Annotated in this window: 37 protein-coding genes (1 of these 37 only partly in view); 23 read left to right on the forward strand and 14 right to left on the reverse strand. The window is 38.7% G+C overall.

Going from position 1 to position 57,671, the window contains the following annotated elements:
- Positions 1-261: 261 nt before the first annotated feature.
- The 7 genes from HCG49_RS10100 to HCG49_RS10130 all read left to right on the forward strand — a co-directional run bounded on the left by HCG49_RS10100 (position 262) and on the right by HCG49_RS10130 (position 16,170).
- Positions 262-2,934 (forward strand): BACON domain-containing protein, encoded by a 2,673-nt coding sequence (locus HCG49_RS10100; protein WP_168469411.1) that lies wholly within the window; start codon positions 262-264, stop codon positions 2,932-2,934.
- A gap of 63 nt (positions 2,935-2,997) precedes the next feature.
- On the forward strand, positions 2,998-6,213 hold the full coding sequence (locus HCG49_RS10105; protein ID WP_168469412.1) for a SusC/RagA family TonB-linked outer membrane protein: 3,216 nt from the start codon (positions 2,998-3,000) through the stop codon (positions 6,211-6,213).
- Positions 6,214-6,233: 20 nt separating this feature from the next.
- Positions 6,234-8,141 carry a RagB/SusD family nutrient uptake outer membrane protein gene (locus HCG49_RS10110; RefSeq protein ID WP_168469413.1) on the forward strand — a complete coding sequence of 636 codons (1,908 nt, stop codon included), beginning with the start codon at positions 6,234-6,236 and terminating at the stop codon, positions 8,139-8,141.
- A gap of 120 nt (positions 8,142-8,261) precedes the next feature.
- Entirely contained in the window at positions 8,262-9,824 is a 1,563-nt protein-coding gene (locus HCG49_RS10115) for a sulfatase (protein ID WP_240938673.1), read from the forward strand.
- 54 nt (positions 9,825-9,878) lie between these two features.
- Positions 9,879-11,528, forward strand: a complete 1,650-nt coding sequence (locus HCG49_RS10120; protein WP_168469415.1) for a beta-N-acetylhexosaminidase — start codon at positions 9,879-9,881, stop codon at positions 11,526-11,528.
- Positions 11,529-11,655: 127 nt separating this feature from the next.
- On the forward strand, positions 11,656-14,826 hold the full coding sequence (locus HCG49_RS10125) for a glycoside hydrolase family 2 TIM barrel-domain containing protein (protein ID WP_168469416.1): 3,171 nt from the start codon (positions 11,656-11,658) through the stop codon (positions 14,824-14,826).
- Between the two features lie 75 nt (positions 14,827-14,901).
- The gene (locus tag HCG49_RS10130) at positions 14,902-16,170 is read left to right on the forward strand and encodes a glycoside hydrolase family 27 protein (RefSeq protein WP_168469417.1); all 1,269 of its coding nucleotides are present in this window, start codon (positions 14,902-14,904) and stop codon (positions 16,168-16,170) included.
- A gap of 141 nt (positions 16,171-16,311) precedes the next feature.
- Here HCG49_RS10130 and HCG49_RS10135 read toward each other — a convergent pair whose 3' ends face one another.
- Entirely contained in the window at positions 16,312-16,902 is a 591-nt protein-coding gene (locus HCG49_RS10135; protein WP_168469418.1) for an RNA polymerase sigma factor, read from the reverse strand.
- 114 nt (positions 16,903-17,016) lie between these two features.
- Here HCG49_RS10135 and HCG49_RS10140 point away from each other — a divergent pair, with 114 nt between their 5' ends.
- The 7 genes from HCG49_RS10140 (at position 17,017) to HCG49_RS10170 (ending at position 29,010) form a co-directional block, all read left to right on the forward strand.
- On the forward strand, positions 17,017-18,171 hold the full coding sequence (locus tag HCG49_RS10140; RefSeq protein WP_168469419.1) for a FecR family protein: 1,155 nt from the start codon (positions 17,017-17,019) through the stop codon (positions 18,169-18,171).
- Between the two features lie 143 nt (positions 18,172-18,314).
- Complete coding sequence (locus HCG49_RS10145; RefSeq protein ID WP_168469420.1) at positions 18,315-21,752, forward strand: SusC/RagA family TonB-linked outer membrane protein; 3,438 nt, start codon at positions 18,315-18,317, stop codon at positions 21,750-21,752.
- Between the two features lie 18 nt (positions 21,753-21,770).
- The gene (locus HCG49_RS10150) at positions 21,771-23,282 is read left to right on the forward strand and encodes a SusD/RagB family nutrient-binding outer membrane lipoprotein (protein ID WP_168469421.1); all 1,512 of its coding nucleotides are present in this window, start codon (positions 21,771-21,773) and stop codon (positions 23,280-23,282) included.
- A gap of 16 nt (positions 23,283-23,298) precedes the next feature.
- Positions 23,299-24,114, forward strand: a complete 816-nt coding sequence (locus HCG49_RS10155; protein WP_168469422.1) for a hypothetical protein — start codon at positions 23,299-23,301, stop codon at positions 24,112-24,114.
- Between the two features lie 214 nt (positions 24,115-24,328).
- On the forward strand, positions 24,329-25,369 hold the full coding sequence (locus HCG49_RS10160; protein ID WP_168469423.1) for an endonuclease/exonuclease/phosphatase family protein: 1,041 nt from the start codon (positions 24,329-24,331) through the stop codon (positions 25,367-25,369).
- A 59-nt stretch (positions 25,370-25,428) separates the two neighbouring features.
- Positions 25,429-26,661 (forward strand): alkaline phosphatase family protein, encoded by a 1,233-nt coding sequence (locus HCG49_RS10165; RefSeq protein WP_168469424.1) that lies wholly within the window; start codon positions 25,429-25,431, stop codon positions 26,659-26,661.
- 261 nt (positions 26,662-26,922) lie between these two features.
- A complete protein-coding gene (locus HCG49_RS10170; RefSeq protein WP_205764376.1) occupies positions 26,923-29,010 on the forward strand; it encodes a PQQ-binding-like beta-propeller repeat protein in 2,088 nt (695 codons plus the stop codon).
- 28 nt (positions 29,011-29,038) lie between these two features.
- On the opposite strand, the gene HCG49_RS10175 is transcribed toward HCG49_RS10170, so the two are convergent.
- Positions 29,039-29,596, reverse strand: a complete 558-nt coding sequence (locus tag HCG49_RS10175; protein ID WP_168469426.1) for an RNA polymerase sigma factor — start codon at positions 29,594-29,596, stop codon at positions 29,039-29,041.
- Positions 29,597-29,706: 110 nt separating this feature from the next.
- Here HCG49_RS10175 and HCG49_RS10180 point away from each other — a divergent pair, with 110 nt between their 5' ends.
- The 9 genes from HCG49_RS10180 (at position 29,707) to HCG49_RS10220 (ending at position 46,184) form a co-directional block, all read left to right on the forward strand.
- A complete protein-coding gene (locus HCG49_RS10180) occupies positions 29,707-30,861 on the forward strand; it encodes a FecR family protein (RefSeq protein ID WP_168469427.1) in 1,155 nt (384 codons plus the stop codon).
- Between the two features lie 92 nt (positions 30,862-30,953).
- Positions 30,954-34,457 (forward strand): TonB-dependent receptor, encoded by a 3,504-nt coding sequence (locus tag HCG49_RS10185; protein ID WP_168469428.1) that lies wholly within the window; start codon positions 30,954-30,956, stop codon positions 34,455-34,457.
- 102 nt (positions 34,458-34,559) lie between these two features.
- Positions 34,560-35,978 (forward strand): RagB/SusD family nutrient uptake outer membrane protein, encoded by a 1,419-nt coding sequence (locus HCG49_RS10190; RefSeq protein WP_168469429.1) that lies wholly within the window; start codon positions 34,560-34,562, stop codon positions 35,976-35,978.
- A 30-nt stretch (positions 35,979-36,008) separates the two neighbouring features.
- Positions 36,009-37,040, forward strand: coding sequence for a TlpA family protein disulfide reductase (locus tag HCG49_RS10195; RefSeq protein ID WP_168469430.1), 1,032 nt, complete (start codon positions 36,009-36,011; stop codon positions 37,038-37,040).
- A 213-nt stretch (positions 37,041-37,253) separates the two neighbouring features.
- Positions 37,254-40,040 (forward strand): M16 family metallopeptidase, encoded by a 2,787-nt coding sequence (locus HCG49_RS10200; RefSeq protein ID WP_168469431.1) that lies wholly within the window; start codon positions 37,254-37,256, stop codon positions 40,038-40,040.
- 137 nt (positions 40,041-40,177) lie between these two features.
- Complete coding sequence (locus tag HCG49_RS10205) at positions 40,178-42,190, forward strand: protein-disulfide reductase DsbD family protein (protein ID WP_205764377.1); 2,013 nt, start codon at positions 40,178-40,180, stop codon at positions 42,188-42,190.
- Between the two features lie 16 nt (positions 42,191-42,206).
- The gene (locus HCG49_RS10210) at positions 42,207-43,712 is read left to right on the forward strand and encodes an aminotransferase class V-fold PLP-dependent enzyme (protein WP_168469432.1); all 1,506 of its coding nucleotides are present in this window, start codon (positions 42,207-42,209) and stop codon (positions 43,710-43,712) included.
- Between the two features lie 580 nt (positions 43,713-44,292).
- Complete coding sequence (locus HCG49_RS10215) at positions 44,293-44,796, forward strand: GreA/GreB family elongation factor (RefSeq protein WP_168469433.1); 504 nt, start codon at positions 44,293-44,295, stop codon at positions 44,794-44,796.
- A 503-nt stretch (positions 44,797-45,299) separates the two neighbouring features.
- Positions 45,300-46,184, forward strand: coding sequence for a DMT family transporter (locus HCG49_RS10220; RefSeq protein WP_168469434.1), 885 nt, complete (start codon positions 45,300-45,302; stop codon positions 46,182-46,184).
- 178 nt (positions 46,185-46,362) lie between these two features.
- Here HCG49_RS10220 and HCG49_RS10225 read toward each other — a convergent pair whose 3' ends face one another.
- The 12 genes from HCG49_RS10225 to nhaA all read right to left on the reverse strand — a co-directional run.
- The gene (locus HCG49_RS10225; RefSeq protein ID WP_168469435.1) at positions 46,363-47,313 is read right to left on the reverse strand and encodes an urea transporter; all 951 of its coding nucleotides are present in this window, start codon (positions 47,311-47,313) and stop codon (positions 46,363-46,365) included.
- Positions 47,314-47,333: 20 nt separating this feature from the next.
- Positions 47,334-48,038, reverse strand: a complete 705-nt coding sequence (locus HCG49_RS10230) for a hypothetical protein (protein ID WP_168469436.1) — start codon at positions 48,036-48,038, stop codon at positions 47,334-47,336.
- Positions 48,039-48,041: 3 nt separating this feature from the next.
- Positions 48,042-48,857, reverse strand: a complete 816-nt coding sequence (locus HCG49_RS10235; protein WP_168469437.1) for an urease accessory protein UreD — start codon at positions 48,855-48,857, stop codon at positions 48,042-48,044.
- A 3-nt stretch (positions 48,858-48,860) separates the two neighbouring features.
- A complete protein-coding gene (gene ureG, locus HCG49_RS10240; protein WP_168469438.1) occupies positions 48,861-49,502 on the reverse strand; it encodes an urease accessory protein UreG in 642 nt (213 codons plus the stop codon).
- Between the two features lie 30 nt (positions 49,503-49,532).
- Entirely contained in the window at positions 49,533-50,231 is a 699-nt protein-coding gene (locus tag HCG49_RS10245; protein WP_240938674.1) for an urease accessory protein UreF, read from the reverse strand.
- 5 nt (positions 50,232-50,236) lie between these two features.
- A complete protein-coding gene (gene ureE, locus HCG49_RS10250) occupies positions 50,237-50,740 on the reverse strand; it encodes an urease accessory protein UreE (protein ID WP_168469439.1) in 504 nt (167 codons plus the stop codon).
- Between the two features lie 139 nt (positions 50,741-50,879).
- Entirely contained in the window at positions 50,880-52,601 is a 1,722-nt protein-coding gene (ureC, locus tag HCG49_RS10255; RefSeq protein ID WP_168469440.1) for an urease subunit alpha, read from the reverse strand.
- Positions 52,598-52,972, reverse strand: a complete 375-nt coding sequence (gene ureB, locus HCG49_RS10260; RefSeq protein WP_168469441.1) for an urease subunit beta — start codon at positions 52,970-52,972, stop codon at positions 52,598-52,600. The genes ureC and ureB overlap by 4 nt, the downstream gene beginning before the upstream one ends.
- 16 nt (positions 52,973-52,988) lie before the next feature.
- Positions 52,989-53,291 (reverse strand): urease subunit gamma, encoded by a 303-nt coding sequence (ureA, locus tag HCG49_RS10265; protein WP_168469442.1) that lies wholly within the window; start codon positions 53,289-53,291, stop codon positions 52,989-52,991.
- Positions 53,292-53,658: 367 nt separating this feature from the next.
- A complete protein-coding gene (locus HCG49_RS10270; protein WP_168469443.1) occupies positions 53,659-54,015 on the reverse strand; it encodes a hypothetical protein in 357 nt (118 codons plus the stop codon).
- 192 nt (positions 54,016-54,207) lie between these two features.
- Positions 54,208-56,091, reverse strand: a complete 1,884-nt coding sequence (locus HCG49_RS10275; protein WP_168469444.1) for a PAS domain S-box protein — start codon at positions 56,089-56,091, stop codon at positions 54,208-54,210.
- Between the two features lie 278 nt (positions 56,092-56,369).
- Positions 56,370-57,671, reverse strand: partial view of a Na+/H+ antiporter NhaA gene (nhaA, locus tag HCG49_RS10280; RefSeq protein ID WP_168469445.1) — the 3' portion only. The gene runs 9 nt beyond the window's last position; only the last 1,302 of its 1,311 coding nucleotides appear in the window; the start codon falls outside the window, past its right edge; its stop codon occupies positions 56,370-56,372.

Genomic DNA, 57,671 nt, shown 5'->3' on the forward strand with positions numbered 1-57,671 from the left:
CTTTATGTATGTGTTATGTAACCTAAATGTTTCCTGGAAATTATATGGAAAAAGCAGTATAAGTTTTAGATTGCCCCTGTTAAATAAGTTTAGCGTTAATACTCATGATGGATTTAAATCATCTGAACTTCTAGATTCAATTTAATGGAGTTAGATGAGACACCATAGGCTCTATGAAGATTAATTGTGCTTTAAAAAACAAAAGGGACTTCTTTAATCGAAGCTCCATCTTAATATAATAACCAATTAAACCATTTAAAAATGAAAAAACAATTATTCAAGTTTTGCTTTGGAATAAGCTTTATTGGAGCTTTCTTCTGGGCCTGTAATAATGATGATGGATCGGCTGAAATTTCAAGAGAGCCCTTTTTTGAAATTTCAGCCTTGTTTTCTTCGGAGAATGAATTATTAGGCATTCAGGAAGATTCCTTAAAAGTTGCCATTAAAACCAATTCTTATTGGGAGGTTAAAAAAGGAGAAAATTCTTCTTGGTTATCTGTGACTCCAAATAAGGGAACAGGAGATAATACGGTAAAAATTAGTAGCACCAAAAATATTGGCGTTGGAGAACGGTCGGCATGGTTATTTTTTAATGCTTATTCTTTAAAAGATAGTCTTAAGGTGAGTCAAAAAGGAACTGATTTACTTTTGTCCAAAACAACCTTTGAAGAAGTTTCAGCCGTAGGAGCAACATTGAGCTTTACTGTAGAATCTGACAAAGAATGGAATTCTGAAAAATCAGAGACGGCTTCTTGGATAAGTTTAAATACAGATAAAGGAAGCAAGGGTATCTCGGAAATAGAGATGGTTGTAGCAGCCAATGAACAACCGGTAAGCCGCAAAGACTCAATTATGTTTACAACTACCGAAGCCGGAACTACCTCTAAGATTTGGTTAAGTGTTATCCAAGCAGAAGGAAAAAGGGTTTTAGTAGCGAGTACGGAAGCCGCTAATGTTGCGGTTGAAGGCGGTACTTTTAAGGTGAATGTGGAAAGTAATATTTCTTGGGAAGCCAACAGTAATATAGAAGGAGTTGTTTTTGATCCTAATACAGGGGAGGGGACTAAAGAAACGACCGTCACTTATCCAGAAAACAATCAAAAGGATGCAAGGATAATAGCTCTATTATTTACAGGGAAAGCACCAAATGACACGGTTTCTAGAAAATTGGAGATCGTTCAAAAAGGAACTTCTAGTTTAACAGATGTAATAAGTATTACACCAACTAGCTTTAAAGATGTAACTGTAGATGGAACCGTGCTGAACCTTAGTCTTAGTGCTAAAAAGCCATGGAAGACCTCAAAAACTGCAACAGCTACCTGGTTGTCGGTTGCCCCGGCTACCGGGGAGATCGGCGATGCTGAAGTTAAAATTACAGTTGCCAAAAATACCGCTACAGAAATAAGAAAAGATTCTATCCTATTTGTCTCTAAAGACGATTTGCCAAATTCGGAGGTATGGGTCAAGGTGTCTCAAAAAGCATTTGTACCCGTTATCAGTTCTTCTAGTGAAGTAACTGAAGTAAAGTCAGGAACAGGAAGCTTTAATGTTGCGTTGAATAGTAATGTTGCCTGGAACGCAAGTTCAACATTGAGTGGGGTGATTATTGAACCTAAATCAGGATCGGCCTCAGATAAAGCTCAGTTGATAAGTATTACTTACCCCGAAAATAGTAGTGAAGAAGCTCGAAAAATAGATCTTGCTTTTACCGGAAAAGCACCCTACGATTCCTTTGACAATAAACTTTCAATAAATCAGAAAGGAACAACTCCTTCTGCTATTGTAGTACGTGAAGAAAACATCAACATAGATGGTAGAAATCAGATTTTTACGATAGAATTATCATCTTCCAATGTAGATTGGCAAGTGGTTTCTAAAGATTCACGCTTTGTAATTACAGAAAATGCTTCAGGAGTGGCTACTCAAAGTCCGGTTTTAATAAAAGTGAATTCTCAGGAAAATGCTACTCTTAATTCCGTTGCGGGAACCATAGAAATCCAAAAGGCCGATGATGCTAGTGTTAATACTATTGTTACCGTAGACCAAGGCTTACACCCTCAAAATGATGAAAGTAGCGTCTATGCAGATCCTACTAAAACTGCGGCAGAAATTGGGTTGGATAAGGGAGTTCCACATCCTTCTGTAGATGGGTGGAATTTTTGGAGCGCCCATGAATTTACTAGTAATGCAATAGGTTTTTGGAATTTTAATACAAAACTAGGGATTAAGAATGCCAAATATAATGAGGATATGAAGGTTTTTGAGAACGGGACCTTTAAGATCAAAACCAGAAAATTGGCATCCCCTACGGTAAATCAACATGGGGATCCTGCGGAATATGAAACTGCTCCGGTGTATAGTAAGAGACACCATCAAGGGGGTGCCAAGTTTGTAAAATTCACTACCAATATGAGGGTAGAAGTACGGTACAGGCACTCAGGGCATACTGGCTTTAATGAAGCGGTTTGGTTTATGGGACAAAGTAATTATGATGGACAGGCAATACCTTGGCCAGACTGTGGGGAGATAGATCTTATGGAAGCTCCGTTTGCTAAGGAATCGCATTTTTCCCTACACAGTAAGAATTTTTCGGCGACTACAGGGAATGCGGAAACTGCTCATGTAAAACTGCCAGATGAAACCCGTTGGAATATCTACTGGGTAGAAATATTGGAAGATAGAATCATCGGAGGGATAAACGGACATCAGTTTTTTGAGCATATAAAAGGAGAAGGTGGAAACAATGACTGGCCCTGGGACAATCCAGCTGGGATGATGATGATTATTACACCCGGAATTGGTGGTTGGACAGGAGTGATGCCTAACATGGCCGCAGGCGAAGAAGCCTTTATGGAACTCGATTGGGTACGAGTTTATGCCAATGGTAATTTTGACCAATCGTCTCAAACTGGGCACGACGGAAAATTCTATTAATAGATATTCTAATAGGGAAAGGTTTAAAAAAAAACTTTCCCTTCTCTAAAATTTAAAACGATTATGTTTAGAATAAAGTTAGTCTTATTAACCACAATGGCCTTTATGCTTCTGGGGTTTTTTGGTCAGGCACAAGATAAAACAATAACGGTTACTGGGGTGGTCACAGACCAGTCTGGACTTCCACTCCCTGGTGCTTCAATACTATTAAAAGGATCCGCAATTGGAACAAGTTGTGATTTTGACGGGAATTATGAAATTACATTTACAGCTACAAAAAACAATGTTCTGGAGTATAGTTATGTTTCTTTTGAAACAAAACGAGTTGTTATTACCGGAGAAGGTATAATAACACAAAATGTTGTGCTAAAAGAGTCCGAGAACATGCTCGAGGAGGTGGTTGTTGTAGGCTTTGGTACTAAAAAGAAAGAAAATCTTACCGGTGCCGTTAGTCAAGTAGGTTCTGAAGTTCTAGAGTCTAGGCCTGTCACCAGAGTAGACCAAGCATTACAAGGAGCAATATCCGGATTGAATATAGGTACCGATTCGGGAGGAGAGCTTGATGGCGCCTTAAATATTAATATTAGGGGAGTAGGAACCATAGGGGAAGGGTCTTCGGGAAGTCCCTTGGTACTTATCGATGGTATCGAAGGTAATCTTGGCTCAGTAAACCCAAACGATATCGAAAATATATCGGTTTTGAAAGATGCGGCAGCTGCCTCCATATATGGTTCTAGAGCGCCTTTTGGGGTTGTTTTGGTTACAACCAAAAGAGGTAAGGGTGGTAAAACCTCAGTAACCTATTCCAATAATTATCGTTTTTCCAAGCCCGTTAATATTCCTGAAAGAATGGACGCTTTGGAATATGCGTATTTATTAAACGATCTGTATGTTAATACCGGAGGAAATCCTATTTATAATTCTTCTAGAATTCAACGTATAAAAGATTATAAAAACGGAGATTTAGCTTTTGGTACAGAGCCGAACTCTAGTGGCACCCAATGGGAAATGAATAGAGCTGCATATGGCGATACGGACTGGTACGATGTGCATATAAAAGATATGAGCCTAGGCCAAGAGCACAATATTAGTGTAAGTGGTGGTGGAGAAAAAGTAACCTATTATGCTTCGGGTAATTATTTGGGACAAGAAGGTATATTTTACTATTCGGACGAAAAATTTAATCGCTTTTCTTTTAGTACTAAAATAAATGCCGAACTGAATGATAAAATCGATTTGAGCCTTAATACACGTTTTTTAAGGAAAATGCACGATTCGCCAACGGCCCAGGATTCTCGTTTTTACCATAATTTATCAAGAGCAGTGCCCACATCACCATTGTTGACGCCTTATGGAGATTATATGGAAAATTCTATGGTGGAGCAGCTTAAAAATGGTGGACGTTTGGAAGAACAAACAGATTATCTCTATAATAAATTGCAATTGGTATATGAACCTATCAAAGATTGGAAAATTTACGGGGAATTGAATGCAAGAATAGAAAACACCCACAATACCAAACATATTGCGAAAATATCGGTGATTCAGCCTAATCAAAACAGTGAGTTTATTCCAGTGTTTTCTGGTTATGTGCCTAGAATAGAAATTAAACCATGGGGAATCACTGCAATCACCGCTCCAGGCCAAAATTACTATCAACGTGGTTCAGGACAGGTGAACTATATGGCCATGAATTTGTATTCCGATTACGAGAAATCTTTTGGGGATCATAACTTTAAGTTTCTCTTAGGGGTTCAAAATGAACTGTATACTGTGCAACGGTCTGAATTAGGTACGGATAATATCGATTCTGATGAGCGTCCTTTTATTTCTCAGAACGGTGAGAAATATATGTTCGAATCTAAAGGGGAATGGAGTAATGTAGGAGTGTTTTCACGTATAAATTATGACTATCGACAACGTTACTTATTAGAGTTGAACTTTAGAGCCGATGGTGCTTCTAGATTCCCGAAGGACCAACGGTGGGGCTTTTTTCCATCGGTATCAGGAGGATGGAATATTGGTAGGGAAGATTTTTGGAAAGGATTGATCCCGGCCATTAATAGTTTTAAGCTAAGGGGGTCTTGGGGCGTTTTAGGAAACCAAAACACCAATAGTTTTTATCCCTATTTTCAAAATATGGGTATCGACAACGGTAGTTGGATAGTGAACGGCGACGTACCGTCAGAGCTGGGAATGCCGGCACCCTATAGTACTTCTATTACTTGGGAAAAAATTAGAAGTTTTAACTACGGCTTTAATATGGGGCTTTTTGATAACCGCCTAACGGCAACAGCCGATATTTTTGAGCGGAAAACTATTGATATGATCGGTCCAGCCCCCTTGAAACCAGGAACATTTGGTGCTACGGTTCCTAAAACCAACAATGCCGCGCTAGTTTCTAGAGGATGGGAGTTGGAAATTGGATGGAGAGATCGTCTTGGGGAAGATTTTTCATACAACACCAGTTTGGTTTTGAGTGATGTAGTAAGTGAAGTGACCCAATACAGCAATCCCGAAAAAATATTATTCGTAAATGGTGTGGACCAGTATTATGAAGGGAAAACCCTAGGGGAAATCTGGGGGTATACCTCTGCAGGTATCGCGCGGTCAGATCAAGAAATGATCGACTGGCTACCAGGCAATAGACCAAGTTTTGGAGCCGATTGGGCAGGTGGAGATATAAAATACAAAGACCTTAACGGCGATGGAGTTATAGATTCGGGAGCACAACAGCTGGGAGATAGCGGAGATATGGTGGTTATAGGAAACAGTACCCCTAGATATAACTATGGATTAAACGTAGGGATGAATTATAAATCGGTAGATTTTAGTGTATTTGTGCAAGGTGTAGGAAAGCGCGATGTACTGCTTTCCGGAGGTGCTTTTTATCCAGGAATCAACCAATGGCAAATATCACCCTATTCAGCCCATTTAGATTACTTCAGAGCCTATGGCGCGGAATTGGGGCCGAACTTTGATGCTTATTACCCAAGACCGTATATAGGAGATAAAAATTATAAACCACAGACCCATTTTTTACAAGATGCATCATACCTAAGACTGAAAAACGTACAGCTAGGATTTAATTTTCCACATAAAATGCTGGAAAAAATAGGAATATCGACGATGCGAATTTATGTGTCTGGTGAAAATTTGGCTACTTATACTAAGTTAAAAATGTTCGATCCTGAAGGGATTCAAGATTTAATCAACGGTAGCGGAAAAACATATCCAATGTCGGCCACTTATTCTACTGGCTTGTCAATAACTTTTTAATGGAATTAAAATCAAGAGAAATGAAAAAAACAGTGTATTATTCCATCCTAATATCCTTTTGCTTTTTAGCTGTAGGATGCCAAGATTATTTGGAACGTGAACCCTTGGATTTTCTTTCGGAGGAATCATATTTTAACCAGCCTGCGGATTTAGAACTCTTTGTAAATAAATTTTACAACAGTTTTTCTGCCAATAGCGATATTGGCCCACGATCCTTATATACCAAAGACAGAAATAGCGACGATCTTATTGGACCTTGGGATGAGGATAATCTATTAAAGGGATATAAATTGGTGCCAGCAACCTCCGGATGGGGTGTGGGAGACTGGAGGTTTTCCGATATCAGGGAGAGTAATTACTTTATAAAAACCGTGGAGGACCGTATAGCTTCAGGTAGTTTAGATGAAAATCATAGCGACGTTCAGCACTATAGCGGTGAAAATTATTTCTTTAGAGCTTGGTTCTACTTTAATAAATTACAGGCTTATGGCGATTTTCCAATTATCACAGAGGTCCTGCCCGATGATAGTGAAATCCTAATTGAAGCAAGTAGGAGAAGTCCTAGAAATGAAGTGGCTCGATTTATTTTAGACGATTTGGAAAAGGCTATTTCTTTACTTCAAGATGGACGATCTAAAAATAGGATCAGCAAATCAACGGCACAACTATTGGCGTCTCGAGTAGCATTGTTCGAAGGTACCTGGTTGAAATACCATCAGGGTACTCCTAGGGTTCCAGGTGGCCCTAATTGGCCAGGAACCAATATGCATCCCAATTTTTCCTTTAAAGCGGGAAGCCTGCAAGACGAAGTCGATTTTTTTCTGGATAAGGCGATGCAATATTCGAAAATTGTCGCGGATACCTATAACTTAAGTAACGATTATAAGGAAATGTTCGTTTCCAATAACCTTGGAAACAATGAAGAAGTATTATTGTATAAAAGCTATGGCATACAGTCTGTTCTAGGGCATGGAGCTACCCACTTTCTACAGAGAACAGGGGCTGGAGTAGGATATACAAGATCATTGGTAGAATCTTTTCTTATGAAAAACGGCTTGCCTATTTATGCGGATGCTTCTAATTATCAAGGAGATAACTTGCTCTCTAATGTGGTTATGGACAGGGATATAAGATTACAGGAGTCCTTACTTTCAGAAAATGATGTACGCAAGGAAAATCCCGATGACTCTAAAGAATTTTTTAGCTACCCAGACCTTATTGGAGGCTCTGGATGGCAAGCTGTAACATCGGGATACCAACTGGAGAAATGGATGAGTACAAATCCGGCCGAAGCCGTGTCTTCGTCCTCAGGGACTACCGAAAATCCTATTTTTAGAGTTGCAGAAGCTTATTTAAATTATATAGAGGCTTCTTATGAACGCAACGGTAGTATCGATGCTGTTGCCTTAGGATATTGGCAAAAACTTAGGGATAGGGCAGAAGTGGATAATGACATTCAGAAAACAATTGCCAATACCGACCTTACTAAAGAACGGGATTTAGCGGTCTATTCGGCAGGGGAATTTGTGTCTCCTACCTTGTACAATATAAGGCGAGAAAGACGTAATGAGTTTATTGCCGAAGGCATGCGCTTAGCAGATATGTACCGTTGGCGCGCTTTTGATACCATGGAGAATTATATCGTGGAAGGATTTAATCTGTGGGCAGAATATTATGAAAAATATGGAGAGGAACTTAGAGAAGGTGATAACGTTTCCTATTCGTCGGAAAATGGAGGATCCACCTATTTGCAACCATTTAGAAAATCATCTTCTAATAGGGCGTACAACGGGTATACCTTTCCCCAAACTCATTATCTAAGCGCAATTCCTTTAGATCAATTTACCCTAACGAATTCAACAGCTGATGACGGGGTGTTATATCAAAATCCAGGTTGGTCTAAAACGGCCGCTGTACCGGCAGAATAAACTAAAAGAAGGCAATTAAGGCCTTAATATAAAATAATAAAGTTAGTTGTTAGTTAGTTGATTAAAATTTCCCGACGGTTTTTTACCCGTCGGGGAGTTTATTTTTTAATGTTAGTTTATATGAAATACGTTGTTGTGGTTCTCGGTTTATTAATTGCTTCTTGCTCTCAAAAGCAAGTAGAAAAGACTAGACCAAATATAATTTTTATGATGTCCGATGATCATGCCTATCAGGCCATTAGTGCTTATAGTGATAAGTTGATCCAAACTCCGAACATCGATCGGATTGCTAAGGAGGGAATGCTCTTTACCAATGCCAGTGTCACTAATTCTATTTGCGCCCCTTCTAGGGCGGTAATCCTTACTGGGAAGCACAGTCACTTAAATGGGAAAATTGATAACTTAAGTAAATTCGATACTACCAATGTTACCTTTCCTCAATTGTTGCAGAAAGCAGGATACCAAACAGCGATGTTTGGAAAACTTCATTTTGGAAACAATCCAAAGGGTTTTGATGAATTTAAAATATTACCAGGTCAGGGCAGTTATTACAATCCTAAATTTATCACTCAAAAAGGCGATACCATTATTAATGGGTATGTTACGGATATTACCACCGACCTTGCCTTGGATTGGCTAGAGCATCGCAGGGTTCCGGAGAAACCTTTTTTGTTGATGTATTTACACAAAGCACCGCACCGTGCCTGGTATCCGGACGAAAAACACTATAAAGAATTTACAAAAAAGACATTTCCCTTACCTGCAACCCTTTTTGATGATTATGAGGGTAGGGTGGCTGCCAAAACCGCAGAAATGAATATTTTAAATCACATGCTTTTATCGTATGATAATAAGATAGAAGAAGATGTTTTAAAGCGATTAAAGGTTAAAGGCGGTGCACGTTCAGAAGTTAACCGAATGACCCCCGAACAGCGAAGTAGTTGGGATAGCGTTTACGGAGCGATTAACGAGGACTTTGAGAAACGTTACCCGACCATGGATGATAAGCAGCTGATGGAGTGGAAGTACCAACGCTATCTTCAGGATTATTTGGGTACTATAGCTTCGGTTGATGAAAATGTAGGGCGGTTGATGACTTATTTAGATGATCATAAACTGTCGGACAACACCGTGATTATCTATACTTCTGATCAAGGATTTTATTTAGGGGAGCATGGATGGTTCGACAAGCGTTTTATGTACGACGAGTCTTTTAAAACCCCACTTTTAATAAAATGGCCTCATAAAATTACTCCTGGGACTTCGGAAGACGAAATGGTTCAAAACTTGGACTTTGCCCAAACTTTTTTAGAAATGGCCGGAGTTACTGCGCCTAAAGACATGCAAGGGAAGAGTTTAGTGCCTCTTTTAACGGGAAAAAAAGAACAATGGGATAGGGATGCGGTGTATTACCATTATTACGAATATCCTTCCGAACATGCAGTGAAAAGACATTATGGAATCGCTACCAAAGAATACAAGATCATCCATTTTTATCATGATGTAAACGAATGGGAATTGTACGATCGAAATAAAGACCCTCAAGAGCTCAATAACGTTTTTAACGACCCTAAGTACGCCCCAATTGTAATAAAAATGAAACAAAAACTAAAAGAGGTCCGAGAGAAATATAAAGATTCCGAAGCTTTGGACAACCATTATATACAATTATATAAGGACTAATTTAAAAAATCAGCATATCATTAAAAACAATATAAATTAAAGAAAGATTAAATTATGAATAGAATATTTTACCTGTTGGTTGCTTTTTGTTCCTTTTGGGCACAAGGGCAATTTATCCCCGCACCCGATAATGTGAGTTATCAAGAAGGTAGTTTTGTGCTAGACAACAGTACAGGCGTTGTTTTAAAAAAAATAAGTAAAGACGAAGGGAAGGCGCTAGTACAGTACTTGGTAGATAAGATCGAAGATGAGACGGCCGTTAAGATCAGCCAGAAAAAAACAACCCAAAAGAATATTGTTTTTGAACTGACAGAAAGAGCCGATGAAGAGCTCGAAGACGAGGGGTATAAGTTAAAAATATCATCTTCAGAGATTCGGATAACCGCTAATTTTAAAGCGGGACTTTTTTACGGTGTACAGTCGCTCTTGCAATATGTGTATAGCAACAATACCCAACAGCCAATACAATTGGCAAACCTGGAAGTAACAGATTATCCCAACGTAAAATGGAGGGGGTTTGTATTAGATGTGAGTCGGCATTTTTATTCCGTAAAGACCATCAAAGAAATGCTAGATCTTATGGCTTTTTATAAATTGAATGTTTTTCATTGGCACCTTACCGACAACGAGGGCTGGCGTTTAGAAATCAAGAAATATCCTAAATTAACTGCTGTGGGGGCCTGGAGAAAAGAGATCCCAGGAAGTGTAATCTATAAGCCTGACTCGACCTATGTGAAAAAATTAGACGGAAAACCTTTTATTTATGGGGGTTATTATTCCCAAAAGCAGGTAAAAGAAATTGTCGAATATGCGCAGGACCGAAATATTACCGTTATTCCAGAAATCGATATGCCGGGGCATTCAGGGGCGGCCTTATCGGCATATCCAGAATTCTCTTGTGAAAAACATATTCAGGAGACGCCAAACTCAACCCTATGGAACGGAGTGGTTGATCCCTTAAAGGTTAATTTAAACTACTGTGCCGGCCAAGAATCGACCTTCCAATTTTTAGAAGATGTACTTACAGAAGTAATAGCCCTTTTTCCATCGACCTACATTCATGTTGGTGGTGATGAAGTAGATAAATCCTATTGGGAAAAATGCGATAAGTGTCTAGGCAGAATTGAAGACGAAAACCTAGGTGATGCAAATGGATTGCAGAGCTATTTTATTAAAAGAATGGCCAGATTTCTTGAGGCAAACGACCGTAAGCTTATCGGTTGGGACGAGATCCTGGAAGGAGGAGCTCCGGAAAATGCCATGATAATGAGCTGGAGAGGTGAAAAAGGGGGTATAAAAACGGCTAAATTAAAACAAGAGGTGATTATGGTGCCTAGTGATCCATTATATTTTAATAGATATCAGGACGATCCTCAAAATGAACCTTTTGCTGCTCGTTTTTCAATCAATACCCTAGAGAAAGTATATCAATATAATATTATTCCAGAAGTTCTTTCAGCAGCGGAAAAAACATATATAAAAGGCGCACAATTTGCTGTATGGACCGAGTTTATTTCTTCGGTAGAACATTTAGAGTATATTCTAATGCCTAGAATGCCGGCCTTTGCCGAAAATTTGTGGTCTAAGCCCCAAAATAAAAATTATGACGATTTTATCTCGCGCTTAAATCAGGGACATTTTGACTATTGGAAGCGAAATGGAATACGTTTCCACCCCAAAGAGTATCAAAAGTCGATTTATTAAAACTGCTTTGGACGGTTTTAAGGATTCTTTTTTGAAATTTAAGAAAAGGGTTGTAATTATGTCGTACATAATCCTTTTGAAGCGCGGTCATATCCGAATCGAAAAGGAATTAATTTAGTTATATATCATGATTAAAAAAATTATAGCATTAGGACTTTTGTTCAGTTGCTGGACAACTTTTTCCCAACAAAATGATTGGGAAAATCCATTGGTAGTAGAAAGAAACAAATTAGCACCTAGGGCGACTTCGATTTCATATCCAAATGAATCTTTGGCCTTAAAAGGGGCAATTAGCAGTTCTCCAAGGTATAAGTCCTTAAATGGGAACTGGAAATTTAATTGGGTTCCTACACCAGATTTGGCTCCTAAGGATTTTTATAAACAAAAGTACAATAGCGACACTTGGGGAGAAATCCCAGTCCCAGCGAACTGGGAACTCAATGGGCACGGAATGGCTATTTATACCAATGTAGTATATCCTTTTGTCCCTGTGGCACCGCCTTTTGTTCCTGCAGATGATAACCCCACGGGGAGTTATTTAACCTCTTTTTCAGTACCGTCGGACTGGAATGATAAAAAAGTTGTCCTTCATTTTGGGGGGGTAAGTTCGGCCTTTTATGTTTGGGTCAACGGAGAAGAAGTGGGGTATAGCCAAGATAGCAGGCTGCCGGCAGAATTTGATATCACTCCGTATTTAGTGGAAGGAGATAATTCGTTGGCGGTAAAGGTGTATCGTTGGAGCGACGGTTCTTATCTAGAAGACCAAGATCATTGGAGACTTAGCGGTATTCATAGAGATGTATTTTTAGAGGCTATGCCAAAAGTTCACATCAATGACTTTTTTGTGCTTACCGAACTCGATGAAGACTATAATAATGCGACTTTAAAAATAAAAACCACCTTCAGTAATGAAGATGACCTTGACCTAGCTGGTTATAAAATTAAGGCCCAATTGTTTTCTGCCAATGGGACGCCGGTTTTGGACACTTTATTAGAGAGAAATGTGAACGATTTATTGAAGCAATGGTCGCCACCAAGGGGACAAAAGAATTTTGCTTCCTTAGAAAAGGAAATTAAAAACCCATTAAAATGGTCTGCAGAGTTTCCTAACCTATATAAGCTAGTGTTATATCTAGAGGATGCGCAGGGTAACTTACTAGAAACTAGAAGCGTTAAAGTCGGATTTAGAGAAATAGAAGTAGTAGATGGCGAGCTATTGGTGAACGGTAAACCTGTGTTGCTCTATGGTGTTAATAGACATGACCACGATGAAAATACGGGGAAAGTGGTAAGCTATGAAACCATGCTGAAGGATGTGTTGTTGATGAAGCAGTTTAATTTTAACGCGGTGCGTACCGCGCATTACCCCAATAACCCAACATGGTACGACTTATGTGACGAATATGGTATTTATGTCATGGACGAGGCCAATTTAGAGACACACGGATTGGGAGGAACGCTTTCTAACGATCCAATGTGGAGCTATGCGTTTTTAAAACGTGGTATTGCCATGGTAGAAAGAGATAAAAATCACCCTTCTATTATTTCATGGTCCTTAGGAAATGAAAGCGGTATGGGGCCAAACCATGCGGCCATGGCCGGTTGGATCAAAGATTACGACCCTTCTCGTTTGTTGCATTACGAGGGAGCACAGGATCTGATAAATACAGGACAGCCTAACCTAAAACCCGATCCTGCTTATGTCGATATATTAAGTAGAATGTATAACGATGTGGACTATATGGTAGAATTGGCGCAGCAAAAAAACGATAATAGACCTATTATTTGGTGCGAATACGCACATGCCATGGGGAATTCCTTGGGCGATTTTGTATCGTTTTGGGACGCTATTAAAGCAGAGAAACGTTTAATCGGTGGGTTTATATGGGATTGGACCGATCAGGGAATCGCCAGAACCGATGAAAATGGCAAGAAGTACTGGGCTTATGGAGGCGATTTTGGAGAAACCATTCATTTGGGGAATTTTTGTATCAACGGTGTGGTATCACCGGACCAAACTCCAAAACCAGCCCTTTGGGAAAGTAAAAAGGTCTTTCAACCTATAAGCGTTCAGGATATTAATCTAGAGAAAGGAGAGTTTGTCGTAAAAAACTGGCATCATTTTGCAAACTTGGATAAGTACAATGTAAACTGGAGTATGAGTGCCAACGGCATTGAAATTCAATCCGGAAAATTAGCGTCAATTTCATTGGAGGCCGGAGATAGTAAAACAATCTCAGTCCCTTTTAAGAAGCCAAGGATAAAAGAAGGAGAGGCGTATTACTTAAAACTGTCCTTTGTCTTAAAAGAAGATGCCTCTTGGGCAAAAAAAGGACATGAAGTGGCATGGGAACAGTTTGAAATGCCGTGGAAGTTTATAGGTGATACCACCGAAAACTTCTCTAAAATGAAGGATGTGGTTTTGGAAAAAGGACAGGATGAAACCACTATTTCTTTGAATTCATTCCGCCTTGGCTTTGATAATGCAAACGGACTTCTTTCTTCCATTAAAAAAAATGGTAAAGAATGGCTAAAAGCTCCTTTAACGGTAAACTTCTGGCGTGCATTAACCGATAACGACGAAGCAAGCCAAGTTGAAAAAAGACAGGGCTTTTGGAAAAACACCCAGGAAAGAAGCCAATTGCTAGACTTTAATGTACAGGAAGTAAATTCAAAGTTTATAACGGTCACGGCGAAGACAAAACTTCATAAAAAAAATAGTAAGGATGCTGCGGCAATTGTAAATACTACCTATAAGGTGTACGGAAACGGAACTATTAATGTACAGTGTGCTATAGTTCCTAACGAAGAATTGCCCGAATTGCCCAGGTTTGGTATGCAACTGCAATTGAACGGTGAATTTGATAATTTGGAATGGTTTGGAAGAGGGCCTCATGAAAATTATCAGGATAGAAAAACAGGCGCAGCCGTTGGTTTGTTTAAGAAATCTGTAAAAAACGATTTTTTCGACTATGTAATGCCACAAGAAAGTAATAACTATATAGGGGTGCAGTTTTTTAAATTGGTCAATAACAAAGGATTTGGGATTTATGTGAAAGGAGACCAAGACTTGAGTATGAGTGCATGGCCTTATACTATGGAGGATATCGAAAAGGCAAAGCATATCAACGAATTACCGACAAGAGATTTGGTGACCCTGAATATCGATTACAAACAAATGGGTGTAGGTGGAGATAACAGTTGGAGTCTAAGGGCTAGACCGCACGAGGAGTTTAGGTTGGCTTCACAACCATATACCTACAGCTATACTATAAAGTTGTTGGATAAAAAGAAATAAAGTACGAAATGGTTTCAATGGATGTTATATTTTTGAGCTACCAAGAATTAATAGGAATTTAATAAATTAGAATATATGTATAAATTAATAGGGGCTACTTTTTCATTAGTATTTCTGTTGTGGGGGAAGGGTATTGATCCTAAAAATAAAACTGACGAAAGAAAAGAAGCGGTCGTAAACCAACAGTTTCAGCCTCCGATGATGGGGTGGGCCAGTTGGAACAACTATAGAGTGAATATCAATGAGGATATCATAAAGGCACAGGCCGATGCCATGGCTACATCTGGGCTAAAAGATGTTGGCTATTCGTATATCAATGTAGACGATGGCTTTTTTGGGGGTAGAGATGAAAACGGAGCTCTCTTGCATCATAAAGAGCGTTTTCCTAATGGGATGAAATCACTTGCCAAGTATATACATTCAAAAGGATTAAAAGCTGGGATATATTCGGATGCCGGGATTAATACCTGTGCGTCTTATTGGGATAAGGATACCATTGGTGTAGGAATGGGATTGTACGGTCACGAATACCAAGATCTAAATGTATTTCTTAAAAAGTGGGATTACGACTTCATCAAAATCGATTGGTGTGGCGGAGAATGGTTAGGATTAGATGAAGAGTCTAGATATACGGCCATTGGGAAGATGATTAAAGAGATTAAGCCTTCGGCCAAATACAATGTTTGTAGATGGGAGTTTCCTGGGGAGTGGGTTACACAGGTAGCCGATTCGTGGCGAATCTCTGGGGATATCGATAATACCTTTGAATCTATTTTGCATATTATTGACCTGAATGCCGATTTGTGGATGCATAGCAGTGCTGGGCATTATAATGATATGGATATGCTTCAGGTGGGTAGAGGGATGACCTATGAAGAAGATAAGGCGCATTTCTCTATGTGGAGTATAATGCATTCGCCACTTTTGTTAGGAAACGACCTGACCACCATGAGCAAAGAAACCTTAGATATTGTAACCAACGAAGAAATTATCGCCCTTAATCAAAGTCCGTTTGTATACCAAGCAAGACGTTTGGTAGACCAAGGAGATTTGGAGGTATGGGCTAAGCCTATGGTTTCTACCATGAGTGGGGAAGTAGCTGTGGCGCTTTTAAACCGTTCTAAAGAAACTGCTACAATGCGTCTCGATATGGAAACCATTGGGATCGATACCGATAAAGGGTACACTATGCGCGATTTATGGGCTAAGAAAGATTTTTCCGTTTCAAAAGAAGATTACAAAACCTTTACGGTCCCAGCACATGGTGTGGTGGTTTTAAAAGTAAAAGGAACGGCATTGCCTTATAACCGTTTTCAGTATAAAGATAAGGCTGTAACTCCTTAAGTCTGCGGCAAAATAAAAGAATCAGGAATAGCGGGGCATAGCAATGTCTCGCTTTTTTTTTGTTAAATTTTTAGAAATGGCTCCTTTAGGGGCCGCAGTCTTAATATAATGGGTTGAATTAGTAGGTCTTTAATTAGGTGTTTATGAGAAGCAACCTCTTAGAGTGTTTTTAAAATTTTGAAAACTAAGAAACATAACAACGCCATTTGTTTTAAATCCTTCCCTGATTTTTTGGTAGGCAATCCTCATTTGAGATTCAACTGTTTTAACCGATATATTCAATGTTTCGGCTATTTCAGTATATTTTTTGCCATCCCTTTTATGAAGTAGTAGAACTTCTCTGCATTTTGGAGGTAGCGTTTCAATTAAAGAATTTAGTTTTCTTGTTCTCTCCTCCTTGGTCGATTCTGAGTCCTCAATTCGGGAGCTAAGGGCATCGTATTTTAAATCGGACAGCACCTTTAAGCGGTATTCGTTTTTTTTATAATCGTTGATAAACTTGTTATGGGCAATACGAAAGAGAAAACTTTTAATGGTCGAATCGTCATGCATTTTTTTTCGATTGTCCCAAAAGATGATAAAACTATTTTGAACGATATCTTTAGCGGACTGCCGATCCTTGGTGAAGGTAGTGATGTAGGCCAGTAACGGCTCATAATATTTGTTGAAAACAATATTAAAAGCCTGTTGGTCAGAATTTTTTAAGGCATAAACTAAATCAATGTCCTTCATTGAATGGTACTGTTTAAATAAGTAATTGGTTTGGCAAATATGAAAAAAATAAAATAAATCAATTTTTTTTAAGGGTTATTTAAATGTAAACTGTTATTAAAGATGTAATGCTAAATGTACATGATTAAATTGGAAGAATTAATTATTAAATATTATACCTCAAGCTTGACTAAAGCTGAAACGGACGCCTTATTGAGGTTTCTAGAGGATCCTAAGAACCAAAAATTATTTAAAAAATATACTAGGGATTATTACAATCTAGAACTTGGACTACAAAATATTTCTTTAGAAGATGAGTTTTCGGACTTATGGAAAGAGATGGAAAGCAAAAAAAGAAGGCAATTAGTTCCAGGGCAGTATTTTCGAATGGCGGCCGTTTTTGTTTTGCTCTTATCTCTAGGAGGATTGTTATTTTGGTACTCCGGGGGTAGCCAGGAAATAATAAACGAAAATGCTGTGCAAATAACATTGGGAGATGGTACCGTAAAGGTTTTGGAAGAGGCTGGAAAGACCAAATTAGTAGGGGCGAAAGGTCAGGTTATTGGGGTGCAACAAGGGAATTCGTTGGATTATAAAAACCCCGACGATAGTTCAGAGTCTCGCCAAGAGAAACTTACTTTTAATGAATTGACGGTTCCTTATGGAAAAAAATTCCACCTTGTTTTGTCGGATGGCACCAAAATCTATCTTAATTCGGGTTCTACGCTAAAATATCCTCAGAAGTTTATGAAGGGGAATACTCGACAAGTATTCCTTGAAGGAGAAGGGTACTTTTCTGTAGCAAAAGATAGCGATCACCCTTTTGTAGTGACTACCGGCGATATGGATGTGAGAGTGTTGGGGACGGAATTTAATGTTTCGTCATATAATGAAGATAGTACGGCACATACCGTATTAGTGGAAGGCGCTGTAAGTATATATGAAAAGGACAACAAGTTTTATTCAGAAAACGGCCTAGTAATGGAGCCAGGCTATAAGGCAGAAATGAATAAAACCTCTGGAAATATATCGTTGGAAAAAGTAGATACGGAGATTTATACAGGATGGACCGAAGGAAAAATCATTTTTAAAAATACTCCCTTTACGGTAATTCGGAAAAAACTAGAAAGACATTATAATGTTTCTATTCAGAACAACAACAAAGCCCTGGATGAAAAAACTTATAATGCCGTATTCGATATTGAAAGTATAGAACAAGTCCTAAAAACCCTGAACGAACATTATCCAATAGAGTATACATATAAGAAGAACAAAATAATAATCAATTAACTTAAAACCATAACCGTATGAAATGACCCTCGCAACCCCTCCATGATCTAAGCTATAAAAAAAAACCAGGAAATGCTCGTAACATTCCCTGGAGATATAGTGTGATTCAAAACTATTTAAAACCACATAACTAATACAAATGTATGAAAAATCATATGGATTTAAAGATGCGGCATATGAAAGCGTATCAATTTAATTTAAAGATGAAATTAACAACCCTTGTAATGTTTTTTGCCCTGTTTCAGATACAGGCCAATTCGTATTCACAAAACACCAAAATAAGTCTAGACCTTAAAAATGTTCCAGTAGAGAATGTACTGGACAGAATAGAATCTATAACCGATTTTAAGTTCTTTTTGGATACAAAAGAAGTAGACCTTAAAAGATCGGTATCTATATCTGTGAACAAATCTAATATAACCGCTATCCTACAGAAAATTTTTGCGGATACACCTATTACCTATAAAATTTTAGAGAAGCAAATTATATTAAAGCACGACGCTACTAGGCCTACAAAGACTCGTAAGGAAAGCGATACTAAAATAGATGTGCAGCAACATACCGTAAAGGGGACTGTTTTAGACCCTCAAGGTCTTCCAATGCCTGGAGCCAGTGTTGTGGAAAAGGGAACTACCAATGGAACCCAAACAGATTTTGATGGACAATATGCCATTACGGTGTCTAAGCCAAATGGAATATTAGTCTTTTCTTATATCGGATATGCCACTAAAGAGATTGGAATTAATGCTAAGAGCCAAGTATCGGTGACTTTGGAAGAAAGTGCCGAAGGATTAGAAGAGGTGGTGGTTACTGCCTTAGGTATTAAAAAAAGTGAAAAAGCCTTGGGATATGCCGTTCAGGATGTAGGAGGGGCCATTTTGGAAAAAGCGCCAGAGGCCAATATCTTGAGTAATTTAACAGGTAAGGTTGCCGGTTTGACAATCTTTAATAGTACGGAATTTTTTAGCACTCCATCCATTAGCTTAAGAGGGGAGACTCCCTTAGTTGTAATCGACGGGATCCCTGTTTCTACTAATTTTTGGAATGTGAGTCCCAATGATGTCGAAAATATTACTGTTTTAAAGGGAGCTACTGCTTCTGCTCTTTACGGATCTAAAGGTTCTGGAGGAGCCATCATGATTACTACTAAAAAAGGCAGTGAAGGAAAAATAAGTGTTACTTTTAATAGTAGTACTATGTTTAAGGCAGGTTATGTGGCTATTCCAGAACCACAGACCGTGTACGGAACGGGTGATAATGGACAGTATCGTTATGGTGATGGTGCTGGAGGTGGAGTTAATGATGCAGGCTCCTACGTTTGGGGACCAAGGATGGATGTGAGAGATCCCAGTACTCAAAGTGGCTGGAAAGAAATAGCACAATGGGACAGTCCTATAGATCCTATGACTGGAGAACGAATTCCGACACCATACCGCTCTAGAGGAAAGGATAATTTAAAAAACTTCCTGGAAACCGGGTATATAACGACCAATAACCTGAGCATTACCCAAAGTGGGGAAAAAGGGAGCTTTAGGGTTTCTACATCACATGCCTACCAAAAAGGACAAGTTCCTAATACAAGGTTAAATAATGCCACCCTTAACTTGGGAGGTACCATAACTTTAGGGAAGCTTAATGTGGAATCGTCTTTTACCTATAACAAACAGTTCTCTCCAAATAACCCAGCCACTGGTTATGGAGGTAGCGGGTATATTTACAACCTATTAGTGTGGTCTGGTGTTGATTATGATCTACGCGATTTTAAGGATTATTGGCTCGTTGAAGATGTACAACAAAAATTTTACCAATATACGCCATGGTATAACAACCCTTATTTCTTGGCCTATGAAAATGAAAGAGGCTACTATCAGGATGGAGGATATGGGTTTTTGACCTTAAATTACGATATCCTAGATGGGTTAACCCTAACAAATCGTACCGGTATAAACAACCAAACTGTTCAAAATACCACCAATACTCCTTTAAGTTTGGGGCAAGGCCTTGGTAATTATTCGGAATCTTCAAGTCAAGACTTCACCATTAATTCCGATGTACTGCTTAATTATGACAAAGAGATTACATCCGATTTAGATCTTAATGCACTGGTAGGGGCAACACTTAATTTTAACGAGTATAAAAGCCTTTCTGCAAGTACTGACGGACTAAATGTTCCAGGTTTTTATTCCTTGTCAAACTCTACCAACCCAGTCAGCGCTTCCAATTATTTAAGTAAAAAACAAGTGAACAGTTTGTTCGGGAAAATGGGGGTAGCTTATAAAAATGGTCTCTTTTTAGATGTTACCGGGCGTAACGATTGGTCTTCTACCTTGCCAAAGGAAACAAGGTCTTATTTTTATCCTTCTGCCGCCTTCAGTGGTGTGTTAACGGAATTTGTGACCTTGCCAAAACTGTTCTCCTTCGTAAAATTCAGAGGGTCGTGGACCTTATCCAAGAAAGATATTGGTAGATACAGTATTAGACCGGTATATTCTGTGTCCTCCGATGTATGGGGCGGACAAAGTACGGCTTCATACCCGGGGTCTATTAGAGGAGCCGATGTAAAACCGGAAGAATCCAGAACCTATGAAATAGGAACTGATATACGACTACTTAAAAATAGACTTCAATTAGATGTGTCTTATTATAATACCCTTCAGTATAACCTAATTGCCAACGCTTCGGTATCCGATGCCTCAGGGTTTAACAGTAAAACTACCAATACAGATGAGCAATTTGAGAAAAAAGGTTTTGAAATTGTTCTTAGTGGTACACCTATAAAAAAAGAAAATATTGGGTGGGAAACCCAATTGAATTTATCAACTTACCGTTGGTATTGGGATCAATTGGATCCTGTTTTTTCTCCTAAAAACAGCTGGATTTATGAAGGTGCCCGGACAGATAATTTGGTGACTTATGATTGGGCTCGTGATCCTAATGGTAATATTATTCATAGTAACGGATACCCGGTTCAAGAGAACAACCAAAGTGTTATGGGGCATACTGGAGCCGATTTTGTTTGGGGATGGAACAATACCATTAACTATCATGACTTTAATCTGTCCTTCTCATTTGATGGAAGGGTAGGCGGCGATATGCACTCTAGTACAAATCAGGCGATGTGGAATTCTGGTACCCATCCGGAATCTGTCAACGAATACCGCGAAGCTGCTGTAAATGGGATTCCCGCCTATATTGGCAATGGGGTAGTGGTGACTTCTGGAGATGTAATTAGGGACGAAAGAGGAAATATTACTTCCGATACGCGTGTTTTTGCTGAAAATACTGCAGCAGTAAATTATATCACTTATATGAAAAGATATAATCCATATGTTGGAAATGTTACGACGCAAAATATTTTTGATGAAACATTTTTCAAGCTTAGAGAGGTAACCTTAAGCTATAACATACCGGAAAATATATATCAAAAAATTGGTGCTTCTTCCGCAAATGTGGGCATTGTAGGACGAAATTTATGGTTGTGGACCAAGGAGGTAAAACACATAGATCCGGATTATGGAAGCGATAACCTTTCTTCCGCATCCTACCGGAATATTGGATTTAATGTAAAAATTTCATTCTAATTTTTTAAGACAACGACAATGAAAATATATACAATAGTAGCGTTTCTGATAGTGGTTTTACTTACGGGCGCATGTACACAGAATTTTGATGAGATTGCTAAAAACCCTAATAGTCCCGAACAGGTTATTCCAAGTTTGTTGTTTACGAACCTAGCCTTGGATGTCGCTGGTCCTTCCTACGGGAAAAACCTATTTACGGAACCTTTGGTGGTAAGGCAAATAGTTTGGACAGAAGCTATAGAGTCTGCTCAATATTATTATTTTAATCGCGCTGGTTTTGGGGGTTATAACTCCATGCGGAATGTTCAGAAAATGATTCAAGAGGCAGAGCGTGCCGAAAATGACGTCTATAAGGGGTTAGGGTATTTTTTTAATGCATGGTATTTTTATGATATGACCATGGCATTTGGCGATATCCCTTATGCCGATGCATTAAAGGGTGAAACAGGCGAGGAATATTCTCCGAAATACGATCCTCAGGAAGAGGTCTTTATAGGTGTTTTAGAACAGTTGGAATTAGCCAACCAGGTATTGGCCGAATCTACTGGAGATCTTCGTGGAGATGTTATCTATGATGGGGATATTTTAAAATGGCGAAAAGTTATAAATTCTTTTACCTTAAAGGTTTTAATAAGCCTTTCTAATCGCCAAGGCGATAGTAATATCGATATTGCTGGTAAATTCAAAGGAATTATAGAGAACCCCGATCAGTATCCTTTATTTACTTCAAATAAGGATAATTTACAACTCGAATTCAGTGATAAGGGAGGGGAAAGATATCCTTTTTGGAATGCTTCACATAGCCAGTACCCACATTTAGATTCGTTTTTAGTAGAGTTGTTAAAGGAAAGGGAAGATAGACGTTTGTTCTTTTTTGCTTCTCCAACTGGCAAATCTCAAAGCGAAGGATTAGCTCCAAATAATTTTGAGGCCTATAATGGTGCCGATGGTACAGCGGCTTTTGAAACTATTGTAGGTATGGAAGCCGATAAAAATCTTTCCAAAATTCATAAACGTTATTCGGAAGATGCCATTAATGAACCTTATGTAAGAATGGGATATGCCGAACAGCAATTTAATATTGCCGAAGCTGCCGCTAGAGGGTGGATAAGTGTAGATCCTAGTACGTATTACAATCAGGGGATTAAGGCTTCCATGGAATTTTATAGAGATAATGCAACAAGCTATGAAGAGGTTGAAATAACCGATGCATATATCGCTAATTATTTAACTAATGAAAAGGTAGTATACGACCCTGCCAATGGGGTAGCACAAATTTTAACCCAAAAATTTATTGCTTCTTTTTTAAATTCTGGATGGACAACCTACTACGACTACCGTAGAACGGGTTTGCCTGCCCTTAAGATAAATCCGGCCACCTCCTTAAACGAAGGGAATGTCAATGCGATTCCGAAGCGATGGAAATATCCTCAGAAGGAATTGGATTATAATTCGGAACATGTAAAGGAAGCTATAAAAAGGCAATACGGAGAAGACGATGTTAATGCTTCTATGTGGTTAATAAAGTAATTTAAACGAAAAAAATATGAAAACTATATTATATACATTATTACTGTTTACGTTTTGCTTTACTTCTTGTAGTCCCGATGAGAATTCAGGAGAAATCTATGTTTATTTTCCAGAAGGCTCCCATACCTTAAAGGAAGGCAGTGAGAACGAATCTGTAATTTCGGTACAAGTTTTTAGCACACAGGAGTTGAGTGAAGATCTGGAAATCAGCTATAAAATAGAAGGAGAAGGAGCTTCAAGGATTAAAGACTTGGGGACTGGAACAATTACTTTTGAGAAAGGAGCTAAATCTTCTGTAGGCTATATTCGCCTTCAGTGCTTGGATAATGAAGATAGTGATGGGGATGCTACCCCAAAGATAGTCTTACAAAGCGCTACTACGAATGTGGTTTTCGGATTCCAAGAAGGAAAAATAAATGGATCTATGCAATTAAATGTGGTAGATGATGATGTTTCTTGTGTTGCCGAATTATGGTCGGGAAGTTTAAATTGCAAAGATGAGATTTATCCCAGTTATAGTCCGTCAGCTAGCAATGGAGTAGTAATCGGAGAGGATTGTGATAAGGTAAATGTAGGTTTTAATTTCTGGGACGACAGTAGTTTAGCGGTTGTCTTGCCATTACAACTAGGTGAAGTCGATGCCACTACCGGAATTGGAGCAGTTACTTTATTGGAAGATGTAAAAGCTTCAGGAAGTGGTTATGATATTGCATTCTACAAAGGCGAAGCGGGAACTTTTAATAGCGCTACGGGAGAACTTCATTTAAATATGGAGTTTTCTGGATATGATATTGGCGGCGATGGTAAATACCGATTCTTAGTTAAGAAATAGCATTCACTGTACGCTTATAAATAAATTTATATTGAAACTTAACACCTGTAAAATTATTTCAATCTTACAGGTGTTTTTTTTAGCTAGCTGTTTGGCTGAAATGGTAATTGTTATAATAAAAATTATGAAATGAGCATGACCGGAAACTGGTCACCATTATGAATGAAGAAATGAAAATTCCATTAGACCGTTATAAAAAAATAAATATCTACAAATGAAAATATATGTTATAGTATTTAGTCTGTTTATCATAAGCTCTGGACATGTTTTTTCTCAAAAACCCCCGTCTAAATTAAAGGTACTGCAGTTCAATATTTGGCAAGAAGGTACCGTAGTCCCAGGCGGTTTTGATGCTATTATAAACGAAGTGATACGTACAGAGGCAGATTTAATAGCACTGAGCGAGGTAAGGAATTATAAAAATCGAACCTTATCTAAAAGATTGGTGTCGGCTTTGAAAAAAAAAGGATATCAATTCTATTCCAAGCATAGTGAGGATTCTGGTATTCTTTCTCGCTATCCCATTGTTTCACAAGAGGCAATTTATCCGCTTCAAAAAGATCAGGGCTCTATTACCAAAGCAATAATAGACGTAGGAGCCGTCCAAGTAGCTTTTTACAGTGGCCATTTAGATTATAGGAATTGTAGCTCTTATCTTCCTAGGGGATACCATAGTTCCACTTGGGCAAAATTAGATGCTATAGTCACGGATAGCCTTACCATAGCCCAGGACAACTTGGACTCTAAACGGGACGAAGCAATACAGTCATTTATACAAGACGCCTTAAAAGAGTCAAAACAAGGAAGAATCGTGATTTTTGGAGGGGACTTTAATGAGCCCTCTTACTTAGACTGGACCGAGGCCACCAAAAACAGTTTTGATCACCAAGGAGTAGTGATGGAATGGCACAATACCCTTGCCTTGAACAAGGCCGGTTTTATAGATGCCTATCGTCAAATTTATCCAAATCCAATGACACATCCAGGGTTTACCTTTCCTGCAGACAATCCGTTGGTTCCATTAGATAGACTTGCTTGGGCCCCTGATGCCGATGAACGTGAACGTATAGATTATATCTTTTACTTTCCAACTAGGAATCTGTCATTAAATGCTATAAAAATTATTGGCCCCAAAGGCTCTATTCGTAACAACCAACGTATGCAGGAAGTTACTGAAGATCCTATAGAAGAACCTCAAGGCGTTTGGCCCACAGACCACAAGGCTCTTTTAGCCACCTTTATGCTTAAACAATGATTTTTGTAATCCTTTGTTTAGAACTATTTTAAGTAAAATATAGATTAAAATTCAATTTTATGAAACTAATTATTATCATGATTTCTATTGTTGTAGGAAGCTTATCATCCTATGGCCAAACGAACAAAAAACATACAGTATTTGTTATTGTAGACGGTATTTCTGCCGATGTAATAGAAGAGCAGTCCACCCCCAATATAGATGCTATTGCTTCGGAAGGCGGATATACCAGGGCTTATGTCGGAGGAGAAAAAGATGGATATTCCCAAACACCTACTATATCGGCTGTTGGTTATAATAGTTTGTTAACAGCCACTTGGGTAAACAAACACAATGTATGGGGGAACTCTATTAAGGCGCCCAACTATAATTATCCGACTATTTTTAAGCTTTTTAAAGAATACCAACCAGAGACCAAAACAGCTGTTTTCTCGACCTGGGAGGATAATCGAACCAAATTAATTGGTGAAAATCTACCCGAAACTGATTATTTGAAAATGGATTATAGTTTTGATGGATACGAATTGGATACCCTTACTTTTCCGCATGATTCTAAAAGTGATTATATTAAAAATATAGATCAACTAGTAGTAACGAAGGCTATAGAAACCATAAGGGAAGAGGCGCCTGGTCTGTCATGGATATATTTGCAGCATACCGATGATATGGGACATAAGTATGGTGATGGAGAGAAGTTTTATAATGCCGTTCGCCATATGGACAACCAAATAGGCCGACTTTGGGAAGTGCTACAATATAGGACGAAGCAGTATAAGGAATCTTGGGAGTTGTTTATTACTACAGATCACGGTAGGGATGCCAATACAGGAAAGCATCATGGAGGACAATCAGACCGTGAAAGGCTGATATGGATTGCAACCAATGCTAAAGGGCTAAATGATTATTTTTACAACTATACACCCGGAGTTGTATCCATAATGCCTACCATTTTACAATCGCATAATATAAAGCCTGCCAAAGCACAGTTATGGGAATTAGATGGAGTTCCCTTAGTTGGAAAGGTTTCGGTAGCCAATGCCAAAGCTTCTTTAAAGGACAATGAAATCCATGTTCGTTGGGAATCTCTTCAAAAAAATGGGACCGTAAAAATTTGGCTAGCACCCACCAATAATTATAAAGTAGGAGGTACAGACGACTATATTTTAATCGATAAGATAAAATCATCAAAGGAAGAGGCATTTATAACAATAGATCAATGGCCTTCCGATTTTTATAAAATAGTTATTGAAGGGAAACACAATAGCATCAATACCTGGGTATTAAAAAAATAAAATACAAAATGATATAATAAGGGAAGGGGGGTAAGGCAACACCAGCAAGTAGCTCCCTTTTCTTTTTGTATATAGAATATTGGGCCTATAGCCAATAACATCAAAAGTCCCCAAATATCTTTGGCTCTACGCGGCAAATGATCTTATATTTAAAGCTTAAACCTTTTTTAAGCCTAAATGAAGACCAGCCCAGCTATCCTTTGCCGACACATCGTTATTTGTATCCTTATTAGTATATTTTCCTCATGTAAAAAAGACCCAGTGTATACCAAGTGGGAAGTGACAGGAGGAGGTAAGGAGAATTTAAAGTTTTCTCACTTAGATCAAATAGACACCTCCAACGTGGTGCAGTTAGAAATAGCGTGGGTCTATCATTCCGAAGATAGAGATTCCACTAAATTTGGTCCTATGGAATGTAATCCTATTATTATAGACGATATTTTATATGGTGTTTCTCCAAAATTAAAACTCTTTGCTATAGATGCAGCCACTGGAAAGCAAAAATGGTCGTTTAATCCTGCCGATTCCCTACAAAATAAAAAATGGCATAGGAACAGTGTCAATATGAATCGAGGGGTTTCTTATTGGCAAGAAGGCGAAGATAAGCGAATTCTATACAGTGTAGGCCCCATAGTTTTGGCGGTAGATGCCACTTCGGGTGATTTGGTCACTAGTTTTGGCGATGAAGGGGGAGTAGATCTTAGAAGTGGATTAGGAAGGGACGAGACTAAGATGTTCATAGCACCGACTTCTCCTATGATGGTGCATAATGGTTTGTTTTTTGTTGGTGGATTGGTAGGGGAGGAGACTCCAGGTCATATCCGGGCTTACGATGTCATAACAGGGCAACAAAAATGGATTTTCCATACCATTCCACAACCTGGGGAAGGAGGGTATGAAACCTGGGAAGACACTACTGCCTATAAACGGATGGGATCTACCAATAGTTGGTCCGGATTTAGTTTAGACGAAAAAAACGGCTTGTTGTTCTGTGGAACCGGAAGCCCTACCAATGATTTTTACGGGGGAGACCGTTGGGGGAAAGGACTATACGGCAATAATATTCTTGCTTTGGATGCCATGACCGGAGAATTAAAATGGCATTTTCAAACCGTTCACCATGATGTTTGGGATATGGATCTGTCTAGTCCACCAATGATAATTTCTGTAAAACGAGACGGAAAACAGGTTGATGCCGTGGCACAATCTACCAAAACAGGACATATTTATGTTTTTGAAAGAACCACGGGAAAACCCCTTTTTCCTATTGAGGAAAGACCGGTAATTACTGAAAATGCCGTAGATGGCGAAAATTTATGGCCCACACAGCCCTTTCCGGTGTTGCCGAAACCCTTTGCAAGGCAACTATTGACCGAAAATGATTTAAATACGCTGGTTTCCGATTCTTCTTACCAAGATATTCTAAAAAGATTTCGTTCTTATCGCTCCGACGGTATTTATACGGCCCCTTCAACGGAAGGAACTATTGTGTTTCCCGGATATGATGGTGGCGGGGAATGGGGTGGTCCGGCTTATGACCCCCACACCCAAATTTTATATGTAAACGCCAATGAAATGGCCTGGGTGCTGAATTTGGTTGAAATGGATCAGCCTAAGGATGAGGGACACACAAACTTAGAGGCCGGTACTATTTTATATGCCAAAAACTGTATGGCCTGTCACGGCCCAGAACGCTTGGGAGGAGGCGATGTGCCTTCTTTAGTGGGAGTCGACAAAAAATATACACTCCCAAAATTTAAAGAGTTGGTAACTTCCGGGCGGAGGATGATGCCTGGATTTACCCAGCTGACCGAACTAGAAAAAGAGGCAATCGGCACCTATGTGCTAGATTTAAAGAATAAACAGAGTCAAGCCTATGTAGGGGTTATAGATGGTAATAATGAGCCTAGAAAAACTGCACGTCCTTCCTATAGTTTTACGGGATACAATAAGTTTCTGACCAAGGAAGGATATCCTGCAATCAGTCCGCCATGGGGAACCCTAAATGCCATAAACCTAAATACGGGAGAATATGAATGGAAAATCCCGTTCGGAGAATTTGAAGAATTGAAAAAACAAGGATATCCTACTACAGGGAGGGAAAATTATGGGGGCCCGGTAGTTACCGCAGGGGGACTATTGTTTATTGGAGCCTCTGCAGACGGTAAGTTTCGGGCTATTAATAAGACAACCGGTAAAATTTTATGGGAAACTAATCTTCCAGCGCCAGGGGTAGCCACTCCGGCAACCTATGAGGTCAATGGTAAACAATATGTGGTCATTGCCTGTGGAGGAGGAAAATGGGGCGGTAAGGCTGGCGATGCCTATGTGGCTTTTGCCTTGCCTTAGAGCCTATTAGTCATGAACGCTGTGATAATTATTCTTTTAAAAGAAAAAATAAGATGAGGCCATCCTTAAATTCCTCTCTTATTTTTGTAAAAGCAATTCGCATTTGAGATTCCACTGTTTTTATGGAGATCCCCAGTTCGTCGGCAATTTCTTTATATTTTAAGCCCCTGAGTTTTAGATTGAGAATTTCTTGGCAGCGTTCTGGTAATTGCTCAATACACTTTTTAAGGCGGTTGGTATAGTCTTCCCTGTCTATGTCAGTTGTCTCGAAAACTTCTTGTAAGGCTTCCTGCTTTAAATCTTCTAGGAAGGTATGTTCTTTATTCCTTTGTCTTAAACTTTGTAAAAATAAATTATAGGACATTTTATAGAGATAACTCTTAATAGAGGTATGTATCTCTATAGTTTTTCGTTTTCTCCACAGAGAAACAAAAGTTAATTGCACCAACTCTTCTGCTGTATCCAGGTCGCTTGTAAAGCCTTGTAAATAGGCGCAAAGAGCTTGGTAATGAGTGTCAAAAAGTAGTTTGAATGCGCTCTGATCTCCATTCTTAATACCTTCAATCAAATGCTTCTGATCTCTCAATAGTTCATCGTTTTTATAAGGAAAGTGACAATATTATAAAATAATTAAAAAAATGTTAAGGGTAAATCATTTTTTCTGCATCATATAAGTGTACGCTAAATTTTTAAAGGTTGAAAAAGATTATTATTAAATATTTGAACGAAGAGATTTCTGAGGAGGAATTGCAGCTGTTGAGTACATGGGTAAAAAAACCTGAAAATCAGGAAATCTTTAAATCTTATGTGCAAATTAACCATAAACTACATAAAACGTATCAAAAGGTAGATGCTGACAAAGCCTATAAAAAGATATTGGATCAACTCGACGATGTTCATTTAGAAAAAAGACCACAAATTATAAATATTTCTTCAAATTGGTTGAGATATGCAGCGGTATTTATAGGATTGCTTCTAATTGGTGTTGTGTTGGTAAAGAAATTTGACAAAAGAGATAGGTTGGTCAATACCTCAAATATTACATTGGAGCTAGAAGACGGTAGTATCCAAATCGTGAATGAATATCAAAATACAGTTATTGTAGATTCATTAGGACAAATTATTTCGGAACAAAAAGAAAACGAATTGATTTATTTCGATAAGGTTGCATCACAGAATGCTGCAGAAACAGAGTCTCCTTTTAATATCCTAAAAGTACCCTACGGTAAAACTTTCGGTATAGCACTTTCCGACGGTTCTAAAGTAACTTTGAACGCTGGATCTCAACTAAAGTATCCAGTCCATTTTGTTAAAGGAAAAAAACGATCTGTAATTTTAAACGGAGAAGCCTATTTTGATATAGCCAAGGATGCAGAACGCCCTTTTGTGGTAAATACTCAGGATATGGACATTCAAGTATTGGGTACAAAGTTTAATGTAACCTCTTATACACAGGATGAGAAAACCTATACCGTGTTAGTTGAAGGTAAAGTGGCCGCTATAAGTAAATTACAAGAGAACGATTCGATTGTATTAAACCCAAATCAAAGAGTCTTTTTTCACGAGGGATATTTAATGCAAGAATCAGTGAAAATAGAAAAATACGTAGGCTGGCTTTCTGGACAGTTAGTATTTATAGATGACTCCTTTGATGTAATTGCCCATAAGCTAGAAAGAAAATTTGACCTTAAGATCATTAATAAGTATCCGGCGCTTGATGAAATTACTATTACTGCAACCTTTAAGGATCAGGATATGCATGAAATATTAAAAACCTTTCAAACCTATTTACCTTTTAAATACACTATAAAAAACGGTGCGGTTACTATAACGAAACCAGATCAACAATAATGAAAAAAATAGGGAAAATGCGGCAACATTTCCCCTATTACTTTAAATCCACATTTAACTGAAGTATACACCAATTAAATCCAAGTAAATTTATGAAAAAACTACGAATCAAGAATGGGCTATGGCGCATTCTAAACCAATCTCAACTTAAAATGAAATTAACATTGTTGTTTTTGTTTCTCAGTTTGTTCCAAATAAGTGCTTCCAACACCTATGGTCAGAACAATAGCGTCTCTATTTATGTTAGTGAAGTGCCGCTAATACAAGTTTTTCAAATGATTGAACATCAAACGGAATACCGGTTTTTTTACAACAGCAAGGATTTGGATGTTAGAAAAAAATTGGTCTTTAATATTGAGAACAAGCAGTTGACGGAAGTGTTGGACCAACTTTTTAGAAATAGCGATATTTCTTATCAGATTTTCGGGAACCAAATTGTATTAAAAAAGGCAGTGGCCCCTACGAGAGATGTATCGGTTAATCTTACGCAACAGCAACAAACGCCATTAACGGGTAATGTTTCCGATAAATTTGGGACCCCTTTAGCCGGAGTAACTGTATTGGTAGAAGGTACCAATCATGGAGTAGTAACCAATTTTGATGGAGAATTTAAGATTTCACTGAAAGAATCAGAGAAGGTTTTGGTGTTTTCTTATTTGGGGTACAGACCTTATCGTATCGTAGTTGGCGAACAAACAAACTTAAAAATTACCATGGAGGAAGATTTCAGCCAATTAGATGAGGTCGTTTTAATTGGGTACGGTCAACAAAAGCGTGAGGCTGTTTCCGGGGCTGTATCTTCTGTTGAAACGAAAGATATCGTACAAGCTTCCGTTGGTTCAGTAGGTTTCGACAGAAGTTTAGGAGGACTTGTTAAAGGAGTGCAAGTATCTCAAAACACAGGCCGTCCAGGAGCGCCAGTACGATTAAATATTAGGGGGGTGACTTCTCCGTTATCTTCAGGGGGATTAAACCAACCTTTGTTTGTTTTAGATGGAGTGCCATTTAATTTAGATGCCTTAAAAGGCGCCAATCCGTTGTTGACAATCAACCCGGCCGATATTGAGAGCTTTGATGTTCTTAAAGATGCAGCCGCTACCTCTATTTATGGTTCTAGAGGTGCTAATGGGGTTATCCTTATTAAAACTAAAAGAGGTAAAAAAGGGCAAGCACCATCAGTAAATATGTCTTATACCACTACAATAGCCAAACCAATTAATACTGTGAATGTGCTAGATGCCAATCAATATCGTAATTATTACGATATGATGATAGGGAATAGTGTCAATGCTATGAATGCCGGTCAATTAGATCCTTTTTTCTCCTTCGATTTAGCAAATATTGGAAATGTCGCTTTAGACTGGAGTACCTTTATGGTTAATTATGATGGTTTAAGAGACGATTATTTTGGAGATGCCAACACTAACTGGAATAAAGAAGTGTTTAGAAGCGCAGCAGTGACAAAGCAAGCCAATTTGAGTTTGAATGGTGGTAGTGAAAAAACCAACTATGCCTTTAGTCTTTCTTATACCGACCAAGAGGGGTTGACACTTAAAGATGGCTTAGAGCAATATACCTTGGCGATGTCCTTAGATACAGATGTTACCGATTATGTAAAAGTAGGAGGGTCTATCAATTTAGGACATACTGAAGCTACTTCTGGAGAGGATGATCTTTTTGGACAATATACCATCAATACCTCTATCGCCAGGGCGCGACCAGATTTACCAGTCCGTGATGAAAATGGAAAACTTCTAGGACAGTCTGATTATACCTATGGTGCTTTTGAAACTATAGAACCTAACCCTTTAATGCGTTTGCAGAACAAAACCAACAACAAGACCTATAACTTTATTGGGAACTCTTATGTCGAGGTAAAACCTGTTAAGAATTTGATCTTAAAAGCAGATGTAAATGCTGCCGTGTTTTACACGGACAACAGTTCTTTTGTGCCAAAAGTGACCCAAACAGATTTTCAGTTCTTCCCTAATGATTCTTTTTTGAGCGAAACTGATGGTTTGGTATCGAATGTAACCACCAATTTGACCGCTAATTACGATCTAAGTGTTGCGGCTCATGATTTTAATCTTTTGGTAGGTGCCGCGTGGGATCGTACAAATTATAACAACAAAAGCCATTTTTACGCAGGTTTCCCTGATGATGATATCTTGATAAATGCTTCTTCGGCAGAATCAGTATTGTCTTATACGGGCAATAAATTGGAAACAGGTTTAAATTCTTTGTTTTCTCGTTTAACCTATGGATATAAAAATAGGTATAACGCAACGGTAAACTTTAGAACTGATACTTCCTCTAAATTTGGACCAGGAAATAAAAGGGCTTATTTCCCCTCCTTGTCTGCTAGTTGGAATATTGCTAATGAAAACTTTCTTGCCGATGTAGAAAAAGTAAATGCCTTGAAATTTAGAGCTAGTGTTGGTAGGGTAGGATCTACTAATGTTTCGGATTTTTCATACTTGCAATTTTTCCAAACCAATTCCAACGATATCTACAATGGTAGTTCTGCTGTAGTGCCTAACAATAATTTCCCTAATACCGAGATTGGATGGGAAACTACAGAAGAAATCAATTTAGGATTGGATTTCGCATTTTTTAACTCCCGTTTAAGAGGTGGGGTAGACGTATACAACAGAAAAACGACCGATGCTTTGGTGAGTACTCCTTTACCACTAGAATTAGGGCCTAATAGTTACTTCGCTAATTTTATCGATGTCTCTAACAGAGGGGTAGAAGTAAGTTTAGGGGGTGATATTGTAAGAGGTAACGATTTTACATGGAGCACTGATATAAACTGGTCTGTAAACCGTAATAAATTAGACAAGCTTAAGGGAGCTAATATAAATCCTTTCCAGTTAGACTATTATGTAGAAGGAGAGCCTGTAGGTACCATCAAAGGATATAAAGTAGTGAAGATTTTCCAAACTCAAGATGAAGTAGATGTCTTAAATGCGAATTCACCAGATGGTTTTTACGATCAGTTTTCTACAAGTGTAGGAGATTTTATGTACGAGGATGTGAATGGGGACGGAGAAATCACTTCGGATGACCGGACTATTATTGGTGATATTCAGCCCGATTTCTTTGGAGGTATTTCCAATACTTTTACCTATAAGAACTTAAGTTTAACGGCTTTGATGCAGTACTCTGTTGGTGCGGAAACCATATGGAATTCTATTCCAATGGGTACTTTTAATGCCCTAGGTGAAAACAAGTATAGCGAATATGCTCTAAATACCTGGACGCCAGATAATACAGATGCACGGTATGCAAGAGCCCTTTATTTTGATCCGTCACAAAGTGGTAGAGTTTCAGACAGATATCTTTTTGATACATCTTATTTAAGGTTAAAGAGTGTTCAGTTGACCTATGATTTTGATAAAAATCTTATGGATAAAATTGGTTTTGATGGGGCTAGACTAACCTTGTCGGGTACTAATTTAGTTACTTGGACCAAATGGCCTGGAATAGACCCTGAAACGTTCTCTGAACGAGGTGGAATAATTGATCAGGTGAGTAATGAAGACCCTTATCCTTTGGCAAAGGCATTTTCATTAGGTGTTCAAATTCAATTCTAAAAAAGGTATTATTTTCAAATAGATGCAATTCCCATTTTTAATTTAACCGAAATTATAAAGGGGGATTCCATCTAACCGATAGCAAACAAAAATATAAAATCGATGATAACTTATAAAAACATACTTAAAACAACGGCCTACCTTACTTTGGTATTGGGAATGGGCAGTTGTAGCATAGACGATATAAAGCCTAACAATCAATTAACCCAAGAGAATACCATTAGGGACGAAGCTTCTGCCCAACAGGTGCTTAATGGGGTTTATGATCTAGGAAGGGAATTTGACCTTGCCTTTTTTCCGTTGCATTTAGCTGCCTATGGTAATGAAGGAATGATTACGGGAGGATTGTCTGGAGGACAAGGGTTCAATACCAATGAAGTACCTGTAGAAAATAGGTACTTGACCAATGTGTATAACGGACATTACAAAATTATCAATGCCGCTAATTTCCTGATCCAAGAAGTAGAGGCAGGAAGTGCAGCAGGGATTTCGGAAGAAAGTAAATTGAGTATCCTTTCTCAAGCAAAGTTTCAAAGAGCCTTTTCTTATTTTAACTTGTTGCGTTATTTTGGTCAGTTTTACGATCTTAATTCCTCTTTTGGAGTAGTGGTAAGCACGGAATTTTCTACAGAATTAAATGCTCAGCCTAGGAATTCTGTTCAAGATGTATACAGCCTTATTATAGAAGACCTAGAATTTGGTGCAGCGAACGGTCCTATGTTTGTAGAGCACTTCTATACTGGTAGCTTGGCTTCTAAGGCCCTATTGGCAAAGGTTAAGTTGTATGTTGGAGATTATACAGGTGCTGCGGTATTGGCAGAAGAAGTAATTAACAACGGTGAGGGCTATGCCTTGGAGCTTCAATACGGTGATATTTTTAACAACAGCTTTTATTCATCAGAAGTAATATTTGCTCCCTTTTCTGGTCCTGGTGCTGAAGGTGGTAGTAAAATGGATCAGATTAACAGAACTACGTATAGTGAAACCTTACGTTCCTTGGCAGATGCCCAAGTTGGCTTAGCCAATGATGGCGACTTAACAGCTACTGGGGCTGCTTATGACCCTCGTTTTAGCTTTGCCTATTCAGATGCAACCAAAGGCGTTAACACCCAAGGGAAATATCCTTTTGGAAGTACAGTAGGCTCACAGAACAACACCTTATACCACCTAAGATTGGCTGAAGTTTATTTGATTCATGCCGAGGCTGAAGCAAGACGTCAAGGTGGCGATCTTGATGCAGCACTGGCTAGTGTAAATGCATTAAGAGATCGTGCCGGGGTAACTCCGATAGTATTGGCCGATAAAGCTAGTTTATTAGAGGATATCCGTCAGGAGAAATTGTTGGAATTGTTTTTTGAAAACGGAGAGTCTTGGTTTGATGTTGTGCGTTATGATGCTTTGGGAGACCTAACGGCTTCTTCGGTAAAAGCAACGCTTACCTCAGAAAATAAATTCGTATTGCCTATCCCTTCTCAAGTATTGATAGGAAACAAAGCTGTAAACCAGAATCCTGGTTACTAAAATTGGTTAATTAAAGAAAAAACAAATCTTATGAAAAATATATTTATAATAGGAGCCATGGCACTTTTTGTGTCCTGTAAGCAGGAGCAACCACCAAAGGATTACGCCGTAATCCATGGAACCATAGAAAATCCAAAAGAAGGATTAAATTTAAGACTGTACAATCCGGAGACTTCTAAGTCAACGGCTATAAAGGTCGATGAAAATGGTCAATTCCGTGATACTTTAAAATTAGAATTACCAGTTACTTTCACTTCGGTTTATGGAGAGATTTTTAACCTCTACCTAAAAAATGACATGGATGTAGAAATTAACTTCGACGCCGATAAAATCTCGGAGAGTATCGTTTACAAAGGAAACGGTAAAGCCGAAAACGATTTTTTAAAATCTAAATCCAAACAAGTATTAAATCTTTTAGGAAAAGATTACAAAATTTATTTAGGATTGAATCAGGCCGATTTCGAGGCTAAGACCAATGCCTTTGTAAATAAAATATACAGTCAGTTAGAGGAGCAACAAGCTGTTTTGGGAGCCGACTTTGTAGATGCAGAAAAAAAGAAAATTGACGCTTTTAAAAAGAACATGACCTCTCAACATTTAGAGCAGTTAAAGATAAATGAAGAATTGGCACAGGGGAAGCCTTCGCCAGATTTTAAGGATTATTTAAACTATGATGGCGGTACTACCTCTTTAAAAGATTTACAGGGAAGTTATGTGTATATAGATGTATGGGCTACTTGGTGTGTTCCATGTGTCTATGAAATTCCTTACCTAAAAGAAGTAGAAAAAGAATTTCATGGTAAAAACATAAAATTTGTAAGTATTTCCGTAGATCGTAAGGCCGATGAGAAAAAATGGCGAGACATGATTATGGAAAAAGAATTAGGAGGCGTACAGCTATTGGCAGATAATGAAATATCGTCAAAATTTATGACCGACTATTATATTTATGGAATTCCTCGTTTTATCTTATTAGATCCCAATGGGAACATCGTAAGTTATGATGCTCCAAGGCCTTCAATGCCAGAATTGAAAGATCTTATATCGTCTTTAGATATTTAATGTTTTTTATTTGAGTTAGTAATGGTTAAAATCAGGGATGTCATGTCCCTGGTTTTTTCTTCTCTACTTTTACTTTGGGCCATCCTAAAGTGATTTTTAAGTAGTTACTCCAAGCATTTTTCACCACGTATACCAATACAAGAAAGAATTTTTGGATAGCTATAGATTTGATAAAATATTTATTACCCCATATATTAATTAAAGTATCAAAAAATGAGTAAAAAATCTCCATTCAGGTGGCTGCTTTTAGCAGTAGCCTTTTTATCGATCCAACAGTATGCCGTTGGCCAAAAAATCGATTCCAAATTCTCCAAAATAAAGGAGATGGGAGGCATTCAGGAATACACCTATTTGCCTAATGGTATGCAAGTATTATTGCTTCAGGATAATGCAGCCCCTGTTGTTACCGTGCAAATGGTATACAGGGTGGGGTCTAAGCACGAGGTAACCGGAAACACGGGGTCTACCCATTTATTAGAGCATTTGATGTTTAAGGGGACCAAAAAATTCAACAAAGAAAGCGGGACTTCTATCGATAGTAAATTAACGGCTATCGGAGCCCAGATGAATGCCACTACTTGGAACGATAGAACCAACTATTATGAGACTATCCCAAGTGATAAAATAGAACTTGCCTTGGATATAGAATCGGACAGGATGCGAAATGCTTTTCTTTTAAAAGAAGATAAGGATGCCGAGATGACCGTAGTAAGAAACGAATTTGAAAGAGGCGAAAACAATCCTAATGCGGTTTTAGGAAAAGAAATCTGGTCTACGGCCTATATGGCACACCCATATCACCATTCTACTATTGGATGGCGTTCGGACATAGAAAAAATGCCTATTGAAGTCTTAAGAAATTTCTACAACACCTATTATTGGCCAGACAACGCTACCCTTACCATTATAGGTGATTTTGAAAAGAAGAGTCTTTTTAAATTGATAGACAAGTATTTTGGCCCTATCACCAAGGCACCACATGAAATGCCACAGCCTTACACGGAAGAACCCCAGCAGTACGGTCCAAGAAGGGTTGTTATCAAAAAGCCTGGGCAACAAGGGGTACTTTCGGTAGCCTATAAAATACCGGGAACTTTACACGAAGATATGCCTGCTCTGACCGTTTTGGGAGAAATCTTGGGATCGGGAACTTCTTCTGTATTTAACCGTGCTTTTGTAGATACGGGAATTGCTTTCTATGGCTATAGCAGTGTGTCCAATTTTCAGGACGTAGGACTTTTTACAACAGCCCTTGGATTCTCTGCCGAAAAAAACCACGAGGCGGTAAACAAGCAGTTGTTGCAAGTTTTAGATAGCGTAAAAAACAATGGCGTTCAACAGGAAGATGTAGATCGAATTATCGCTAAATTAAACGCGGAAACCGTACTGTACCGCGATGGTTCTGGAAGTATCGCCAGTGAACTTACCGAAACAATAGCCGCAGGCGATTGGACAGAATTTGTTACCGCGAGTGATAAATTAGCGAAAGTTACCGCTGCTGATGTACATCGGGTAGCCAAAAAATATTTGGTCGAAGACCAAAGTACTACAGGTTATTTTATTCCGGTCGTTCCTGGAACTAATGAGATAGCGGAGGAAGCCCCAGCAAATTTTTGGGAGCCAGCAAACCAAAAACAATATTACAGACATTCACACGGAGAAAAAACTGCGGTATTACCATCGAAGGGCGTTAGTGAAGATGCTTATTTGGCCCTTCCTGAAACCAAAGGAGATGAGAAAGTAGAACGTAAAACCGTTGCAGGAATTGATGTAATCAGTAAAAAAACAGGCGCCAAAGATTTCGTTACTGTCGCGGCAAGCTTTCCAATTGGAAGTTATTTAGATCCTAATAATAACGAAATGATTCCTTCTTTGACAACACAATTGTTGAAAAAAGGAACTCTTAAAAACGATAAGTTTCAATTCTCTCAAAAATTAGAGAAATTGGGCGTTGATATATATGTTTCTGCTGGAGCTTATAATGTAAGCATTAGTTTTAAGTGTCTAACCAAAGATGTCGATACCGTTATTGGACTTTTGGCAGAAGAGTTGAGATATCCTTTGTTCGATGCCAAAGAATTTGAGCTTATCAAACAACAGAATGTTGGAGGAATGAAACAAGGGTTGACAGATCCGGGTGCCATGGGAAGAATTGCCATGTTACAGAGCATTTACCCTAAAGATCATCCTAATTATTCTTTTGATATTGAAAAAAGGATCAAGGATATTGAAAATGCTAGCCTGGAAGATGTAAAAGCATTTCATAAAAGGTATTTTGGACCAAAAGCGATGCATTTAGTAGCGATCGGTGATGTAGAAACCAAACCATTGTATGCTGCTTTGACAAAGGCATTCAAAGGATGGACCGGTGGTGAGGAACAAGTATTGCCAACGGTAAAAGTAGAAGCGTCGAAAGCTAAAACTACCGTAGTTACTATTCCAGAAAAACCTAGTGCTGAAATGTTTATTGCCCAATATACAGGTATCAAAAGATCGGATAAAGATTTCCTTCCTTTCTATATCGGAAACCACATTTTTGGTGGAGGATTTTCAGGTAGGTTGATGCGTACTGTAAGGGACGAGGATGGTCTTACCTATTCTATCGGTGCCGGCCATACTGGACATACTTTTACAGGTGGACATTGGTTGATCAACGCTTCCTTTAATCCAGAGCTTTTCCAAACAGGATTGGATGCCACCATGGCTCAATTGAAACTTTGGGTAGAAGATGGTATCACCCAAAGTGAACTAGAGGCAAAAAAATCGAACCTTACGGGAGCTTTTAAAGTTGGAATGGCAACTACCGCCGGATTGGCAGGAACAATCTTAAGCTTTGTAGAAAGAGGTTTAGAGCCCGATTATATTTATCAGTACTCCAAAGATGTAGAAGCAGTTACCCTAGAAGAAGTAAATGCAGCGATCAAAAAATATATCGATTTAGATAATCTGATCATTATTAAATCTGGTTCTTTGGATGAAAATGGAGCGCCATTAAAATAAAAAACCCCTACTTTTTGTACTATTGTAGAAAAAATCCACGCCTTCTTAAATTTAGGATCCCTAAGTTTGGGAAGGCTTTGGAAAGGCAGGCTCATAGGAACTAAAAAGAATAGTTCTATTTAAATAATTAATCGAAAATGAAAATTAAACATTTATTTTTTTTAGGACTCTTTTTTATCCAGCTAACAGCAGTTGCTCAGATTTTAAATCCAGTAGCATGGACTACTTCCGTTGAAAAGATATCCGATACAGAGTATCAACTAAATGCTACGGCGGCCATAGATGATGGTTGGCATTTATATTCCCAAAACGTACCCGAAAACGGTCCTATCCCTACAACTTTTACCTTTGTTTCCAATGATGGATTTGAATTATTGGGCGATGTCCAAGAAGAAGAAGGACATACCATTAATGACCCTGTTTTTGAGATGGTCATTAAGTTTTTTGAAAATAAAGCAATCTTCTCCCAAAAGATTAAACTTCTAAAAAAAGACCTTGAGGGTATTAGTGGAGAAGTAGAGTTTATGGTCTGTGACGACAAGAGTTGTTTGCCCCCATCTTATGTAGACTTACATTTTAACTTAAAGGGAGCTACTCAAGGAGCAGCACCAAGTGAAACAAATATCAGTCCGGTGACCGATGGGGAAGTAAAGTCCCAACAAGATACCGTTTCTGAAGAAAAAACAACGCCTTCCAACACAGGAAAGGAAAAAAACAAAGGCTTTATAGCTATATTTTTTATAGCTTTTCTCTCTGGCTTTGCCGCCCTGTTAACACCTTGTGTGTTTCCCATGATCCCCATGACGGTAAGCTTCTTTACCAAGCAGAGTAAAACAAAAGCCAAAGGAATAAAAAATGCCATTATTTATGGTATTTGTATCATTGTTATATATGTATTGCTAGGAACTGCGGTAACCGCAATTTTTGGGGCAGATTCTTTAAATGCCCTAGCGACAAATGTATGGTTCAATATCATCTTCTTTTTGTTGCTGATTGTTTTTGCACTTTCTTTTTTAGGTGCTTTCGAAATTATGTTACCTAACAAATGGGCGAATAAAGTAGACAGACAAGCCGATAGGGGTGGACTCGTAGGTATCTTCTTTATGGCTTTGGCATTGGCCATTGTTTCCTTTTCGTGTACCGGCCCTATAGTAGGTACCTTATTGGTAGAGGCTGCCTCTAAAGGGGGTATTGCGCCAATTATAGGAATGCTAGGGTTCTCCTTGGCTATTGCTTTGCCTTTTGCCTTGTTTGCCGCCTTCCCAGGCTGGTTAAACTCCTTGCCAAAATCTGGAGGTTGGTTAAATACAGTCAAAGTGGTACTGGGATTTTTAGAACTGGCATTGGCATTTAAATTTTTATCCCAAGCCGATCTGGTACTGCAATTACACTTTTTAGAACGCGAGGTTTTTATAGCTATTTGGATTGCCATTTTTGGAACCCTAGCCTTTTACCTGTTCGGGAAAATACAATTGCCGCACGACTCGCCATTGACCCATATTTCTGTGGGCAGGTTGAGTATGGGATTAATTGTACTGACATTTACCGTGTATATGATTCCTGGACTTTGGGGAGCGCCATTAAATATTATTAGCGCCTTTCCTCCTCCATTAGACTATGCGGAATCTCCTTATGGTGTCGGAAATACAAAATCGGGGGGTGGCGTAAGTGCTGCGCACCAAGATTTGCCCGAAGGAGCCCATTTATTGGCACCACACGATATTTTGGCCTTTAACGATTACGATATGGGACTTGCCTATGCCAAAAAAGTAGGCAAACCGGTAATGCTCGATTTTACTGGTTGGGCCTGTGTGAATTGCCGGAAAATGGAGCAAAACGTATGGCCAGATAGCCAAGTGTTGAGCATCCTAAAAAATGAAGTGGTCTTAATTTCCCTGTATGTAGATGACAAAAGACCTTTAGAGGGCGATGAAGTGGTCGAATCCAAACTAAGACCTGGTAAGAAACTAAAATATATTGGCCAGAAATGGAGTGAATTTCAAACCATACGATATAAAGCCAATACACAGCCATTCTACGTATTAATGGATCACGAGGAAGAAAACTTGCTAGATCCTGTGGGCTATACCCCAGACGTAGAAAACTATCTTAATTGGCTGAAGGATGGTCTTTCAAAATTTGAGAAATAAAATTATTACAAGAAAAATGTATCAAGAATCCAACAATACAAAGGTATCAGAATCGACAATCTTGGAAAACCACTTTCAACAGTTCAGACCCAATATTATAGGTGATTCCCATATTTTTGAGTCCATAAACGGGAAGCAGGAATTGCTTTATGCCGATTGGATCGCCAGCGGAAGATTATACGCACCTATAGAAAATATAATGTGCACAAAAATAGGACCAATGGTCGCTAATACGCATTCCTTTTCCAGTGAAACGGGGAAAGCGTCTACCTATGCCTACAAACATGCACGCAGCCTTATAAAAAAGCATGTAAATGCCAATGAAAACGATGTTTTGGTTACCTGTAGTACAGGAATGACTGGTGTCCTTGCACGCTTGCAACGTATTATGGGACTTCGATGGCCCGATGCGGTAAAGGACAAAGTGGTCTTATCAGAAAATGAAAGACCGGTGGTGTTTATTACCCATATGGAACACCACTCCAATCATGTGCCTTGGATGGAAACTATAGCGGATGTGGTGATATTGCCATCCGATGAAAAGCTATTGGTAGATCCAGCGCAGTTGGAAAAGGCACTGCTTAAGTATAAAGATCGCAGCCTAAAAATAGGCTCATTTACTGCTTGTTCCAATGTTACCGGGATTATTACGCCATACCAGGAACTCGCCAAAATTATGCACCAACACGGCGGGTATTGCTTGGTAGATTTTGCGGCCTCGGCTCCATACGTACAAATGGATATGCATCCCGCAGATCCCGAAGCGCAACTAGATGCCATATTTTTCTCTCCCCATAAATTCTTGGGCGGACCGGGAACTTGTGGTGTATTGGTCTTTAACAAAGAGCTGTATAATACCCAAGTCCCCGATGTACCAGGGGGGGGGAATGTAAAATGGACCAACCCATGGGGCGGCTTTGCCTATAGTGAAGATATTGAAACTAAGGAAGATGGCGGCACCCCCGGCTTTTTACAGGTAATGCGTACCGCGCTGTGTATTGAGCTAAAGGGAAAAATGGATGTGGATAAAATAAGGGAGCGCGAAGAGCAACTTTTGAACGATTGTTTTACTAGGCTCCAAGATGTTCCAGGTTTGTATATTTTGGGTTGTAAGGACCAAAAACGAATCGGTTGTGTGTCCTTCGGAATCCAAAATATCCATTACAATTTAATTGTAAGGCTGTTAAACGATCGTTTTGGGATTCAGGTGCGTGGCGGTTGGTCTTGTGCCAGTACCTACGGACATCATTTGTTCAGTATCAATGAAGATGACTCCAAAATTATGACTCAGGGCATATACGACCAGAATTTGACCGAAAAACCGGGATGGGTACGTATCTCATTGCACCCTGTCATGACCGACGAAGAGGTTAAAAGGATCTGTGATGCCATAAAATTAGTAGCAGAAAATATAGATGAATGGAGTAAGCCTTATACTTATAATTGTGCGAACAACGAATATGAGAGTGTAGAAGGCGATGATCAGATTATTGATCAAGTAAAAGAGTGGTTCTCTTTATAAAATTACTATTGGGGAAGGCTTTATACCTTCCCCGTTTTTACATCCCTATCCCCATATATAATTTTTAGGGTAACAACTACATTAATTAGCGGTTGGGAATTGGAGCAATCCCCAATGATGCCAAACAGCCTACCATATAATATGGGGCTGGTTGCGGCTCTTTCTAACCAATAGATTGCGATATTCCAGATACTTCCGCGACAGTCTCCCGTATCTTAAGGGCTAAAAACTAAAAAAAAGGGCCAGGCCAATTGTACCTCCCAAGACAATATCGACCTTGCAGATTCTCCTTTAGTAGGTGTCAAAAAATTATTTGTAAAATTTTTAGAGGTAGTTTTTGTAAATATTGATAATCTAAAATGGAAACTATTAATCTTTTCTATCTCTATTATTTTGATGGCATTAGGGTTAAAGCTTTTAAAGTTGAACAAAATAGAAGGGGAGACTAAGAAACACTGAAACCCAGGTTTATAATAATAACAGCAATTAGTTGTTTGTCTGGCAGATTTTTGATTAACTTCAAAATACTTTGAGAAAAGGGAATCATATTGTGTAAGTGTTTTAAAATAAAAGCAACATCATGAGCAGAGGATTTATAAAAGAAGACGATCAAGAAGAAATTCCAATGGTACCGCCAAGGGCAGATTTACCTATAGGGGTTACCAACTATGTAACCCCTATAGGGATGAAGGCATTAATGGATGAAAAACAGCAACTTTTGGATGAAATTGGCCAATTGGAGAGTTCAAATGAAAGAGAGCGTAGAATAGCCGTCAATCATATAAATGCAAAACTTATATTGTTAACCAATAGGATTAAGACGGCAAAAACCATAGCATTAAAAGAGCAGCCACAAGACGAAATAAGGTTTGGTGCCAAGGTAACCCTTAAGGTGTTGGCGACTAACAAGATCCAAAAATTTCAAATCGTTGGCGTCGATGAGGCAGATATAACCAAAGGGAAAATATCCTTTATCTCTCCCTTGGCCAAAATATTAATCCAAAAAAGGGTAGGGGACCGGGCCGTATTGTCATTGGCAAAAGGAGAGAGGGTTTTTGAAATTATGGATATTAATTATGAATAATTGTTCCGATATGGACCCCATGTCCAAGCATATATTATTGGGGAAAATGCGCCGATGGTACAAAATTTATCGCGTTAGGGACCGCGGCGGCATCCCCGCAGCTTGGCAAGGGATATAGCCAAGTGCCCGCCCGACGAAGGAGGGAACGCCCAAATAACTAAACCATTCAAAATTATCATTGAAATGATTTGTATGCCGAGTTAATAGATCGGTTATCATTATTAACATCAGAGGCGCAAGGCCTAAGGAAGGTCCACTACGCTCGTCAGTACAACTAGTATCACGTCTTAGGTTTTAAAAAGCACGATTTTAAGTGATTTTAGTCCTTAATTAACACTTCATTTTGAAAGGTAGGTCGTAAAAAAATAATACTTTCGCCCAAGTTTTAAAAGTCAACGAGCGTTGGCCTATATCATCTGATTCTTCTTAAATTCTAACACCTGTTTAATGGGGTATTGTGCAATGCGGCCTAAAGGATCAGAACACCTCTATTTTGATTTAAAATGTCTGAAATTTTTAAAAATCGTTGGTTTCTACTAATCGTTATCGCCCTTACTTGGGGTAGTTCTTTTATTTTGATAAAGAAATCCTTACTTGCTTTTAGTCCTTATGAAATTGGGGCCATTAGGGTAGGGGTGTCTGGATTAATGATGCTTTATATTGGGCTTCCTGCCTTGCGGAAAATGTCTAAAAAAACCTTGTTTTGGATTAGTTTGGCCGGTTTTTTTGGGAATTTTTTTCCGATGTACTTGTTTCCTTTGGCGCAGACCCAGGTGAGTAGTTCCCTAGCTGGAATTTTAGATTCTTTGGTGCCGATTTTTGTATTGGTATTTGGGTTCCTTCTTTTTGGCATACGCAGTAAAAAGGTGCAAGTTGCCGGTGCCCTTATAGGTTTTTTAGGGGCCGCAGTTTTAATGTATTTTTCGGAAGCTAGCAGTGAAGAATCCGAACTAGGATATGCGCTTTTAGTGGTGCTGGCCACCGCTTGTTATGCCGTTAGTGCCTTAATTATAAAGCAAAAATTAGAGCATATACCATCTATGGAACTTTCAGGAGCGGTATTTTCTATTTGGATGGTGCCCTCATTCGTGATATTGATCTTTTCCGGGTTTTTCCAGAATTTTAAAGCCACGCCAGAAACTTACGAAGCCTTGGGCTATTTAGGGATTCTTACTGTCTTGGGAACGGCCATCGCTATGATACTTTATTACAAATTAATAAAAAATACTACGCCGGTTTTTGCTAGTACCGTAACTTATTTATTGCCTATAGTAGCCGTAATATGGGGTCTGATCGACGGGGAGAAATTTAATCTTTGGTATTTGCTGGGAGGGTCATTAATTTTAATTGGGATTTATCTCATCCGAGAGAAAAAAATAGAACCTTAAACGCTAAACAAGGATTTTACAAATCATATTATTGTAAAAGAGAAGGTTTTAGGAGATTGTTGTTAGGGTCAACTATCTTACTGACCTTTAAAAATAGTTGTTGTCATGACAAGTAATAAAATACAACAAATAAAGAGGATTATTCGCAAGAAATGATCCTCTTTATTGTTATTCTTTTTTAAATTCCTAAAAACTTGTATATGGATGATAGGCCCATTCTTGTTAATAGAATAAGCCACATCGTAGCGACAAACGGAAACGTATAAGGGGGGATGCTAGTCTGTATCATATAGTCATCTATTATTACGGTAATCACCGTAGCGATAACCACCCAGAACCCATCTCTTCTCAATGGCCCGGCAAATGCAATGGCGCACAAAATAGCATTGAAACTAAATAGGCCCGTATCTACAGCCGAATCGGGACGGTTGAACATATTAGCAACCGTAATGGCCAATATGGAAGCAAATATTCCATAAAGGGCAGCAGTGGGACTATTTATATAAACCCCCATTAAAAACAAGAGCCCGGCGATTAAAGTTCCTTGAAACATTACTTGACCAAACCCCAGAGTAGCAAAAATAAGGTCGTCATCTATATTATCACTATCATAATCTATGCCTATCTGCTCCAAAACTTCTTCAAAAAATTCGGCCGTCGGTTCTTGCAAAACAGTCTCAGCTGCCGTGGGGTGATTCACTTTTGGAAGTATATTTCCCGTGCTGATTAAAGATACCACCACCCAGCTTAAGACTACAAAGGGGAAGGTGAACACTTTGATGTTTTTTGCAATAGCCAGCTGCATCAGAAGGGTTGCAAGGACTGAAGAAATAAGAATCCACCTCACGGATGTCCAGTTAAGTCCATATTGATGCACTAAAATTATACCCAATAGGGCTGCATTAAAACCATATAATCCCTGGTTGAATTCTTCGTGGTGTTTTTTTCTAAAAAACAGTCCTACACAAGTCCCTGCTAGAGTTGAAATTAATAGCCCTACTCCCATTAGCCAAGAACTGTACAGTACCCCTAATAAAAACAAGAATCCCGTTACTGCATTATCCTGCAGCATTATCTGTGCGACCCCTCTTAAGTTTACTGCCGTAAATTGTCTAATCTTAGATATCATACGTTTTGATCTACTAATATTTACCAGCCCAGAAAAATCATTCCTGCACCACAGATTAATATAGTAGCACCAGCGATGGCGGTCATATATTTTTCTAAAAATTCGGTTTTAATAAGGCTATATCCATAGTAACCTAATACTACCATTATCACCATCATAAGGAGGGTGAAAAACAAGAAAACTGTGGTTATTAAAATAATTCCAGAAGTAGAATTTAAAATAGCCGGATAGGTCAAAAGGGGAATCATAGGTTCACAAGGCCCTAAAAGGAAGATTATGAGCAACACCCAGGGGGTGACCTTTTTTCTCTCCGTCGGCATTACCGGCCCTTGGTTGTGTTTGTGCTCATACACATAGACATCACCACTTTCATACACATCAAAATGTTTATGGGTTTTATTGCGGTAGGCTTGGTATAATCCAATCATTAGGAAAACAAATCCAAAAATAAATAGGGCCCACGCCGCCAGGCCTCCTCTAACTTCTTCGAACCATCCTAGTTTGCTCAGGGAAAATCCTAGTGCTACGCCACCAAGGCCGAGGAGTACAGAACTCAGTACGTGTCCTGTACCACATATTACTGTCCAAAAAAGGGTACGTCTCAAAGACCATTTTTTGGCCTTTCCAATGGCTATAAAAGGGATATAATGGTCTGGTCCCGTTAGGGTATGCAAGACACTTATTGAGATTGCCGCTATTAATAGCGCATTTAAATCTGGTTCCATATTTTATTGTACTTTTAATTCTATTTTTTGCCTGCGTAAGGCACTTGCTTCTTTATCTAATTTCTGTTGTATTTTTTTTAGCGCCTTAAAGATTTGTTCGCCCGAATTTCCTAAAACCCGTAGCGCACAGGCTTCATTGGAAATTTTGGAAACGCCAAAAATAAGGTCTTCTTCTTCCGAGAGTATTTCGCTCATAAAGTCCATATGTTCTTGAGGGGCGTGAAACGGGTCGACGCATAAAAAATTGGCCTGATAGCTAAACTCCTCGTACTGTCCCGTAGTTTTAAAATCAACCTTTTTAGGGTCTAGGTACAGATTGTCCTTATAAAATAATTTGTCCTCTCGGTAAACTTTAGTTAGACTGCTGAATTTTTTAAAGGCAAAAGATTCTCCATTAAGTTTTCTTCCACAGGCCAAGATTTCTCCCCAGATAAGGACGCTGCTATTGGTCAGATATATCGTATTTTCATTTTGGAAAATAGCCCCTTTATGTGGAACGGAGGGATGTGGTAAATGACTAAAATAGGCATCATCTTCTACGTTTATTTTCATTTCTTGCCTGGCGCCATCGGGGGTGTCATAAATTCTTTGATAAGATTGTGTCTGTAGGTTGAGCAAGGTTTCTTTTTTTACGTTGATATCAATTTGATAATGGTCGTTGTTGAATAAACCAGGAGAGGAGCTCATAATCATGAGCTCCAATAATGGATTCGTTTTATCTTCCCGTACTTCTACCACGTTAAAAGGTGGACTAAAAAAGGTGTCCTTAAGAATGGTAAGTTCTCGGTACAAGCCGGTTTGTACACTATATTTTCCCATAGGTTAATATTCTAAGGTCGGTTCTTTGGCTTTTTCTTCTATTAAAGCGTATTTTTTTATCCAATTGATCACATTGTCAAGACCGTCACCTCTCATAAGGTCCGTAAAAACAAATGGGCTTCCTTGTCGCATCCTGCTCGAATCGACTCTCATTACTTCTAAACTAGCATTGACGTAAGGAGCCAAATCTGTTTTATTGATGACCAATAAATCGGAGCGCGTAATTCCAGGGCCTCCTTTTCTTGGTATTTTTTCGCCTTCGGCTACAGAAATAACAAAAATGGTGACATCTGCGAGGTCTGGGCTGAAGGTGGCCGAAAGATTGTCACCGCCACTTTCTATAAACATAATCTCGATTTCTGGATGGCGAGAGATCATTTCGTCTATGGCCTCCAAGTTCATACTAGCATCTTCACGGATAGCCGTATGGGGGCATCCACCGGTTTCAACTCCAATGATACGATCTGCCGGTAACAAGGAGTTTTTTGTGAGGTATTCGGCATCTTCCCGAGTATAAATATCGTTGGTTATCACCCCTATACTATATTCCTTTGCGATTTTATGGGATAATTTTTCGATTAAAGCTGTTTTTCCAGAACCTACTGGGCCAGCGACACCTATTTTGATATATTTTCTCTCTGACATTCTATTTAATTTTGAATTGGTTTGTTTTTATTAAGACATGTATAATCGTGAATATAAATTTTCGTGCTGCATACACCTGATATCGAAAGCAGGGTTGCACAATCCACGCATTTCCTCATCTATGGTCAAAGTTTCGTGCGCCACAATATTTATAAACTCATGGAGCTTGTACAGTATTTCCTGACCGTCCATTTGTCCTAAAGGCACCATTTTAACACTATTGGTGACCATGTTTACCGCAGCATTATAATAAAATGAACTTAGTACATCTATTATTTCTGCCCCTAAAAGAGCGGTGATCATCCCAAAAACAACTGAAAAATGCCCTGGTGTTTTTTTCTCCTTTACGGCTTGATAGAAATCGTGCATTAATTTAAAATCGTGTAGGCGGACATAGATCTTTAAAAGCCTTGTCCCTAGTTTTAAGCTACCCTCGCGCACCTCCATAGGTGTTTTAAGGGCGTGACTTTCATTGTCTAGTTCGAGCAGGGCTTCTAGGTCATTTTTTTGCGCTAGGTAAAAGGCGTCCCGAACAAAAACGCCATCGTTAAATTTATAATTGTAGAGCAGCATATTTTTTACAAACTCGGTCGTAGTGACTACGTCCTTTACCTTGTTTTGTTGAATATAGGTCTCTAAACCATTAGAGTGCGAATACCCTCCTATAGGTAGGGTGGGATCCGATATATGGAGTAACTCTAATAGCATGTTTCCGTTATTTTTACGCATTGGATTTATGATTTTGTGGTAAGATCCAGAATCTTGGAAAATAAAGATGGATTTTGATTGCCGTGGGAGTGTCCTACATTGGCCTTTAACATATTGAGCAATTTGCAGTGTTTTTTTTCCACGATATAACCGGTGGCCACCAATAAACGCTCTAAAGGCTTTTCATAGGCCACAAGTACCTTATCCTCTTGAATAAAAAGAGGTAAATGCTTGTTTCCTATTTCGTAACAAACCGTTCCCATTTCCAATAAATTTCTCGGGGTAACTTCCAAGCTATCGCAGGGTAAAACGGAAACTACTACTACGCTATTTTCGTCTTCCATGACTATATCTCCTTGGTGTAAACGCTGGCCTTCCATTAAAAATTTTATAGCCACTTCTCGGCCATTTTCTGTTTTCTTGCGCATAATGCGCTTGGTCATTTCATACCATTCCAAATACAGGGTGTCTACGGTCTTGGTTCCTATATTATAGGTTTCTAAATTTCCTATTACTTCTTTACATACCATTAGCAAAACATTTTTTGATAATCTACATGGCACGGTTCAAGGCTAGTCCCTCGTTTAAGCGTCAGGGATAGTACGTACTCTAATATCTCTTGGCTTACCTTGGAGATTGCGTTACCAGGCCATGTAGTTATATTTTTTTTTAGAATAAAAAATACCGTTGTGCTAACGGAACAACATCAATAGCTTCACAGGTAATTTTCACGCCATCGACCTTTACTTCGTAGGTTTCTGGATTCACCTCTATCACAGGAGTTTTGTCGTTGTGTATCAAATCTTTTTTGGATACGCTTCGGCAATTGGTCACCGCGAACAACTGTTTGTTAAGGCCATATTTTTCCTTAATATTATTGTTCATTGCTGCCTTAGATACAAAGGTGGCACAGGTTTTATGTACGGCACTTCCCATACTTCCAAACATTAGGCGCATTAAAATAGGCTGGGGGGTAGGGATAGAGCCGTTAGGGTCTCCCATTTTACTCGCTACGATCATTCCGCCTTTGATGATCATTTCTGGTTTAGCACCAAATAGAGCAGGTTTCCACAATACGATATCGGCCATTTTATGGGGCTCTATAGAACCAACATGATTAGAGATACCGTGGGCTAGGGCAGGATTAATGGTATATTTAGCCACATAGCGCTTTGCTCTAAAGTTATCGGCTTTTACTTTTTTGTCTTCCTCTAGGAAACCTTGTTGAATTTTATTTTTGTGGGCTGTTTGCCACGTTCTAGCGATGGTTTCTCCGACGCGTCCCATTGCTTGGGAATCTGAACTCATGATACTGAAAACGCCCATATCGTGAAGGATATCCTCGGCAGCTATAGTCTCTGGACGAATCCTTGAATCGGCAAAAGCTACATCTTCGGGAATACTTTTACTTAAATGGTGACATACCATTAACATGTCTAAATGTTCGTCTATGGTGTTTTTGGTAAACGGACGTGTTGGGTTGGTAGATGCGGGAAGTACGTTGGGGTACATGGCAGCTTTGATAATATCTGGTGCATGTCCGCCCCCAGCACCTTCGGTATGAAAGGTATGTATAGTTCGTCCGTTAATAGCATCCATGGTATCTTCTAAAAAACCAGCCTCGTTCAAGGTATCGGAGTGCAAGGCTATTTGGATGTCGTATTCATCGGCAACCTTTAAAGACGCGTCAATTACAGCCGGAGTAGCCCCCCAATCCTCATGAACCTTAAGTCCAAGAACACCTGCTTCTACTTGTTCTTCTAGGGGCGCCAATTGCGAACAGTTTCCCTTGCCGAAAAAACCTAAATTCATAGGCAGGTTATCGGTAGCCTGCAGCATTCTTTTGATATTCCATGCTCCTGGGGTTACTGTAGTAGCATTACTACCATCTGCGGGGCCAGTACCTCCTCCGATCATGGTCGTAATTCCGCTAAAAAGTGCGTGTTCTATTTGTTGTGGAGATATGTAATGAATATGGGTATCTATTCCCCCTGGTGTCGCAATCATATTTTCACCACTGTGTACTTCTGTAGAGGCTCCAATGATCATATGTGGATCTACGTCTTCCATAGTATCCGGGTTTCCTGCTTTCCCTACCCCAACAATTTTTCCGTCCTTAATACCAATATCGCCTTTAACGATTCCCCAATGATCTAAGACAATTGCGTTCAGGATGACTAAGTCCAATACGCCACTATCGCGAGTGGCGGTACTAGATTGAGCCATTCCGTCTCGGACGGTTTTTCCACCACCAAATTTGTTTTCTTCACCATAAAAGGCGTAGTCCTTTTCTACTTCAATAAAGAGCTCGGTATCACCAAGTCTTATTTTGTCACCAACTGTAGGGCCATACATGTTGGCATATTTTATACGATCTATTTTAAAACTCATGATTTTTTATTTTTATAGCCTTCCTGCTCTATTTTTATCATTGATCTTCTTAAGTTCTGGGGATTCATAGTATCTCCAGTACATAAGTTGTTTAACCCAAAGGAATTGCGTCTTCCACCAAGACTAATCAATTCTACTGTGGTAGATTCTCCCGGTTCAAAGCGAACGGCAGTTCCCGATGGGATATTTAGCCGTTGTCCAAAGGCTTTTTCACGATCAAATTCCATTTCCCGATTCACTTCGAAAAAATGATAGTGCGAACCGATTTGTATGGGACGATCTCCCTTGTTTATGACTTTAATTTTAAAGGTATCCCGAAACGGGTTACATTCTATGTCTTCTTTTTTTAAGATGTATTCTCCTGGTATCATAATGTATATCTTAAGGTTATCGAATAGGGTTATGAACGGTCACCAGCTTTGTTCCGTCGGGAAACGTAGCTTCAATTTGTACGTCGTGTATCATTTCGGGAATGCCTTCCATGACATCCTCTCGTGTTAAATAGGTAGCGCCTTCCTGCATAAGTTCGGCTACGGTCCTTCCATCTCTGGCACCTTCCTGTAGCCTGTTGCTAATAAGGGCGATAGATTCTGGGTAGTTTAGTTTTAGGCCTCTGGCCTTTCGTTTTTCGGCGAGTTCGCCAGCCATGAAAATGAGAAGTTTTTCGGTCTCCCTAGATGTTAAGTGCATAATTGTGGTGTTAAAAGGTTAATGATCAACTAACTATAAGGAATATAAATACAAGGATGATGTGTTTATAATACCTTTATATTTTGAATATAAACGTGCGAATCTGTGTGTTTATCTACAGAAATAAGTAAGTTTTTTCTTAAAGATCCGGGGGTGCGGATGTTTCCTGTTTAAAAAATCTGAAAGCGATAAAAAGTATACATTAATATCCTAAAAAAACATGGATGTTTTTTAGATATTGAAATCCATATTTCTAATAAACAGCCTATCAAAGTTCTCAAATGCTTTTGAGATTTGGGTTAGGCAGTAGTACGTTTTTATTCGCATGAATGACGATAGTCTTGCGGCAATAAACTGAATATGTGTATTATAAATATACAATTAATTGTTGAAACAGCAGATATAATTGGACTGCTGCTAGAGGGGGGATTGTTTTTTTGGGGGTGCTAAAGAATTTATTGGTAGAAGAGATACTTGTACATGTAAATTCTAATTTTCGAGCGTTTTGGGTTTGATTTATATCTCCTTTTTTGGAAACAGGAGAAAAATCAATGGCTCGGCCTACTATGGCGTCATGACTCTTTGCCTTTTTGTTGGACTTTGAAAAATCTGTAGAGATAAATGATTTCTTTTCTTTATCCGTCGTCTCAACGTATGCAAAAGTTTCGGTGGTAAAGCCGAAGATGCAATAGAATAAAAGAAAAAATTTAACAATACTCTTCATGAAATCTGAATCCAATAAATTAAGCAGAAAGTCAATTTTATAAAAGAGAGTAAAGGTACAATTTATGTGAATGTGAAAAAAAGTAAATTAATTTTTTTAATAAAAAAATAACAATATGTATTGGGATGAAATTTGCCTTTAGGGATAAAGTCGCATAGTGCAATTTTAACAAAGCCAAAAGTTGCTTTGGTCTTATTTATGTAAATGTTTTTTGATCATGAGGATTAATTTTGCGCTGTCAATTGGTTTGGAAATATAATCGGTACAACCTGCCTCAAAGGCTTTTACCTTATCTTCTCTAAAACCTAAGCCTGTTTGTGCAATAATAGGGATATTGCTATTAAAACTTCTAATCTGGCGGGTAGCCACAAGGCCATCCATGATAGGCATATTTAAATCCATCAGAACAAGGGATACCGACTTATTTTCTTTAAATTTATCTATCGCACTGGCTCCGTCCTTAGCATGTATCACGGTAATACCTTGTTTTTGCAGTAATTTGCTACAATATAAAAAACTTATCCTATCGTCCTCCGCCAACAACACCGTGGTATTTTTAGGAATCTTATCGAGGGGAGTCTCCTTAGGGATATGTTCTAGTTTTACTGGAACATAAGGAATAGAGAAAAAGAAGGTGCTGCCGTTTCCGATTATGGAATCTACCCAAATATTGCCTCCTAGGATATCAATATGTGCTTTTGCAATACTTAGGCCAAGACCAACACCTTCATAGGTTCTTGCCAATTGATCGTCGACTTGTATAAATCGATCGAAGATGGAGTTAATGCGGTCCTTAGGAATCCCAATACCACTATCCTTCACAAAAAACACCAAATTGTTACCTTCCCGGTAGTTGCCTATTTCAATGGATCCTTCTTTAGTATATTTTATAGCATTGTTAATCAGATTAGAAAGAATACCCTCTAATTTAGTATTGTCCGTTTGGATGATGGCTGTAGCCCCGCTTAGGGATTTTTCCGAAAGCATTAAATTCAATCCCTTTTTCTCGGCCAATGCTTTAAAAAAATTGAAGTTGTATAACAAAACTTCCTCTGTATTGACATCGGTAATATTTATTTCGTTAATACCCGATTCTATCTTCGAAATTTTAATGATATCGTTTACCGTATTCATCAGTCGCGCGCCACTTTGGTTTACGATGTCTATATATTCTTTTCTTTCATCAGAAGTTATATTGGGCTCCTGCAGGAATTGCATAAAGCCTAGAATACCGTTCATTGGGGTACGTATTTCATGCGATATATTTTGTAAAAATGCCGTTTTAAGCCTATCGCTTTCTTCTGCTTTTTCTTTAGACTTTATAAGTTCGGCCTCAGTTCTTTTTCGTTTTGTAATATCTAGATTTACCCCTCTTAGGCCTACCATTTTGCCGTTCTCAAAGAATGGTTTGATGCTGTTTTGAATCCACATGATTTCATTATCGGGGAGCAAAATTCGATGTTCGAGGACCATTTTTCTTTTTTGTTGTACTAACTGGTCATATCCTTCCGTAATCATATAGCGGTCATCTGGGTGCACTTTGCTTAAAAAATACTCAAAGCTTACCTTGGTGTTTTCTGGTGATACTTTAAACAACTGGTATAGGTTTTCTGACCATCTAGTGACGTTTTTGACTATATCCCATTCCCAGCTTCCCATACGGGCAATTTCTTCGGCATGGCTCATAAAAGCCTCATGATCCTCTAGGGCTTTAGAACTTCTTTTTCTTTCTGTAATATCTATGATAGAAGTTAGTACCGTAAAACCATTTGTTTCTCCATCATCTTGGATTAAGGAAACAAAAAGGTCGCCCCAAATTACTTCACCAGATTTATGAATATACCGTTTTTGAAGTCGATACTCGGTAATTTCTCCACGGATCAGACGCTCGAAATCCCTGCTTCCTTTTTCAATATCGGCAGGGTAGGTGATGTCCGAAAACGTTTTAGAATTTAAGGTTTTCAGAGAATGGCCAACGAAAGTACAGAAGGATGGGTTGGCATATAGAAAGTTTTTGTCTTTATTGATTACTGTGTAACCGATAGGTGATTTTTCTAGGGATATTTTAAAATTCATTGAATGAATTGAGTAATTCTACAGATATCTAATCCCTTCATCGTTGCGGTATATGAAGCCCACCACAGTCTTTGTTAAACGGACTGAACCTTAAGTTGTATTATAGTGATGCTGTATGACACTACTTATAAACTATCTATAAAATTGACTCTTATTTTATTATAAAGCCAAACAGAGCAGCTATACTATGCATTGACAGGTGGTTATTGGCCATGGTCCTATAACAATTGGACCATGGCCGTTCATTTATTAGAAAGGGAAAGCTACAAGAAAAATATTTACTGTGCTTCTCTATATTTTTTACCGGCAATTTGCAGTACAAGGGCACCTAAAACCCCGGCGATTAAGGAGCCTATCAGAATACCGATTTTGGCAGAATCGATAAAGGCTTCATTGCCAATATATGCTAAGTTAGCAATGAATATAGACATGGTAAACCCTACACCAGACAATATTGCTATTCCCATTATTTGCCATGCTGTAGCGCTGGTCGGTAATTCTGCCAGCTTTAATTTTACAGCTATATATGAGAATAAAGAAACCCCTAAGAACTTTCCGACGATCAAGGCTATAGAAATATGAATCATCAGGTCGGTTTCTAAGTGCATATCAGAGGCAAAAACAACGCCAGCATTGGCCAGGGCAAAAACAGGCATAATAAAGTAAGCTACCCATCCATGTAGTTTATGTTCTAAGTTCTGTAAGGGCGAGTGGTAATCATCTAACAAGTCGTCTAGGTTATCCATTTGTTTAATGGCATCCGTAGAATGTATTGGTAGATCCGTTTTTCCGGAAAGGGCCAGTTTTTCCGAAATGGTAGAAAGCTCTTTAAGAAAGGTTGCTTTGTCTAGCTTTTGTCTAATTGGAATCGTAAAGGCTAGTAATACCCCCGAAATAGTAGGGTGAATTCCTGATTTAAGGAATAGGACCCAAATAACAGCTCCTAAGCCTATGGTGACAAATTTATTATACTTCCCTTTATGCGACATTGCAAAAAGGATTAATAATAGTCCTATAGAAACACCTAGTAAGACCCAGTCAACGCCTTCACTGTAAAAAACAGCAATCACGATAACAGCACCTAAATCGTCTATGATAGCGAAGGCTGTTAAAAATATTTTTAAGCTTATCGGGACAGATTTTTTTAAGAGCGTTAATATGGCTAAGGTAAAGGCTATGTCGGTAGCCATAGGAATCCCCCAACCGTGTGCCGTTTCAGGCTTGTCATTCAAGAAGAGGAATAGCAATAATGGAAAAATCATCCCGCCGATTCCGGCAAATATGGGGAAGGTAGCCTTCCGAATGGAATTGAGTTCGCCCACAACTAATTCTCGTTTAATTTCTAATCCAATTAGAAAAAAGAAAATAGCCATTAATCCATCGTTGATCCAAAAGAGCAAAGATTTTCGAAGGCCAAAATCATCAACACCGAAGCCTACTTCGTGTTGCCATAGGGCTGTATAAGATTCGCCAAAGGTAGAATTGGCCCATAGGATAGCAATTATAGCGGAAGTAAATAACAAGATTCCACTAAAACTTTCGATTTTAATAAATTTCTGAAGAGGTGTAAGTAAGTACGT

Source organism: Arenibacter sp. 6A1, from assembly GCF_012272855.1.
GTDB lineage: Bacteria > Bacteroidota > Bacteroidia > Flavobacteriales > Flavobacteriaceae > Arenibacter.

Bases quoted from the DNA above. Each gene is read 5' to 3' on its own strand.
- HCG49_RS10245 (WP_240938674.1), bottom strand. From the start codon at position 50,231: ATGCGTAAAAATAACGGAAACATGCTATTAGAGTTACTCCATATATCG.
- HCG49_RS10165 (WP_168469424.1), top strand. From the start codon at position 25,429: ATGAAACTAATTATTATCATGATTTCTATTGTTGTAGGAAGCTTATCA.
- ureB (WP_168469441.1), bottom strand. From the start codon at position 52,972: ATGATACCAGGAGAATACATCTTAAAAAAAGAAGACATAGAATGTAAC.
- HCG49_RS10110 (WP_168469413.1), top strand. From the start codon at position 6,234: ATGAAAAAAACAGTGTATTATTCCATCCTAATATCCTTTTGCTTTTTA.
- HCG49_RS10100 (WP_168469411.1), top strand. From the start codon at position 262: ATGAAAAAACAATTATTCAAGTTTTGCTTTGGAATAAGCTTTATTGGA.
- ureA (WP_168469442.1), bottom strand. From the start codon at position 53,291: ATGCACTTAACATCTAGGGAGACCGAAAAACTTCTCATTTTCATGGCT.
- HCG49_RS10160 (WP_168469423.1), top strand. From the start codon at position 24,329: ATGAAAATATATGTTATAGTATTTAGTCTGTTTATCATAAGCTCTGGA.
- HCG49_RS10115 (WP_240938673.1), top strand. From the start codon at position 8,262: ATGAAATACGTTGTTGTGGTTCTCGGTTTATTAATTGCTTCTTGCTCT.
- HCG49_RS10275 (WP_168469444.1), bottom strand. From the start codon at position 56,091: ATGAATTTTAAAATATCCCTAGAAAAATCACCTATCGGTTACACAGTA.
- HCG49_RS10120 (WP_168469415.1), top strand. From the start codon at position 9,879: ATGAATAGAATATTTTACCTGTTGGTTGCTTTTTGTTCCTTTTGGGCA.
- HCG49_RS10210 (WP_168469432.1), top strand. From the start codon at position 42,207: ATGTATCAAGAATCCAACAATACAAAGGTATCAGAATCGACAATCTTG.
- HCG49_RS10155 (WP_168469422.1), top strand. From the start codon at position 23,299: ATGAAAACTATATTATATACATTATTACTGTTTACGTTTTGCTTTACT.
- HCG49_RS10270 (WP_168469443.1), bottom strand. From the start codon at position 54,015: ATGAAGAGTATTGTTAAATTTTTTCTTTTATTCTATTGCATCTTCGGC.
- HCG49_RS10220 (WP_168469434.1), top strand. From the start codon at position 45,300: ATGTCTGAAATTTTTAAAAATCGTTGGTTTCTACTAATCGTTATCGCC.
- HCG49_RS10225 (WP_168469435.1), bottom strand. From the start codon at position 47,313: ATGATATCTAAGATTAGACAATTTACGGCAGTAAACTTAAGAGGGGTC.
- HCG49_RS10215 (WP_168469433.1), top strand. From the start codon at position 44,293: ATGAGCAGAGGATTTATAAAAGAAGACGATCAAGAAGAAATTCCAATG.
- HCG49_RS10235 (WP_168469437.1), bottom strand. From the start codon at position 48,857: ATGGGAAAATATAGTGTACAAACCGGCTTGTACCGAGAACTTACCATT.
- HCG49_RS10125 (WP_168469416.1), top strand. From the start codon at position 11,656: ATGATTAAAAAAATTATAGCATTAGGACTTTTGTTCAGTTGCTGGACA.
- ureG (WP_168469438.1), bottom strand. From the start codon at position 49,502: ATGTCAGAGAGAAAATATATCAAAATAGGTGTCGCTGGCCCAGTAGGT.
- HCG49_RS10150 (WP_168469421.1), top strand. From the start codon at position 21,771: ATGAAAATATATACAATAGTAGCGTTTCTGATAGTGGTTTTACTTACG.
- HCG49_RS10130 (WP_168469417.1), top strand. From the start codon at position 14,902: ATGTATAAATTAATAGGGGCTACTTTTTCATTAGTATTTCTGTTGTGG.
- HCG49_RS10105 (WP_168469412.1), top strand. From the start codon at position 2,998: ATGTTTAGAATAAAGTTAGTCTTATTAACCACAATGGCCTTTATGCTT.
- ureE (WP_168469439.1), bottom strand. From the start codon at position 50,740: ATGGTATGTAAAGAAGTAATAGGAAATTTAGAAACCTATAATATAGGA.
- HCG49_RS10230 (WP_168469436.1), bottom strand. From the start codon at position 48,038: ATGGAACCAGATTTAAATGCGCTATTAATAGCGGCAATCTCAATAAGT.
- ureC (WP_168469440.1), bottom strand. From the start codon at position 52,601: ATGAGTTTTAAAATAGATCGTATAAAATATGCCAACATGTATGGCCCT.
- HCG49_RS10135 (WP_168469418.1), bottom strand. From the start codon at position 16,902: ATGAAGGACATTGATTTAGTTTATGCCTTAAAAAATTCTGACCAACAG.
- HCG49_RS10195 (WP_168469430.1), top strand. From the start codon at position 36,009: ATGAAAAATATATTTATAATAGGAGCCATGGCACTTTTTGTGTCCTGT.
- HCG49_RS10200 (WP_168469431.1), top strand. From the start codon at position 37,254: ATGAGTAAAAAATCTCCATTCAGGTGGCTGCTTTTAGCAGTAGCCTTT.
- HCG49_RS10145 (WP_168469420.1), top strand. From the start codon at position 18,315: ATGAAAAATCATATGGATTTAAAGATGCGGCATATGAAAGCGTATCAA.
- HCG49_RS10190 (WP_168469429.1), top strand. From the start codon at position 34,560: ATGATAACTTATAAAAACATACTTAAAACAACGGCCTACCTTACTTTG.
- HCG49_RS10205 (WP_205764377.1), top strand. From the start codon at position 40,178: ATGAAAATTAAACATTTATTTTTTTTAGGACTCTTTTTTATCCAGCTA.
- HCG49_RS10185 (WP_168469428.1), top strand. From the start codon at position 30,954: ATGAAAAAACTACGAATCAAGAATGGGCTATGGCGCATTCTAAACCAA.
- HCG49_RS10140 (WP_168469419.1), top strand. From the start codon at position 17,017: ATGTACATGATTAAATTGGAAGAATTAATTATTAAATATTATACCTCA.